The 56,633-nt window shown below is 71.9% G+C and carries 51 protein-coding genes and 1 riboswitch (1 of these 52 running past the window's edge); of the genes, 29 read left to right on the forward strand and 22 right to left on the reverse strand.

The window, feature by feature from the left end:
* Positions 1-495: 495 nt before the first annotated feature.
* On the forward strand, positions 496-1,293 hold the full coding sequence (locus AB0D31_RS20685; RefSeq protein WP_362724974.1) for a carbon-nitrogen hydrolase family protein: 798 nt from the start codon (positions 496-498) through the stop codon (positions 1,291-1,293).
* 105 nt (positions 1,294-1,398) lie between these two features.
* Positions 1,399-3,090: an NAD(P)/FAD-dependent oxidoreductase gene (locus AB0D31_RS20690; RefSeq protein WP_362724977.1), complete on the forward strand. Its 1,692-nt coding sequence runs from the start codon at positions 1,399-1,401 to the stop codon at positions 3,088-3,090.
* Between the two features lie 26 nt (positions 3,091-3,116).
* Here AB0D31_RS20690 and AB0D31_RS20695 read toward each other — a convergent pair whose 3' ends face one another.
* The 3 genes from AB0D31_RS20695 to AB0D31_RS20705 all read right to left on the reverse strand — a co-directional run bounded on the left by AB0D31_RS20695 (position 3,117) and on the right by AB0D31_RS20705 (position 6,871).
* Positions 3,117-3,884 carry a DUF5995 family protein gene (locus tag AB0D31_RS20695; RefSeq protein ID WP_362724979.1) on the reverse strand — a complete coding sequence of 256 codons (768 nt, stop codon included), beginning with the start codon at positions 3,882-3,884 and terminating at the stop codon, positions 3,117-3,119.
* Between the two features lie 130 nt (positions 3,885-4,014).
* Positions 4,015-5,403, reverse strand: a complete 1,389-nt coding sequence (locus AB0D31_RS20700) for a solute carrier family 23 protein (protein WP_362724982.1) — start codon at positions 5,401-5,403, stop codon at positions 4,015-4,017.
* Positions 5,404-5,668: 265 nt separating this feature from the next.
* Positions 5,669-6,871, reverse strand: a complete 1,203-nt coding sequence (locus AB0D31_RS20705; protein WP_362724985.1) for an MFS transporter — start codon at positions 6,869-6,871, stop codon at positions 5,669-5,671.
* A 124-nt stretch (positions 6,872-6,995) separates the two neighbouring features.
* Between AB0D31_RS20705 and AB0D31_RS20710 the strand changes: the two genes are divergently transcribed.
* Positions 6,996-8,135, forward strand: a complete 1,140-nt coding sequence (locus tag AB0D31_RS20710) for an ROK family transcriptional regulator (RefSeq protein ID WP_362724988.1) — start codon at positions 6,996-6,998, stop codon at positions 8,133-8,135.
* 95 nt (positions 8,136-8,230) lie between these two features.
* Here the strand turns inward: AB0D31_RS20710 and AB0D31_RS20715 are convergent, their stop codons facing one another.
* Complete coding sequence (locus AB0D31_RS20715; protein ID WP_362724991.1) at positions 8,231-10,639, reverse strand: chitinase C-terminal domain-containing protein; 2,409 nt, start codon at positions 10,637-10,639, stop codon at positions 8,231-8,233.
* A 376-nt stretch (positions 10,640-11,015) separates the two neighbouring features.
* A riboswitch (FMN riboswitch) is annotated at positions 11,016-11,146 on the forward strand.
* Between the two features lie 165 nt (positions 11,147-11,311).
* Here AB0D31_RS20715 and ribD point away from each other — a divergent pair.
* The 10 genes from ribD to AB0D31_RS20765 all read left to right on the forward strand — a co-directional run bounded on the left by ribD (position 11,312) and on the right by AB0D31_RS20765 (position 20,009).
* On the forward strand, positions 11,312-12,415 hold the full coding sequence (ribD, locus tag AB0D31_RS20720) for a bifunctional diaminohydroxyphosphoribosylaminopyrimidine deaminase/5-amino-6-(5-phosphoribosylamino)uracil reductase RibD (protein WP_362724993.1): 1,104 nt from the start codon (positions 11,312-11,314) through the stop codon (positions 12,413-12,415).
* A gap of 2 nt (positions 12,416-12,417) precedes the next feature.
* On the forward strand, positions 12,418-13,026 hold the full coding sequence (locus AB0D31_RS20725) for a riboflavin synthase (protein WP_362724996.1): 609 nt from the start codon (positions 12,418-12,420) through the stop codon (positions 13,024-13,026).
* Positions 13,027-13,031: 5 nt separating this feature from the next.
* Entirely contained in the window at positions 13,032-13,676 is a 645-nt protein-coding gene (locus AB0D31_RS20730; protein ID WP_328315296.1) for a nicotinamide mononucleotide transporter family protein, read from the forward strand.
* Entirely contained in the window at positions 13,673-14,971 is a 1,299-nt protein-coding gene (locus tag AB0D31_RS20735) for a bifunctional 3,4-dihydroxy-2-butanone-4-phosphate synthase/GTP cyclohydrolase II (RefSeq protein ID WP_362724998.1), read from the forward strand. Before AB0D31_RS20730 ends, AB0D31_RS20735 begins: the two co-directional genes overlap by 4 nt.
* A gap of 60 nt (positions 14,972-15,031) precedes the next feature.
* Entirely contained in the window at positions 15,032-15,517 is a 486-nt protein-coding gene (gene ribH / locus AB0D31_RS20740; RefSeq protein WP_362725001.1) for a 6,7-dimethyl-8-ribityllumazine synthase, read from the forward strand.
* A gap of 35 nt (positions 15,518-15,552) precedes the next feature.
* On the forward strand, positions 15,553-15,834 hold the full coding sequence (locus AB0D31_RS20745) for a phosphoribosyl-ATP diphosphatase (RefSeq protein WP_362725004.1): 282 nt from the start codon (positions 15,553-15,555) through the stop codon (positions 15,832-15,834).
* Positions 15,835-15,915: 81 nt separating this feature from the next.
* Positions 15,916-16,773 carry an ATP phosphoribosyltransferase gene (hisG, locus tag AB0D31_RS20750; protein ID WP_362725007.1) on the forward strand — a complete coding sequence of 286 codons (858 nt, stop codon included), beginning with the start codon at positions 15,916-15,918 and terminating at the stop codon, positions 16,771-16,773.
* Between the two features lie 116 nt (positions 16,774-16,889).
* The gene (locus AB0D31_RS20755) at positions 16,890-17,369 is read left to right on the forward strand and encodes a PH domain-containing protein (RefSeq protein ID WP_362725010.1); all 480 of its coding nucleotides are present in this window, start codon (positions 16,890-16,892) and stop codon (positions 17,367-17,369) included.
* Between the two features lie 184 nt (positions 17,370-17,553).
* The gene (locus AB0D31_RS20760; RefSeq protein WP_362725013.1) at positions 17,554-18,891 is read left to right on the forward strand and encodes a hemolysin family protein; all 1,338 of its coding nucleotides are present in this window, start codon (positions 17,554-17,556) and stop codon (positions 18,889-18,891) included.
* On the forward strand, positions 18,888-20,009 hold the full coding sequence (locus AB0D31_RS20765) for a hemolysin family protein (protein ID WP_362725016.1): 1,122 nt from the start codon (positions 18,888-18,890) through the stop codon (positions 20,007-20,009). The genes AB0D31_RS20760 and AB0D31_RS20765 overlap by 4 nt, the downstream gene beginning before the upstream one ends.
* Here the strand turns inward: AB0D31_RS20765 and AB0D31_RS20770 are convergent, their stop codons facing one another.
* Both AB0D31_RS20770 and AB0D31_RS20775 read right to left on the reverse strand, forming a co-directional pair.
* On the reverse strand, positions 20,010-21,908 hold the full coding sequence (locus AB0D31_RS20770; protein ID WP_362725019.1) for an AAA family ATPase: 1,899 nt from the start codon (positions 21,906-21,908) through the stop codon (positions 20,010-20,012).
* Positions 21,909-22,240: 332 nt separating this feature from the next.
* On the reverse strand, positions 22,241-22,891 hold the full coding sequence (locus AB0D31_RS20775; RefSeq protein WP_362725022.1) for a hypothetical protein: 651 nt from the start codon (positions 22,889-22,891) through the stop codon (positions 22,241-22,243).
* A gap of 204 nt (positions 22,892-23,095) precedes the next feature.
* On the opposite strand from AB0D31_RS20775, the gene AB0D31_RS20780 reads away from it, so the two are divergent.
* Entirely contained in the window at positions 23,096-24,466 is a 1,371-nt protein-coding gene (locus tag AB0D31_RS20780; RefSeq protein WP_362725025.1) for a peptidase C39 family protein, read from the forward strand.
* 115 nt (positions 24,467-24,581) lie between these two features.
* Positions 24,582-24,746, forward strand: a complete 165-nt coding sequence (locus AB0D31_RS20785; RefSeq protein ID WP_267054282.1) for an SCO1431 family membrane protein — start codon at positions 24,582-24,584, stop codon at positions 24,744-24,746.
* Here AB0D31_RS20785 and AB0D31_RS20790 read toward each other — a convergent pair.
* The 3 genes from AB0D31_RS20790 to AB0D31_RS20800 are packed head-to-tail and all read right to left on the reverse strand — an operon-like array spanning position 24,724 to position 27,412.
* Complete coding sequence (locus AB0D31_RS20790; RefSeq protein ID WP_362725028.1) at positions 24,724-25,626, reverse strand: hypothetical protein; 903 nt, start codon at positions 25,624-25,626, stop codon at positions 24,724-24,726. The two genes, AB0D31_RS20785 and AB0D31_RS20790, sit on opposite strands and share 23 nt — an antisense overlap.
* The gene (locus AB0D31_RS20795; RefSeq protein ID WP_362725030.1) at positions 25,623-26,807 is read right to left on the reverse strand and encodes a DUF6114 domain-containing protein; all 1,185 of its coding nucleotides are present in this window, start codon (positions 26,805-26,807) and stop codon (positions 25,623-25,625) included. The genes AB0D31_RS20790 and AB0D31_RS20795 overlap by 4 nt, the downstream gene beginning before the upstream one ends.
* The gene (locus AB0D31_RS20800; RefSeq protein WP_362725033.1) at positions 26,798-27,412 is read right to left on the reverse strand and encodes a DUF6230 family protein; all 615 of its coding nucleotides are present in this window, start codon (positions 27,410-27,412) and stop codon (positions 26,798-26,800) included. Before AB0D31_RS20800 ends, AB0D31_RS20795 begins: the two co-directional genes overlap by 10 nt.
* 112 nt (positions 27,413-27,524) lie before the next feature.
* On the opposite strand from AB0D31_RS20800, the gene AB0D31_RS20805 reads away from it, so the two are divergent.
* Entirely contained in the window at positions 27,525-28,151 is a 627-nt protein-coding gene (locus AB0D31_RS20805; RefSeq protein ID WP_362725035.1) for a TetR/AcrR family transcriptional regulator, read from the forward strand.
* A gap of 76 nt (positions 28,152-28,227) precedes the next feature.
* On the opposite strand, the gene AB0D31_RS20810 is transcribed toward AB0D31_RS20805, so the two are convergent.
* Positions 28,228-29,541, reverse strand: coding sequence for a glycoside hydrolase family 18 protein (locus AB0D31_RS20810; RefSeq protein ID WP_362725037.1), 1,314 nt, complete (start codon positions 29,539-29,541; stop codon positions 28,228-28,230).
* 374 nt (positions 29,542-29,915) lie between these two features.
* Between AB0D31_RS20810 and AB0D31_RS20815 the strand changes: the two genes are divergently transcribed.
* Positions 29,916-31,088 carry an acyl-CoA dehydrogenase family protein gene (locus AB0D31_RS20815; RefSeq protein WP_362725040.1) on the forward strand — a complete coding sequence of 391 codons (1,173 nt, stop codon included), beginning with the start codon at positions 29,916-29,918 and terminating at the stop codon, positions 31,086-31,088.
* A 480-nt stretch (positions 31,089-31,568) separates the two neighbouring features.
* On the opposite strand, the gene AB0D31_RS20820 is transcribed toward AB0D31_RS20815, so the two are convergent.
* Complete coding sequence (locus AB0D31_RS20820; protein WP_362725043.1) at positions 31,569-31,913, reverse strand: hypothetical protein; 345 nt, start codon at positions 31,911-31,913, stop codon at positions 31,569-31,571.
* A 245-nt stretch (positions 31,914-32,158) separates the two neighbouring features.
* On the opposite strand from AB0D31_RS20820, the gene AB0D31_RS20825 reads away from it, so the two are divergent.
* Positions 32,159-33,280, forward strand: a complete 1,122-nt coding sequence (locus AB0D31_RS20825) for a hypothetical protein (protein WP_362725046.1) — start codon at positions 32,159-32,161, stop codon at positions 33,278-33,280.
* 35 nt (positions 33,281-33,315) lie between these two features.
* Entirely contained in the window at positions 33,316-34,410 is a 1,095-nt protein-coding gene (locus AB0D31_RS20830) for a phosphotransferase family protein (protein ID WP_362725049.1), read from the forward strand.
* A 57-nt stretch (positions 34,411-34,467) separates the two neighbouring features.
* Here AB0D31_RS20830 and AB0D31_RS20835 read toward each other — a convergent pair whose 3' ends face one another.
* Positions 34,468-34,893: a hypothetical protein gene (locus AB0D31_RS20835; protein WP_362725051.1), complete on the reverse strand. Its 426-nt coding sequence runs from the start codon at positions 34,891-34,893 to the stop codon at positions 34,468-34,470.
* A 203-nt stretch (positions 34,894-35,096) separates the two neighbouring features.
* Here AB0D31_RS20835 and AB0D31_RS20840 point away from each other — a divergent pair, with 203 nt between their 5' ends.
* The 4 genes from AB0D31_RS20840 to fxsA all read left to right on the forward strand — a co-directional run bounded on the left by AB0D31_RS20840 (position 35,097) and on the right by fxsA (position 39,393).
* A complete protein-coding gene (locus tag AB0D31_RS20840; RefSeq protein WP_267054292.1) occupies positions 35,097-35,537 on the forward strand; it encodes an Lrp/AsnC family transcriptional regulator in 441 nt (146 codons plus the stop codon).
* A 9-nt stretch (positions 35,538-35,546) separates the two neighbouring features.
* A complete protein-coding gene (locus tag AB0D31_RS20845; protein ID WP_362725054.1) occupies positions 35,547-37,208 on the forward strand; it encodes an amidohydrolase in 1,662 nt (553 codons plus the stop codon).
* Between the two features lie 657 nt (positions 37,209-37,865).
* Complete coding sequence (locus AB0D31_RS20850) at positions 37,866-38,633, forward strand: polyprenol monophosphomannose synthase (protein ID WP_362725057.1); 768 nt, start codon at positions 37,866-37,868, stop codon at positions 38,631-38,633.
* Between the two features lie 175 nt (positions 38,634-38,808).
* Positions 38,809-39,393 (forward strand): FxsA family membrane protein, encoded by a 585-nt coding sequence (gene fxsA / locus AB0D31_RS20855; RefSeq protein WP_362725060.1) that lies wholly within the window; start codon positions 38,809-38,811, stop codon positions 39,391-39,393.
* Positions 39,394-39,634: 241 nt separating this feature from the next.
* On the opposite strand, the gene AB0D31_RS20860 is transcribed toward fxsA, so the two are convergent.
* The 4 genes from AB0D31_RS20860 to AB0D31_RS20875 form a co-directional block, all read right to left on the reverse strand.
* Positions 39,635-40,009: an RNA polymerase-binding protein RbpA gene (locus AB0D31_RS20860; RefSeq protein ID WP_053724453.1), complete on the reverse strand. Its 375-nt coding sequence runs from the start codon at positions 40,007-40,009 to the stop codon at positions 39,635-39,637.
* Between the two features lie 254 nt (positions 40,010-40,263).
* Entirely contained in the window at positions 40,264-41,640 is a 1,377-nt protein-coding gene (locus AB0D31_RS20865) for an MFS transporter (protein ID WP_362725145.1), read from the reverse strand.
* A 67-nt stretch (positions 41,641-41,707) separates the two neighbouring features.
* Positions 41,708-42,472, reverse strand: a complete 765-nt coding sequence (locus tag AB0D31_RS20870) for a glycerophosphodiester phosphodiesterase (RefSeq protein ID WP_362725063.1) — start codon at positions 42,470-42,472, stop codon at positions 41,708-41,710.
* On the reverse strand, positions 42,469-43,311 hold the full coding sequence (locus AB0D31_RS20875; protein WP_362725066.1) for a hypothetical protein: 843 nt from the start codon (positions 43,309-43,311) through the stop codon (positions 42,469-42,471). Before AB0D31_RS20875 ends, AB0D31_RS20870 begins: the two co-directional genes overlap by 4 nt.
* Positions 43,312-43,340: 29 nt before the next feature.
* On the opposite strand from AB0D31_RS20875, the gene AB0D31_RS20880 reads away from it, so the two are divergent.
* Entirely contained in the window at positions 43,341-44,843 is a 1,503-nt protein-coding gene (locus AB0D31_RS20880; protein WP_362725069.1) for a PLP-dependent aminotransferase family protein, read from the forward strand.
* Positions 44,844-44,934: 91 nt separating this feature from the next.
* Here the strand turns inward: AB0D31_RS20880 and AB0D31_RS20885 are convergent, their stop codons facing one another.
* Both AB0D31_RS20885 and AB0D31_RS20890 read right to left on the reverse strand, forming a co-directional pair.
* Positions 44,935-46,560: a hypothetical protein gene (locus tag AB0D31_RS20885; protein ID WP_362725072.1), complete on the reverse strand. Its 1,626-nt coding sequence runs from the start codon at positions 46,558-46,560 to the stop codon at positions 44,935-44,937.
* Between the two features lie 85 nt (positions 46,561-46,645).
* On the reverse strand, positions 46,646-46,840 hold the full coding sequence (locus tag AB0D31_RS20890) for a hypothetical protein (RefSeq protein WP_328314020.1): 195 nt from the start codon (positions 46,838-46,840) through the stop codon (positions 46,646-46,648).
* Positions 46,841-47,137: 297 nt separating this feature from the next.
* Here AB0D31_RS20890 and AB0D31_RS20895 point away from each other — a divergent pair, with 297 nt between their 5' ends.
* Together AB0D31_RS20895 and AB0D31_RS20900 are read left to right on the forward strand one after the other, a co-directional pair.
* Positions 47,138-47,530, forward strand: a complete 393-nt coding sequence (locus AB0D31_RS20895) for an ankyrin repeat domain-containing protein (protein ID WP_362725075.1) — start codon at positions 47,138-47,140, stop codon at positions 47,528-47,530.
* A 267-nt stretch (positions 47,531-47,797) separates the two neighbouring features.
* Positions 47,798-49,225, forward strand: a complete 1,428-nt coding sequence (locus tag AB0D31_RS20900) for a HEAT repeat domain-containing protein (RefSeq protein WP_362725077.1) — start codon at positions 47,798-47,800, stop codon at positions 49,223-49,225.
* Positions 49,226-49,418: 193 nt separating this feature from the next.
* Here the strand turns inward: AB0D31_RS20900 and AB0D31_RS20905 are convergent, their stop codons facing one another.
* From AB0D31_RS20905 to AB0D31_RS20920, 4 genes are all read right to left on the reverse strand, one after another.
* Positions 49,419-50,288: a biotin-dependent carboxyltransferase family protein gene (locus AB0D31_RS20905; protein ID WP_362725079.1), complete on the reverse strand. Its 870-nt coding sequence runs from the start codon at positions 50,286-50,288 to the stop codon at positions 49,419-49,421.
* Positions 50,285-50,905, reverse strand: coding sequence for a 5-oxoprolinase subunit PxpB (pxpB, locus tag AB0D31_RS20910; RefSeq protein ID WP_362725148.1), 621 nt, complete (start codon positions 50,903-50,905; stop codon positions 50,285-50,287). Before pxpB ends, AB0D31_RS20905 begins: the two co-directional genes overlap by 4 nt.
* A 5-nt stretch (positions 50,906-50,910) precedes the next feature.
* Positions 50,911-51,744: a 5-oxoprolinase subunit PxpA gene (locus AB0D31_RS20915; protein ID WP_362725082.1), complete on the reverse strand. Its 834-nt coding sequence runs from the start codon at positions 51,742-51,744 to the stop codon at positions 50,911-50,913.
* Positions 51,745-51,904: 160 nt separating this feature from the next.
* Positions 51,905-53,194 (reverse strand): MFS transporter, encoded by a 1,290-nt coding sequence (locus tag AB0D31_RS20920; RefSeq protein WP_362725085.1) that lies wholly within the window; start codon positions 53,192-53,194, stop codon positions 51,905-51,907.
* A gap of 313 nt (positions 53,195-53,507) precedes the next feature.
* Between AB0D31_RS20920 and AB0D31_RS20925 the strand changes: the two genes are divergently transcribed.
* The 3 genes from AB0D31_RS20925 to AB0D31_RS20935 all read left to right on the forward strand — a co-directional run.
* Positions 53,508-54,215 carry a GntR family transcriptional regulator gene (locus AB0D31_RS20925; protein ID WP_362725088.1) on the forward strand — a complete coding sequence of 236 codons (708 nt, stop codon included), beginning with the start codon at positions 53,508-53,510 and terminating at the stop codon, positions 54,213-54,215.
* Positions 54,216-54,293: 78 nt separating this feature from the next.
* Complete coding sequence (locus AB0D31_RS20930; protein ID WP_362725091.1) at positions 54,294-55,823, forward strand: hypothetical protein; 1,530 nt, start codon at positions 54,294-54,296, stop codon at positions 55,821-55,823.
* A gap of 382 nt (positions 55,824-56,205) precedes the next feature.
* Positions 56,206-56,633: the beginning of a hypothetical protein gene (locus tag AB0D31_RS20935; protein WP_362725094.1), read on the forward strand. It continues 589 nt past the right edge of the window; 428 of the gene's 1,017 nt are visible here — the first part of the coding sequence; its start codon is at positions 56,206-56,208; the stop codon falls past the right edge of the window.

Below are 56,633 nucleotides of genomic sequence, written 5' to 3' on the forward strand. Positions count from 1 at the left end.
TGGGGCTCCGCCCCAGACCCCGTTCGCGCCTGAAGGGCGCTCGTCCTCAATCGCCGGACCGGCTGAGGTTGCCTCGACTGGGCATCCTGTCAAGGTCAGCCCAGCCAGGGGCGCGGGGAACTGCGCGAGACGCGGGCACGGTCCGCAGACGGCCGACGTTTTTTTAGGGGCGCGGGGAACTGCGCGACCGGCCACGCGCGGTCCGCAAGCCGAAAGCCGGGCCCCCGAGGCACCCTGCCAAGGGCAATCCCACCAGGGGCGCGGGGAACTGCGCGGCCGGCCCCACGCCGACCCGCACCGGCACGCGCCGCGGCCCGGCCGCAGAGCCGGAGGGTGCCCGGCACCAGCGTCGCGAGGGGCGCAACGAATCGCCGCCATGGGGCGATCTTGCGCAACGAATCGGGCGGCCACACGCAACGCTGCCGCCTTGTCCGCCGCGAAGGGCGGAACGTACCGTCTAGTGACCCCCCGCCCCGCCCCCGCCGAGGACCGCCCATGCCCGCGTTGCGCACCGCCCTGCTCCAGAGCTCCGGCAGTCTTTCGGACGTCGCTGCGAACCTGACGACGCTGGACGAGGCGGCCGGGCGGGCGGCGGCGACCGGCGCCGGACTGATCGTCTGCCCCGAGCTGTTCCTCACCGGGTACGCCATCGGCGACGACATGGCCAAGCTGGCCGAGACCGCCGACGGCCCCTCCGCCGAGGCGATCGCCGCGATCGCCGTGCGTCACGGCCTGGCCGTCGTCTACGGCTACCCCGAGCGCGACGGCGACGCGGTCTACAACGCCGCCCAGCTCATCGCCCCCGACGGCACCCGCCTGGCGAACTATCGCAAGACCCACCTCTTCGGCGACTTCGAGCAGGCCGCGTTCACGCCGGGCGACCAGCCGGTCGTCCAGGCCGACCTGAACGGCCTCCGCGTCGGCATGATGATCTGCTACGACGTGGAGTTCCCCGAGAACGTACGGGCCCACGCGCTGGCCGGCACCGACCTCCTCCTCGTGCCCACGGCCCAGATGCACCCCTTCCAGTTCGTCGCCGAGTCCCTCGTGCCGGTCCGCGCCTTCGAGAACCAGCTGTACGTCGCGTACGTCAACCGGACCGGCCCCGAGGGCGAGTTCGAGTTCGTCGGACTGAGCTGTCTGGCCGGCCCGGACGGCGCCGCCCGCGCCCGCGCCGGACGCGGCACCGAGTTGGCCGTCGGCGACGTCGACCCCGAGTTCCTGGCCGCGTCGCGCGCCAACAACCCGTACCTGCGCGATCGCCGCCCCGGTCTCTACGCCTCCCTCGTCTGAGGCCGAACCCCCTAGCCCCAGAGCCCCCAGGGCCCGGAGCACCCCGAGCCCCGGCCACGAGGCCCCGCCCCTCAACTTCCGTACTGTGCAAGGAGTCCGTACCCCATGACGTCCACGGTGCCCACCGCCGTTCAGCACATCGACGAGCAGCCGCCCGTCACGATGTTCGGACCGGACTTCCCCTACGCGTACGACGACTTCCTCGCCCACCCGGCCGGGCTCGGCCAGATACCCGCGACCGAGCACGGCGCGGAGGTCGCGGTCATCGGTGGTGGCCTCTCCGGCATCGTCGCCGCGTACGAGCTGATGAAGATGGGCCTCAAGCCCGTCGTGTACGAGGCCGACCAGATCGGCGGCCGGCTGCGCACCGTCGGCTTCCCGGGCTGCGACCCGGAGCTCACCGCCGAGATGGGCGCCATGCGGTTCCCGCCGTGCTCCACCGCGCTCCAGCACTACATCGACCTGGTGGGCCTGGAGACCAAGCCGTTCCCCAACCCGCTCGCGCCGGACACCCCCTCCACGGTCGTCGACCTCAAGGGCGAGTCCCACTACGCGACCTCGGTCGACGAGCTGCCCGCCGTGTACCGCGAGGTCATGGACGCCTGGAACGCCTGTCTCGAAGAGGGCGCCGACTTCTCCGACATGAACCAGGCCATCCGTGAGCGCGACACCCCGCGCATCCGCGAGATCTGGGCCAAGCTCGTCGAGAAGTTCGACAACCAGACCTTCTACGGCTTCCTCTGCGACTCCGAGGCCTTCAAGTCCTTCCGGCACCGGGAGATCTTCGGCCAGGTCGGCTTCGGCACCGGCGGCTGGGACACCGACTTCCCCAACTCCATCCTGGAGATCCTGCGCGTCGTCTACACCGAGGCCGACGACCACCACCGCGGCATCGTCGGCGGCTCCCAGCAGCTCCCGACGCGGCTGTGGGAGCGCGAGCCGGCCAAGCTCGTGCACTGGGCGCCCGGCACCTCGCTCGCCTCGCTGCACGACGGCGCGCCTAAGCCGGCCGTGACGCGGCTGCACCGCACCGCGGGCAACCGCATCACCGTGACGGACGCCGACGGCGACATCCGCACCTTCCGCGCGGCGATCTTCACCGCGCAGTCCTGGATGCTGCTCTCCAAGATCGCCTGCGACGACTCGCTCTTCCCGATCGACCACTGGACGGCGATCGAGCGCACCCACTACATGGAGTCCTCGAAGCTCTTCGTCCCCGTCGACCGGCCCTTCTGGCTCGACAAGGACGAGGACACGGGCCGTGACGTCATGTCGATGACGCTCACCGACCGTATGACGCGCGGCACGTACCTGCTCGACAACGGCCCCGACAAGCCCGCCGTCATCTGCCTCTCCTACACGTGGTGCGACGACAGCCTCAAGTGGCTCCCGCTGTCGGCGAGCGAGCGCATGGAGGTCATGCTCAAGTCGCTCGGCGAGATCTACCCGAAGGTCGACATCCGCCGGCACATCATCGGCAACCCGGTCACGGTGTCCTGGGAGAACGAGCCGTACTTCATGGGCGCGTTTAAGGCGAACCTGCCCGGGCACTACCGCTACCAGCGCCGGCTCTTCACCCACTTCATGCAGGACGCGCTGCCCGAGGACAAGCGGGGCATCTTCCTCGCGGGCGACGACATCTCTTGGACGGCCGGCTGGGCCGAGGGCGCCGTGCAGACCGCGCTCAACGCGGTGTGGGGCGTCATGCACCACTTCGGCGGGACGACCGACGCGACCAACCCCGGTCCGGGCGACCTCTACGACTCGATCGCTCCGGTCGAGCTGCCCGAGGACTAGCCGCCTGGAGGTGGACGCGGCCGGTATCAGCCGGCGGTGAGCGGGGTCAGCAGACACCGGGTCACCAGGCCCACCGCCGCGTCCAACCGCTCCGTGAACTCCTCGGCCAACGAAGGGACTTCACGCAGCTGCCAGAGGACCTTCGCCGCCGACCACGAGGCGTCCCGCGCCCGGTCCAGGCTCCAGGACGCCAGCAGATGCGTCATGGGGTCGGCCACCTGGAACAGGTCGGGTCCGGGCATGAGTTCCTCCCTGGTCCGTTCCTCAAGAAGGGTCAGGGCGTCGCCCACCCGGTCGAAGTCCCGCTCCAGGGACGCGGGTTCACAGTCGAGGGCCCGGCAGCTGTCGACGAGGGCGAGCGTCAGATCGTGCCCGATGTGCGCGTTGATCCCGGCGAGGGCGAACTGGAGGGGACGTACGCCGGGATGGCGGCGGTACTGGAACAGCGGCCGCCAGCAGTCCGGTGGCCGCCGGCCGGCCGACGCCGCCTCCACGGCCGCGAGATAGCGTCCGGCGAACAGCACGTCCAAGGTGGCCGCCGCGCTCGGATCGGCGAAACCGCCCTGCGCGATGAGCCGGGAGATCTCCTCGGTCACCGTCAGATAGACGCGGTTGAAGACCGCGATACCGTCCCGGGCCGGCAGGTCGGCCCGCAGCGCCCGCATCCGCCGCACCACGGGATCGAGCGGACCGCCGAACCGTCGGGCGTGCTCCCTGGTTCCGGTCGGCGTCCCTGCGGTGGGCCTCCCCGCGGAGGGCGTCCATCCGGTGGGCGTCCATTCGGTCTGCGTCATGGGGGCAGCGTCCCAGCCCGCCGCCGTGCCCAGCACCGCCGGAAGGGGGCATGACCGGAACGGATGAATGCGCGGCGGTGACGCGTCCCGCCGGGGTGGCGAGGGGCTATGGCCGGCAGACACCCCCTGGCTAGCCCCGCTCCTTCCGCTCCCCCTCGTAGGACGAGGTGCCCGAATCGAGCAGCGGCTCCTGCTCCTTGAGGTGGGCCGGGGCCAGCGCGCGCAGCACGTGGTAGCCGGTGATGACGACGACCGTGCCCAGCGCGATCCCGCTGAGCTGGAAGTTGTCGGTGAACTTCAGCGTGACGTTGCCGATGCCGATGATGATGCCCGCGGCGGCCGGCACCAGGTTCAGCGGATTGCGCAGATCGACCTTGGCGTTGATCCAGATCTGCGCGCCGAGCAGCCCGATCATGCCGTACAGGATGACGGTGATGCCGCCGAGCACGCCGCCCGGGATCGCCGCGACGACCGCGCCGAACTTGGGGCACACGCCGAAGAGCAGCGCGAACCCGGCGGCCGCCCAGTACGCGGCGGTCGAGTAGACGCGGGTGGCGGCCATGACGCCGATGTTCTCGGAGTACGTGGTGTTCGGCGGCCCGCCGACGGCGGTCGACAGCATGGAGCCCGCGCCGTCCGCCGCGATGGCGGTGCCCAGCTTGTCGTCGAGGTTGGTGCCGGTCATCTCGCCGACGGCCTTCACATGGCCGGCGTTCTCGGCGATCAGGGCGATCACGACGGGCAGCGCGACGAGGATCGCGGACCACTCGAAGCTCGGGGCGTGGAAGGCGGGAAGCCCGATCCAGTCGGCCTTGCCGACGCCGGACAGGTCCAGGCGCCAGTGGTCCACGGCCTCCGCGCCGCCGTGGACCGAGTGGATCTTCCCGAAGACGCGGTCGAGCAGCCAGGAGATGCCGTACCCGAAGAGCAGCCCGAGGAAGATCGCGATCCGGGACCAGAAGCCGCGCAGACACACCACGGCCAGACCGGTGAAGGCCATGACGAGCAGCGCCGTCCACTGGTCCTGGGGCCAGTAGGTGGAGGCGGTGACCGGCGCCAGGTTGAAGCCGATCAGCATGACGACGGCGCCCGTGACGATGGGCGGCATCGCCGCGTGGATGATCCGTGCGCCGAACCGCTGCACCGCGAGGCCCACGAAGAAGAGCACCACGCCCACCACGAAGACCGCGCCGGTGACGGTCGCGCTGGTGCCGCCGGTGGCCCGGATCGCGGCGGCTACGCCCACGAAGGAGAGCGAGCAGCCGAGGTAGCTGGGCACCCGGCCCTTGGTGGCGAGCAGGAAGATGACCGTCGCGATGCCGGACATCATGATGGCGAGGTTGGGGTCGAGCCCCATGAGGATCGGCGAAACGAAGGACGCGCCGAACATCGCCACGACGTGCTGGGCGCCGAGGCCGACCGTGCGGGGCCAGGAGAGCCGTTCGTCGGGACGTACGACGGCTCCCGGAGCGGGGGTCCGCCCGTCGCCGTGCAAGGTCCAGCGCACGCCGAGGCGCATGGTCGCTCCAGTTCATCCGTGGGGCCGGTGATGCGATGCTTATGGCATCGAAAAGATCAGGCCAAATCCTAGTGCCGGATCATCGAGGTCCCGCACTGGAGGGAGCGGCCGGGCGTTGGGCTGCCCGCACGTCCGACGCACCCGCCGTGCCTCCGTATGCCCGAGGTATGCACGGCCGGGCACGTCCGGCGCAGCCGCCGTGCCCACACCTCCGACGCCCCCAAGGCCTCCGGCTGACCAGACGCACCCACCGACCCACCGGCTGTCAGACCGGCCGCACCGGTTCCGCGGATACGGACTCCGGCGTACGGGCCCCCGCCCGCAGCACCCGGGCCCCCGCCACCAGGCCGAGCGCGAGCACCGTCACCAGGCCGAACGAGACCACGAGGGAGGTCAGGTCGGCGATGCCGCCGATCGCGGACGGCGCCACCAGACCCGAGGTGTACGTGATCGTCGCGACGCCCGCGATGGCCTGGCTCGGGTTGGGCCCGCTGCGGCCGGCTGCGGCGAACGCGAGCGGCACCACGACGGCCACGCCCAGGCCGATGAGGCCGAACCCCGCGATCGCCACCGCCGGGCCCGGCGCGCTCACCACGAGCACGCCGCCCAGGGTGGCGAGGATGCCGCCGCCGCGTACCGTGCGTACCGCGCCGAAGCGGTCCACGCCCCGGTCGCCCAGGAGCCGGGCCACGGCCATGGTCAGGGTGAACGCGGTGGTGCAGGCCGCCGCTGTGCCGGCCGAGGTGTCGAGTACGTCGCGCAGGTAGACCGCCGACCAGTCCAGGCTCGCGCCCTCGGCGAACACCGCGCAGAACCCCACCATGCCGATGATCAGGGCCGACTTGGGCGGCAGCGCGAAGCGGGGCGGCGGCGCCTCGTCGGGCGCGCTGCGCAGATCCAGGACGCCCTGGCAGGCGGCGAGGCCGAGCAGGGTCAGCACGACGGCGGCGACCGTGTGGTGCAGCCGCGCGTCGGTCCCCAGGTGGGCGGCGAGGGTGCCGGCCGCCGAGCCGATCAGGGCGCCCGCGCTCCACATGCCGTGCAGGGAGGACATGATCGACCGGCCGAGCCGGTTCTCCGTCTCCACGCCGAGTGCGTTCATCGCCACGTCCGCCATGCCGGCGCTCGCCCCGTACACGAACAGGACGCCGCACAGGGTGTAGACGTTCGGCGCGAGCGCGGGCAGCGCGAGCGCAAGTGTCCACAGGGCGAGCAGCCCGCGCAGCGCGTTGCGCGCCCCGAACCGGTGGGTTATCGCGCCGGACAGCGGCATCAGGAGGGACGAGCCGATCGCAGGGAAGGCGAGAGCGAGGCCGAGCTGGCCCGCGGAGACCCCGGCGTGCTCCTGGATCCAGGGGACCCGGGTGGCGAAGTTGCCGGTGACCGCGCCGTGCACGCAGAAGACCGCGGCGACCGCGATCCTCGCCCGCTTCAACTGCCGTTGATCCAGAGCTGGTTGGGTAGTCATGGACCGGTTTCCCCTTCCCCTCCGCGGCGGCATCTCCGTCCGCCGGGCGTAAGCTATCAGGAACCCTGCCTGATAAATAGGACGGGTGACGATCCGCCCCCGGCGATCTGGAAGGATTCCCGGCATGCCCGCATCCCCGAGCACCGCCCGGGCCATCAACGACCGGCTCGCCCTGCGTCTGCTGCAGGACGAGGGCCCGTTGACGGCAGGCCAGCTGAAGAACCTCACCGGACTCTCCCGGCCCACCGTCGCCGATCTCGTCGAACGCCTCCAGGGCTCCGGGCTCGTCCACGTCGTGGGGGAGTCGGGCGCCGAGCGGCGCGGTCCCAACGCGCGGCTGTACGCGATCGTCGCCGACCGCGCCCATCTGGCGGCCCTGGACGTCCGCACCCACGGCGTCTCCCTCGTGGTCGCCGATCTGCTGGGCGCCACGCTGGCCGAGGCGACGCTGCCGGTGGAAGCGGGGACCGGGACGGAGCCCGCCGTCGAGCAGGTGGTGGCCCTCCTGGAGCGCACCGCGAAGGAGGCGGGCGCGGAGCGGCTGCACAGTGTCGCGGTCGGCGCCCCGGGCCTCATCGACCCGGCGAGCGGGGAGCTGCGCGACACCACCGGGCTGCCCGCCTGGCACCGCGAACTCGTCCGCGTACTAGCCGAGCGGCTTCCCGCCGCCGTCCTCGTGGAGAACGAGACCAACCTGGCGGCCGTGGCCGAGCAGCGGCTCGGCGCGGCGCGCGGGCAGGACACCTTCGCCCTGCTCTGGCTCGGCCAGGGGATCGGCGCGTCCCTCGTCCTGGACGGGAAGCTGCGCCGGGGCGCCTCCGGTGGCGCCGGCGAGATCGGATTCCTGCCGGTGCCGGGCACCAGCGGGCTGCCGTCCGCGACGAGCTGCGACGGCGGCTTCCACGAGCTGGTGCACACGGGTGCGGTGGCGCGGCTCGCCGCACGGCACGGCAGGACCCTCGGTGCGGAGGACGCCCTGCGCTCCGCCGACGGGCCCTTCCTCGACGCGCTGGCCGAGCGCATCGCCGTCGGCGCGGCGAGCGTGGTCGCGGTCCTAGACCCCGGTCTGATCGTGCTCGGGGGCGAACTGGGCCATGCGGGCGGGCAGTTGCTCGCCGCCCGCGTGCAGCGCCGGCTCGCGGCCCTGACCCCGCTGGTCACCGAGGTCAGACCGAGCGAACTGGGCGACGGCGCGGTGCTGGGTGGAGCCCTGCTGACCGCGAGGGACGCGGCTCAGGACGAGCTCTTCGCCCCAAAGGGCTGACGGCGCACAGAATGTGACGCCTCGTCAGGAGGGTGAAGCCCGACGGCGGCCAAGGGCCGGGAGACCGCCGCCGGGCGTCTGGGTGGGGGCCCGGATCAGCAGGCGCCGAGATCCTGCCAGACCCCCCAGTCACCGGTAGTACCCGGTTCTTCGCCCTTCGTCCACCACTTGGACTTCCAGGTGTGCGATTTGTACGAGACGGTCGTGCCGCCGCCGTACGACGCGCTGGCCGACCAGAGCCCGGCCGAGCACGTGGAGCCCGAAGGTGTGGGCGTGGGCGTGGGGCTGCCCGAGCCCGAGGGTGTGGGCGTGGGGCTGCCCGAGCCCGAAGGCGTCGAAGGCGTCGGGGTCGGGGTGGGCGTCGAGGCGCCCGGGTCGGTCACGGTCGTACCCCGGGTGTGGTCGCCGGCCAGCGCGTAGGTCTTGCCACCGAAGGTCACCGTCCAGTTCGAGGGGGTGGAAACCGGCAGGTAGTACACGAAGTCGAGGGTGACCGAGGCGCCCGGCGCCAGCGACTGCCAGCTCGGCAGTTTCAGCGAGACGCGGTTGTAGGCGCCCTTGAGCCCGCCGATGTTGTTGGCCGCCGTGTGGTCGCTGCGCACGATCGTCGTGCCGAAGCCGGACTGGTCCTTGGCGTTGGCCGGCGCGGAGGTGCCGTAGTCGAACTGGAACTCCGTGCCGCCGGGCAGCGTCGCCGTGGTGTTGTTGGTGAGGGTCACCTTGGGGCTGATGGGGTAGTTGGAGTCGCCGAGCGGGAACTGCCCGAAGTCCACACCGATGTTCAGCGCCTGGCTGGGCAGGTCGATCGTGGAGCGCTTGTTGCCGTACGGGGTGGCCGCCTTGAACTTGTCGTACATCGCGCTGGTGAGGGTCGAGCCCTGCTCGTACTGGCCCTTGGCGGCGTTCCACCCGTAGTCGCCGGCCAGCTCCCAGACCATGGTGCCGCCGATGCCCTGGCCCACCACGTAGTCGGCCTTGGCGTCCACGGACTGCTCGTCCTCGGTGGACAGGAAGACCTTCTTCTGGTCGTTCCACAGCCAGGGCGCCACCAGCGTCGAGTCGTAGTTGCGGACGTAGCTGCCGGTCAGCTTGGCAGTGGCGGGGAGCCCGTACTTCGTGACGTAGTCCCCGACGATCCCCTTCTCAAGGTTCTTCGCGTGCCACATCGGGTTGGAGCCGGCCGGGGCCTCCTTGCCGTTGGCGTCCAGGTCGTGCCACAGGTTGTCGATGCCGACCGCGCCGTCACCGCAGGTGGTGAGGCCCGCTCCGGCCGGGCAGGTGGTCGAGGGCGCCTTGCCCCACAGGCCGTTGGTGCCGCCCTGCACGTTCTCGAAGCCCCGGGTGTAGTACGGCAGGCCCATGTTGATGCGCCCGGCCGGCATGGAGCCGCGGAAGTAGTGGTAGGCCCAGTCGGCGTTCAGATAGCCGATCCCGCCGTACTGGGAGGTCGAATAGACCCCGGCGGCCGCGAGCTCCGCGTCCTTGCCGTCGTCGAAGAGGGAGGCGTTGGGGCCGACGTACTGGTTCCAGGCGCCGTGCAGGTCGTACGACATGATGTTGACGTAGTCCAGGTACTGCTGGACCTGGAAGGTCTCCATGCCGCGCAGCAGATAGCCCGAGGACGGCGCGGCGACGGACAGCAGATAGTGCTTGCCGTCGGCCGCCCCCGCGCGGTCGAGCTTCTCGCGCAGCGACTTCATCAGGGCCGCGTAGCCCTTGACGAGGCCGGCCCGGCGGGCGTTGGAGATGGTCAGGTCGAGCGGATTGCCCGCGTCCTTCATCGTCGTCGGGTACTCGTAGTCGATGTCGACGCCGTTGAAGCCGTACTTCTTGATGAAGGCGACCGCCGAGTCGGCGAAGGTGTCGACGCCGGCCTGGTTGACCGAGCCGTCCGCGTTGGTGGCCATCGCGTAGAAGCCGCCGGAGTCGACGCGCTTGCCGTCGTCACCGAAGTAGCCACCGGTCTCGGCCCAACCGCCCACGGAGATCAGGGCCTTGACGTTGGGGTGCTGCTTCTTGAACTTGTTGAGCAGGTTGAAGTGGCCCTTGTAGGGGAGCGAGGGGTCCATCTCGGCGCCCGCGACGCCCGGCCAGGTCATGCCGGTCGCCGCGTTCTTCTCGCTGTCGGAGCCGATGGAGATCTTGTTGTCCGAACCGACGTGCGCGAAGGCGTAGTTGAGGTGGGTGACCTTGTCCCACGGGATGTCGGAGGCGAGGTAGGCGGGCGTCCCGTCCTGACCGGTGCGCCACCCGGTGAAGTAACCGATGACCCGGCGCTGGTGGTCGGCGCCCATCTTCTCGCGGCCGTCGGTGTCGTACACCGAGCAGTACGGGACGTCGACGCCGGGCGTCTTGTAGAGCCCGTCGGGGCGACAGGCCTCGTTGTCGACGGCGGCCTGCGAGACACCGGTGGACAGCGAGCCGAACAGCAGCCCCGCGACCGCGGTGGCGGCCGTGAGCAGCGCGGCCCGGCTGCGGGTGCGTCTGGGGGTGGGCGAGAGCACGAGCGGGTTCCTCCTGGGAGGTGGGACGGAACACAACGAACAGGGCGGGGGTCGTGCGCGGCCCCGGCGTGCGCACACCGGCGGGCCTCTCCTCGGAGGTGACGCAGAGATTAAAAGGACTAGACCAGTGCGTCAATAGGTATGGACCAAAGGCGCAGGCCGCGGCTCGCATCCCGCAGGACCCCGGGCGGGGCGAGCGCGAGCCGCGGCTCCCCATCCCGCCCTACTTCAGGCACGGTGAGCGCAAGCCGTGGCTCGTGTCCCGCCGGACTTCAGGCGGAGGGCCACTCGAATCCGGCCATTCTGTGAGCCAGGCCACATCCGCTCACTCGCATGGCCTTCGAGCGGGCGTGGCACACTGGCCCTGTACCAGCAGCAGCGCACTCCGGGGTCGGTGTAATTCCGAACCGGCGGTTATAGTCCGCGACCCGTCCGCATCCAGCGGCCGGTTGATCAGGTGAAATTCCTGGACCGACGGTGAAAGTCCGGATGGGAGGCAGTGCGCGGCGGGCGGACCGTTTTCATGGTCGTGCCAGCCGTCTGTTACCGGTCGCCGTGCATGGCACCGGTCTCTTTCGGCCGTGGCGTGAGCTGTGCCGACGATTCCTTTGCCCGCTCTCTGTCGTCGTCGACAGGCCCCGGAGTCCGTGCCCGAAGAGGCAGGAGGACCCGGTGGCACCCACAGCCGACGCAGCCGCCATGCGCCGAGCCGTCGAGCTCGCGGCGCGCGGACTCGGCTCCACCAGCCCCAACCCCGTCGTCGGGTGCGTCATCACCGACGCCTCGGGCACGGTCGTGGGCGAGGGATTCCACCAGCGCGCCGGCGGCCCGCACGCCGAGGTCCACGCCCTCGCCGCGGCGGGCGACCAGGCCCGCGGCGGCACCGCCTACGTCACCCTCGAACCCTGCAACCACACCGGCCGCACCGGCCCCTGCGCGCAGGCGCTCATCGAGGCCGGCGTCACCCGCGTCCTGTACGCGGTCGCCGACCCGAACCCGCAGGCCACCGGCGGCGCCGACACCCTGCGCGCGGCCGGGATCCAGGTCGAGCACGGGCTGCTCGGCGCCGAGGCCGAGGCAGGCAACACCGCCTGGCTCACCTCCGTACGCCTGGGCCGCCCTCACATCACCTGGAAGTACGCCGCCACCCTCGACGGGCGCACCGCCGCCGCGGACGGCACCAGCCGCTGGATCACCTCCGCCGAGGCCCGCGCCGACGTCCACCGGCTGCGCGCCGAGTGCGACGCCGTGATCGTGGGATCCGGCACCGCCCGCACCGACGACCCGCACCTCGCCGTGCGCGGCATCGAGGGAGCAACCCAGCCGCTGCGCCTGGCGGTTGACACCAACGCCACCGCAGTCAAGCCCGGCGCCCGCATCCTCGACGACGCCGCGCCCACCCTGATCGCGGTCGCCGACGACGCCGACACGGCCCATCTGCCCGAGGCCGCGGTCCTGCGCCTTCCGCGCGCCGCCACCGGTCTGGACATCCCGGCGCTGCTCGGGGCCCTGCACGACCGGGGCGTGCGCTCCGTACTCCTCGAAGGCGGCCCGACCCTGGCCGGCGCCTTCGTCGCCGCGGGCGCCGTCGACCGGGTCGTCGGCTACCTCGCACCCGCCCTGCTCGGCGCAGGACCCACCGCGCTCGGCGACGCGGGAATCGCCACCATCACCGAGGCGTTGCGGCTCACCATCACCGAAGCCGTACGGATCGGCCCCGATCTGCGCATCGCCGCCACCCCACTCGCCGCCACCCCACTCGCCAAGGAGCGCTGAACGTGTTCACCGGAATCGTCGAAGAGCTGGGCGAAGTCGCCGCCATCGAGACCCTCGGTGACGCCTCCCGCTTCCGTCTGCGCGGCCCCCTCGTCACCGAAGGCGCCGGTCACGGCGACTCGATCGCCGTCAACGGGGTGTGTCTGACGGTCGTGGAGTTCGGCGACGGCGAGTTCACCGCCGACGTGATGGACGAGACGCTGAAGCGCTCCAGCCTCGGCGCCCTCCAGGTCGGCTCCCGGGTCAACCTGGAGCGGCCCATGGCCGTCGGCGGCCGCCTCGGCGGGCACATCGTGCAGGGCCACGTCGACGGCACCGGCACGGTCCTCGCCCGTACCCCCTCGGAGAACTGGGAGATCGTCAAGATCGCCCTGCCCGGCGAGCTCTCCAAGTACGTCGTGGAGAAGGGCTCCATCACCGTGGACGGCGTCAGCCTCACGGTCGTGGAAGCCGCCGCCGACTACTTCACCATCAGCCTCATCCCGACCACCCTCGCGCTGACCACGCTCGGCATCAAGCAGCCCGGCGACCCGGTCAACCTGGAGGTCGACGTCATCGCCAAGTACGTCGAGCGACTGCTCGGCGCAAGCCACGGGGGGACCGACAAGTGAGCGCAGTGAACTGGCTGAACGGCGAGGCCTTCACCCTCTTCGGGCAGCACATCAAGTGGTCGGACATGACCGGCAACACCATCGGCCTGATCGCCCTCGCGCTCGGCTGGCGCCGCTCCATATGGACCTGGCCCGCCCAGTTCGTCTCGGGCCTGATCCTGTTCGTGGCGTTCGCCGCCGGACACCTCTCCGGCAGCGCGGGCAAGCAGGTCGTGGTGATGGTCGTCGCGGCCGGCGGCTGGCTCGCCTGGACCCGGGGCAAGCAGCAGGCGCAGGACGGCTCCATCGCCGTACGGTTCGCGACCTGGCGCGAGCGGGCCTTCCTGCTCGGCGGCGCCGCCGTCGGCACGGTCGCCGTGGCCGGCCTGTTCACCGCCTACCCCGCCCTGTCGTGGGACCCGTGGCCCGACGCCTACGTCTTCGTCGGCACCATCGTCGCCATGTACGCCCAGGCCCGCGGCATGGTCGAGTTCTGGTTCGCCTGGCTCCTCGTCGACCTGGTGGGCGTCCCCCTCAACTTCGCCAACGGCTACGCCTTCTCCGGCTTCGTCTACGTCATTTACGGCGCGCTCGTCCTGTGGGGCATGCGCGACTGGTGGCTGCGCTCGCGCACGAGCGTCAAGCCCGTCCTGGAAGGAGCGACGGCATGACCACGCACGCACCCACCTGGTACTCCACCGACAACCGTGAGGACCTCTCCCTCGACCCCGTCGAGCAGGCGGTCCGCGACATCGCGGCCGGCCGTCCCGTGGTCGTCGTCGACGACGAGGACCGCGAGAACGAGGGCGACCTCGTCATCGCCGCCGAGAAGGCCACCCCCGAGATCATCGCGTTCATGATGAGCGAGTGCCGCGGACTGATCTGCGCGCCCATGGAGGGCGACGCCCTCGACCGGCTCGACCTGCCGCAGATGGTCGAGCACAACACCGAGTCGATGAAGACCGCCTTCACCGTCTCCGTCGACGCGACCGCCGCGCACGGCGTGAGCACCGGCATCTCCGCCGCCGACCGCGCCACCACGCTGCGCCTGCTCGCCGACAACCGCTCCGCCTCCGGCGACTTCGTCCGGCCCGGCCACATCTTCCCGCTGCGCGCCAAGCCCGGCGGTGTGCTCGTACGCAACGGCCACACCGAGGCCGCCGTCGACCTCGCCCGGCTCGCCGGGCTCGCCCCGGCCGGCGCCATCGTCGAGATCGCGGGCGAGGACGGCGTCATGCTGCGCCTGCCCGAACTCGTCCCCTTCGCCCGCAAGCACGGCCTGACGATCATCTCCATCGAGGACCTGATCGCCTACCGCCGCTCCGCCGAGCCGACCGTGCGCCGCGAGGCCGAGGTCCAACTGCCCACCGCGTCCGGCGAGTTCACGGCGTACGGCTACCGCTCCACGGTCGACGGCGTCGAGCACGTCGCCCTGGTCCACGGCTCCATCGGCGACGGCGAGGACGTCCTGGTGCGGGTCCACTCCGAATGCCTCACCGGCGACATCTTCAGCTCCCTGCGCTGCGACTGCGGCCCCCAGCTCCAGGCCTCCATGGAACGCATCACCGAGGCCGGCCGCGGCGTCGTGGTCTACCTGCGCGGCCACGAGGGCCGCGGCATCGGCCTGCTGTCCAAGCTGCGGGCGTACGAGCTCCAGGAGCGCGGCCGCGACACCCTCGACGCCAACCTGGAACTCGGCCTGCCCGCCGACGCCCGCGACTACGCCGCCGGCGCCCAGATCCTCACCGACCTCGGCGTGCACAGCCTGCGGCTCCTGACCAACAACCCCGACAAGATCACCGCGCTGGTCCGGCACGGCCTGACGGTCTCGGGCCGCGAGCCCATGCCCGTCCAGGCCGGCGAGCACAACCTGCGCTATCTGCGCACCAAGCGGGACCGCATGGGGCACGACCTGCCGTGGCTGGACGGCGCCCCGGCGCCCATGTCGGCCTGCGGCAACCAGTAACCACCAGTTCAGTTCAGCACACCGGAAACACCTGAACCAGAAACACCTGAAGGAGAGCACGTGAGTGGCAAGGGCGCACCCGAACTGTCCGTACGCAACTGCGGAGACCTCCGTGTCGCCGTGGTCGCGGCACAGTGGCACGAGAAGGTGATGGACGGACTCGTCGACGGCGCCCTGCGCGCCCTGCACGAGCTCGGCATCGACGAGCCGACCCTGCTGCGCGTCCCCGGCAGCTTCGAACTGCCGGTCGTGGCGAAGGTCCTCGCGGGCCGCGGCTACGATGCCGTCGTCGCGCTCGGCGTTGTCATCAGGGGCGGCACCCCGCACTTCGAGTACGTGTGCCAGGGTGTCACCCTCGGCCTCACCCAGGTCACCGTGGACACCGGCGTACCCGTCGGATTCGGCGTGCTGACCTGCGACACCGAGGAGCAGGCCCTGGACCGGGCCGGCCTCGAAGGGTCGAACGAGGACAAGGGGCACGAAGCGGTCACCGCCGCCGTCGCCACCGCGGCCACGCTGCGCACGGTCAGCGAACCCTGGCGCTGAGCGACCGGAAACCACCCCTTACCCTAAGAAGCATCATGGCGAACAAACCCTCCAAGAGCTTCGAAGAGCTCTTCACCGAGCTCCAGCTCAAGGCCGTCAACGGCGACCCGTCCACCTCCCGCACCGCCGAGCTGGTGGGCAAGGGCGTGCATGCCATCGGCAAGAAGGTCGTCGAGGAGGCCGCCGAGGTCTGGATGGCCGCCGAGTACGAGGGCAAGGAAGCCGCCGCCGAGGAGATCTCGCAGCTGCTGTACCACGTCCAGGTGATGATGGTCGCGCGCGGGATCTCCCTCGACGACGTCTACGCCCACCTCTGAGCACACCCTTCGTCAGGCACACCGGCCCGCACCAGCGGGACCACTCCGTGCACATCTCCGTACACAAAGGAAGCCGACCTCATGCTGCGCATCGCCGTCCCCAACAAGGGTTCACTCTCCGGGCCTGCGTCGGCGATGCTCCATGAGGCCGGCTACCGGATGCGCAAGGAGTCGAAGGAGCTCGTCACCGTCGACCCCGTCAACGAGGTCGAGTTCTTCTACCTGCGCCCCAAGGACATCGCGATCTACGTGTCCGCGGGCAAGCTCGACATCGGCATCACCGGCGAGGACCTGCTGATCGACTCCGGCGCCGAAGCCGAGGTCATCCTGCCGCTCGGCTTCGCCCGCTCCACCTTCCGCTTCGCCGCGAAGCCCGGCACCGTCGCCTCCGTCGAGGATCTGGCGGGCAAGACGATCGCCACCTCCTACGAGGGCATCGTCGGCAAGTACCTCGCCGAGGCCGGCGTGAAGGCCTCCGTGGTACACCTCGACGGCGCCGTGGAGACCGCGATCGAGCTGGGCGTCGCCGAGGCCATCGCGGACGTCGTGGAGACCGGCACCTCGCTGCGCAACGCGGGCCTCGAAGTCTTCGGCGAGCCGATCATGAAGTCCGAGGCGGCCGTCATCCGCCGTACGGGCGCCGCGACCGACGGCGCCGCACAGCTGAAGGTCGAGCAGTTCCTGCGCCGCCTCCAGGGCGTCCTGGTGGCCCGCAGCTACGTGATGATGGACTACGACTGCCGCGCCGAGCACCTGGAGCGGGCCGTCGCGCTCACCCCCGGTCTCGAATCGCCGACGATCTCCCCGCTGCACAACGAGGGCTGGGTCGCCGTCCGCTCGATGGTCCCCGCCAAGGACTCCCAGCGGGTCATGGACGACCTGTACGAGCTGGGCGCCCGCGCCATCCTCACCACGGCCATCCACGCCTGCCGCCTCTGACACCGGGCCCGGCCGCCGACGGCACCGCCGGCGGCCGCGGCCGCACGACAGCTCCGCAGGCGACAGCACCGCAGACGACAGCACCGCAGACGACAGCGACGAAAGCGAACGACACCGTGTCCGCCCCCGCACCCCAACCGCCCGGCCTGCCGGTCACGTTCAGGCCGACCGTCACCCGCGCGGTCCTCCTGACCAGCGCGGCCGTCATGTTCGTCGCCATGACAGCGATGTCGCTGCTCCTGGAGACCCTCAACGGGGGCGAGCGGGGCAGCTTCATCCTGATGGCCGCCCTGTTCGCCGCGGTGCTCGTGCTGCTCAGCCGCCCCAAGGTCGTCGCCGACGACCATGGCGTCACCGTGGTCAATCTCACCGGCAGGCGCCGCCTCGCCTGGGCGGAGATCCTGCGGGTCAACCTCCGGCAGGGCGACCCCTGGGTCTTCCTCGACCTCAGTGACGGCACCAGCCTGCCCGTCCTCGGCATCCAGCCGGCGAGCGGCAGGGCACGGGCGATACGCGACGCCAAGGCGCTGCGCGCGCTCGCGGAAACCCACGGCACCCGAACCGATTCACCCGGCACGGCTCACGACAACGGCTGAGCCCGCTGCCCCACGCGGCACCATCTTGATTACCCTGATGTCGGCGGCGCCGAGCGCGCCCCGCCCCGCACACGAGCCTGCACCATCGGCCGCGGGGCCACCTGCGACCCGAGGAGTGACTCCCTCCAGCGATGGACGGATCGTCCGGTAGTACCTGCGCCGCCCCCTCCCAGGAGGCGGCGGCATGACCATCTCACTCGTGCTGCTCTGTGCGGCATTCCTTCTCATCCTCGCCAACGGCTTCTTCGTGGCGGCCGAATTCGGCCTGGTCACCGTCGACCGGCCGGACGCCGAGCGCGCCGCCGCCGAAGGCGACCGCAGGGCCCGCACCGTGGTGCGCGCCCTGCGCGAGCTGTCCTTCCAGCTCTCCGGGACCCAGCTCGGCATCACCATCACCTCGCTCGTCGTCGGCATGCTCGCCGAGCCCGCGCTCGCGGATCTGCTCGACGGGCCCATCGGCGCCACCGGGCTGCCGGCCGGCGCGGTCTCCGGCATCAGCGTCGTGCTCGGCATGCTGCTCGCAGCCGCCGTGCAAATGGTGATCGGAGAACTCGTACCGAAGAACTGGGCGGTCTCCAAGCCGCTCCAGGTCGCCCGCTTCGTGGCCGGACCCCAGGACCGCTTCTCGCGGCTGTTCCGGCCGGTGATCGCGCTGCTCAACACCGTCGCCAACCGTTTGGTGCGGGCGCTCGGCGTGGAGCCCGCCGACGAGCTGGCCTCCGCCCGCACCCCCGGCGAACTGGTCTCCCTGGTGAAGCACTCCGCCCAGGCCGGCGCCCTGGAACAGGACACCGCCGACCTCTTCGTACGGACCCTCTCGCTCGGCCACCTCACCGCGGAGAACGTGATGACCCCCCGCGTCAAGGTCAGCGCCCTGCAGACCACGGCCACCGCCGCCGACGTCCTCAACCTCACCCGCGCCACCGGCCTCTCCCGCTTCCCCGTCTACCGGGAGCGGATCGACGAGGTCGTCGGCATGGTCCACCTCAAGGACGCGCTCGCGGTGCGCCCCGATGAGCGGCTGCGCACCGCGGTCGGTCTGATCGCCGTGCCGCCGCTGCTCGTTCCGCAGACGCTGCCCGTGCAGCAGCTCCTGGGGCGGCTGCGCAGCGAGCAGCCGATCGCCGTCGTCGTCGACGAGTACGGGGGCACCGCCGGCGTCGTCACCCTGGAGGACATCGTCGAGGAGCTGGTCGGCGAGGTGCGCGACGAGCACGACGGCGTGGACGCCGGACGGCCCGAGCTCGCCGCGGTGGCGGCCGAGGACGGCAGGCCCGCCTGGGAGGCCGACGGCAGCTGCCGCGTCCTCCACCTGGGCCGGATAGGTCTCGAAGCGCCCGAGGGGCCCTACGAGACCGTCGCCGGGCTCGTCGCGGACCTGCTCGGCCGCATCCCGGTCCCCGGCGACCGGGTGGAGCTGCCCGGCTGGCGCATCCAGGTCCGTCAGGTCGAGCGGTACCGCGCGGAGCGGGTGCGCTTCGTGCGCGCCGCCGAGGCACCCATGGCGGAGGCCACCCGATGAGCGTGCTCCAACTTCTGTTCGCGCTGCTGCTCGTGCTCGCCAACGGTTTCTTCGTCGGCGCCGAATTCGCACTGGTCTCCGTGCGCCGCAGCCAGATCGAACCGCTCGCCGCCTCCTCCGCGCGCGCCCGCCAGGTGCTGCACGGCCTGGAGAACCTGCCGCAGATGATGGCCGCCGCCCAATTCGGCATCACCATCTGCTCGTTGACCCTCGGCGCGGTCGCCGAGCCGACCGTGGCCAAGCTCCTGGAGCCGGTGTTCCATGCGGCCGGGCTCCCCGAGGGCCTGGTCCACCCGCTCGGCTACGTCATCGCGCTGGCGCTGGTGGTCTCGCTCCACCTCGTCATCGGCGAGATGGTCCCGAAGAACCTGGCGATGGCGGCGCCCGAGAGGACCGCGCTGTGGTTCAGCCCGGGCCTGGTCGCCTTCGCCCGGGTCTGCAAGCCGGTGACGATCGCGCTCGGCGCCTGTGCGCGCCTGATCCTCAGGCTGTTCCGGGTCGAGCCCAAGGACGAGGTGGAGGCCGTCTTCACCAGCGTCCAGCTCGGCCGTCTTGTCGAGGACTCCGGCCAGGCCGGGCTCCTGGAGCCCGAGGCGCAGGAACGCCTGGAGGACGCCCTCGAACTGGGCAGCCGCCCGGTCACCGACGTCCTGCTCGACCGGGCCTCCCTGGTCACGGTGGGATGCGCGGTCACGCCGAGAGAGCTGGAGGAGCTGACGGTACGCACCGGGTTCTCCCGCTTCCCGGTGTGCGCCGAGGGCGGCGCTCCCGGTGCTTCCGGTGCCTTCGGTGCCTTCATGGGGTTTCTCCACGTCAAGGACGTACTCGACGTGGAGGAGCGGGAGCGCGCGGTGCCGCAGCAGCTGTGGCGCCCGCTCGCCACCGTGCGGGCCGAACTGCCCCTGGACGATGCCCTCACCGTGATGCGCCGCGCGGCCACCCACCTCGCCCAGGTCATCGACGGATCGGGCCGCGTGCTCGGCCTCGTCGCCCTGGAGGACATGCTGGAGATGCTGGTGGGCGAGGTCCGCGACCCCGCGCACCGCGAGGAGCCCACCGCGCTGACGCGGCTCGCCGAGCCCCGCGGCGAACAGGCACAGCAGGCGCTCGCGGGCTGACTAGAGCGGTGGTTCCTGGGGGTCGCGGCGGGTGGGGCCGCGACCCGACAGGACCTCTCCGTAGGCCTGCATCAGATCGGGCAGCCGCAGCGTCGAGAGGTCGTCCCGGGTCGGCGTCGTCGGATACATCGACAGCCTCAGGTCCCGGTAGGCGCAGCTCTTCTCGTACAGGGTGCGCAGGAAGCGGCCGTTGCCCAGCTCGTCGATCCAGCCCTGGTCGATGACGTGTCCGCTGATGGAGCGCAGCTCGTCGAGGGCTTCCTCGTCCCACGCGTCGCCGTTCTCGGCGGCGAGGACCTCGCCGATCGACGTCAGCTCCAGGGGGCGGTAGGAGGGGAAGTCGACGCGGGTGGTGAAGCGGGAGGAGAGGCCCGGGTTGGTGGCGAGCAGCCGGTCCATGCCCTCGGGGTAGCCGGCGAGGATGACCACGAGATGGTCGCGGTTGTCCTCGGCGCGTTTGAGGAGTACCTGGAGCGCCTCGTCGCCGTATGCGTCGCCCTTGCTGTAGCCGGAGTTGGAGAGCGAGTACGCCTCGTCGACGAAGAGCACACCACCCAGCGCCGAGTCGATCAGCTCGTTGGCCTTGACGGCGGTCTGGCCGAGGAACTCACCTACCAGATCGGCTCGTTGGGCTTCCACCAGGTGGTCGCCGCCGAGCAGCCCAAGGGCGTAGAAGACCCGGCCGAGGATGCGGGCCACGGTGGTCTTGCCGGTGCCGGAGGGGCCGGAGAAGACAAAGTGACGTTTCGGCGGCTGGACAGGTAACCCCTGACTGGCTCTGAGCCGCGCCATGTTGAGCTGCGCGGAGAGCGCCTTGACCTGACGCTTGACCGGTTCGAGGCCGACCATCCGCTCCAGCTCGGCCAGCGCTTCGGCGAGCAGCACCGAGTCGGTGGGCCCGGCCGGGAACCGCGGGGCGCCGGGCTGCGCCGGAACGCCCGGTTTGTCCCGTACACCGTCACGGCCGGGGCCGGCCGGACCGGCCAGCGGTGTCTGGGGCTCACCGAGGAGTCTCAGCTCGCGGCCGTCGGGCTGGTCGAGCCCGGGGATGGTCTCGGCCTCCGCCTCCACGGTGTCGCCGAAGCCGGACAGGGCGACCGCGGCGAGGTCGGGGGGATCCTCGGAGCCGTCGAACCCGTCGTTCTCGGTGATCGCGGTGAGCCGGGCCGCGGTGTCCATGAACGCCGGGTCGACGCGGTGCACCGCCCGGTACAGGGGCAGGGCGGCGGCCGAGCGTCCGGTGCCCTCGTGGGCGCGGGCCAGCCAGTAGCGCAGCTCCTTGCGCTGGGGCTGTTCGCTGCGGCAGCGCATCAGGGCTGCGGAGAGCAGGGGTTCCGCCTGGCCGAACATGTCGAGGCGGACCCGGGCCATGCCGCCGAACAGGCCCGCCTCGATGCCGAGCAGCGGATCGTTCACCAACGGCTCGGTATGGCGCACCAGTTGTTCCCAGTCCTTGACCAGGTAGGCGCGGCAGGCGTGCAGGAACCGCACCTGGGGGTCGGCGTCGACGGGCGGCAGCCCCGCCAACGCCCGGTCCAGCTCGGGCACATGGCGACCGTCCAGCCAGTGCGAGGCGTGCGCCAGGAGCAGATCGCGCGGGCTCTCCAGGACCGGCTGCACCCACCAGCCCAGCCAGTACCAGGAGTTGAGGGTTCGGCGGTGGCTCGCGCGCTGCTCGCCGAAACGTTCGCGGTGGCGATACATGCGCAGCAGCGCGGTGGTGGTGTCCACGCGCAGGGCGTGGAGTCCGAGCCAGCCGTCCGCCATCGAGGGGTCGAGCCGCACGGCCGTGCGGAACTCCTCCTCGGCCTGCGGATACGCGCCCATCGTGTAGGCGTCCACCCCGCGCAGCCAGGCGAGATCGGCCGGGGCGTGCGCGCCCGTAGTGCCGAAGTCCATCACGTCCCCCACACCGTGCCCCGTGCTGAACCGCCAATTCGCCCAAGGGAATTGACGGGAGTTGACCGCACCGAGGGCATCGTACCTGCGAGAAGGCCCCCTGCCGTAGGGGGCGCGGAGGGGGCATTGATGGTGACCGAGGGTGAGCGAAAGGCCCTGGGTGACGGCCCGAAACGGGCGGAAAGGACAGAACGAAGCCCCCGATCACGGGGGAACAACCGGGGGCTTCGTGTCCGCGGCGACTTCGAAAAGCCGCACATTGAGAACGTAAGACCTGTATGGCCCCTGGGTCAAGCGGAGTTGGGGCACAGTGTGGGCCGATTTGCGACTCTTCAGCGAGGTGGGGTGAGGCCGTTACGCTCGGTGAGCGGATGGGCGGTGTCGGGTGTCGACTCCGGCCCCGGGCGCCACGTGTACCCCTCCGGTACCTGCCGCACCACGGTGTCCGCGAAGGGGCGCGAGGGGTCCTGGGCGAAATGACGCACCTCCGCCTCCGTCCACGCGTCCCAGAAGGCGGAGAGCTCGCTTCCGTCGCGGTGCCGGCCCCGCGCCCAGGACGCTTCCGGGTCCAGCTCCATCCAGACGAGCAGACTGAGCGCGGGCCGCAGCGCCCGGCGGCCGGCCCCGACCCCCTCGACGAGCACCACGGGGGCGGGCTCCATGGTGCGCGCCTCGGTGAAGCGCCGCAGATGCCAGTCGTACGGTTCGTACCGGGCGGCCTCGCCGCGAGCGAAGGGTTCCGTCACCTGTCGGAGCAACCGGTCCGTCCAGCCGAAGAACTCCTCGTGCGTGGCCAGGTCGTCCAGGTGCAGCACCGGCGCCCCGCCGAGCGTCCGAGCGAGCCGGCCGGCGAACGTGGATTTGCCGGAGCCGGCGTGCCCGTCCACCGCGACCAGCCGCACCGGCCCGCACGAGGGCCGCAACTCCCGTACGGAAGCGGCCAGTTCGGGCAGGGCGTTGCCGGGGGGAGGCGAGCTGTTCATGCGTCCTGCCTGGGTATGGTCGACGGTTCGGTGTCCGACCGTACCGGGTGCCGGGACGCCCACCCGGGTCATGCCAGTGGTCGAGACCAATATTGGCGTCGGGACGCGTGCCGAATCACTGGCAGGACGGCCCCCGCACCCGGGATAGTTGGCCCGCTGTCGTGCACGCACCACCCCATCCGTAACCGACTGGGGGTCCTCACCATGACCGGCTCAACCCCACGCAGAACCGTCCTCGCCGCGGCCGTCGCCGTAGCGGCCGGCGCCGCCGTGACCTCGTCCGGCGGACCGGCGACAGCGGCCGCGTCCGGCCGCCCGTCCCGCCCCAGACAGGGCAAGCAGCTCGTGGACAACCAGGCCTGGACCACCCACGCCCAGTGGCGCTCCGGTACCGCGCACGGCGTACGCGCCGAAGCGGGCCGCCGCCCGGGCATCGTGATCGACCGCCCCGCCGGAACCACCCGCTACACCGACCCGCACACCGGGACGAGCGCCACCTGGGAGTACGCGAGCTGGACCTCGCCGTCGCACCGCTCCACCGTCCCCGCCACCGAAGCGGTCGCCCACTGGAACGCGCACACCCCTGCCGGGACCTGGCTCCAGATCGAGCTGCTCGGCACCTACACCGACGGCACCGAGACCCCCGCGTACGTCATGGGCCGCTGGACGGCCGGCGACGGTGACGCCGACATCCGGCGCACCTCCGTCGACGGCCAGGGCGACGGCAAGAGTTCCATCTCGACCGACACCTTCGCCATCGACGCCCCCGCCACCGGGCTGCGCCTGGCCGCGTACCGGCTGCGGATCACGCTGTACCGCCGGCCGGGCAGCCGGCTCACACCGGTGGTGTGGCGGCTCGGCGCGATGGCGTCCGACATCCCCGACCGGTTCACGGTGGACGCCTCCACCCCCGGCTTCGCGGGGGAGCTGGCGGTGCCGAGCTACTCGCAGGAGATCCACAAGGGCCAGTACCCCCAGTACGACAACGGCGGCGAGGCCTGGTGCAGCCCCACCTCCTCGCAGATGATCATCGAGCACTGGGGGCGGAAGCCGAGCCCCGCGGACCTCGCCTGGGTTGATCCGTCCTACGCCGACCCCCAGGTCTGCCAGGCGGCCCGCGGGACCTACGACTACCAGTACGCGGGCTGCGGCAACTGGCCCTTCAACGCGGCCTACGCCGCCACCTACCGGGACATGAGCGCCGTCGTGACCCGGCTGCGCTCGCTGAACGACGTGGAGCGCCTGGTCCGCGCGGGCATCCCGGCCATAACGTCCCAGTCCTTCCTCGCGACGGAGCTGACCGGCGCCGGCTACGGCACCTCGGGCCATCTGATGACGGTGACCGGCTTCACCGACGCCGGGGACGTGATCGCCCACGATCCCGCCGCGCCCGACGACAGCGCCGTGCGCCGCGTCTACAAGAGGCGCGAGTTCGAGAACATCTGGCTGCGGACCAAGCGCTACAACGCGAGCGGCAACGTGTCGTCCGGCACAGGAGGCGTCTGCTACCTGTACTGGCCGGCCGAGCCGACGGCCAGGCAGCGCACGGCGCTCGCGGCGGTCGGCCTCGGCTGAGGGGACGGCCGGCCCCCGGGGCAGTGATGAACGTCTCTACCCCGGGGGCCCGGTCCGCTGGCACTGTGGAACGGTCACCGGGGGGACCGTGCACCACACGACCGAGTGAGTTCCCATGACCCTGCCTGCCACCACGCTCGACGACCCCCGCGCCCTGGCCGAGCTGCGCGCCCGCACCGGCGGCCCCAAGGACACCGGCCCCAAGATCCTGGAGCACGTCCTGGGCTGGACCCTCGTGGTGGTCATCGCCATGCTCGTCACGCAGGCGGGGCTGCTGTAACCACCACGTGATCCAGCTCCGCATCGGCCCTCCAGTGCCGGTGCGGGATGCCCACCAGGCCGTACAGGAGCCGTACCGGTGAGCGCCGGGCGAGTAGCACCGCACCCGCCAGGAGAGCGAAGAGCGCGAGCCCCAGCGGCCACCCCAGCAGGCGCACCAGCGCGCTCGCGGCCACGGCGCCGACCAACGGCAGCCCGTAGACACCGGCCGCCGCGACGGCCACCGCGAGGACGCGTGGCACCTTCCGGTCCTCGTCCGCGCCCGGCAGCTCCCAGCCCTCCATGAGCCAGCCGATCTCCGTGACGAGCAGGGTGCCGATCACCGCGGCCCCCAGCACGAGGAGCGCCAGGAACGTTCCCGATGTCACGAAGTGCAGCACGTGGTTGACCACGCTGTCCTCGGGCCACGCGCGCAGCGCCTCCCGGCCGGTGGTGAGCAGACGGCGGTAGCCCGTGCCGTCCCATCCGTGGACGAGCACCGCGCCCATCAGGAAGTGGCCGCCGACGCTCTGCAGATAGGCCCAGTACCCGGCCCCCACGAGCACCAGCGCCTGCGCGACGAGGAACCCGAGCAGCGCGGCGACCACCGTGCCGCCCGCGTAGAGGAGCACGAACCCGGCCCAGACGCCGTGCGCGTCGCGGGCCACCTGCATCGTCGCCCACGACGGGTTCTGCCACAGCATGAACAGACCCGAGGGCACCAGGAGCACCGCCGCGAAGAGCACGGTCAGCGCGAGGTACGGGTTGGCGGCGCGGCTGCGGGTGCGTACGCCTCCCTCGTACACCGAACGCTGCCACCATTGCAGCTGGCGGGCGGCGGAGACGGCGAAGGTGGCGCCCGTCGCGTACGCCCAGAACAGCGAGGCCTGGATCGGGATCACGATGCCCCCAGGGTCAGACCGTTCGCGACGATCGAGTCCGAGGTGACCAGGGCCTGTTCGGCCGTCACCTGCGTCATGAAGACGAACGGCGGGACGATCGGCGGCACCGGCAGGGTGGTGGGGTCGAAGGTGAGACAGAGCAGTCCTTCGAGGCAGCCGCTGAACTTGCTGAGATAGAGCGTCACATTCCCGCTGAGGTCCAACGAGCGTGCGCCCAGCGCCAGTTCGTCGTGGCCGTCACGGGTGTTGAGACGGTAGTCGGTGAGCGAGGCCGACGTCATCCTGAGGACCATGACCTTGAGGGGGCCGTGCGCGGTGGGCACGGTCGTCACCCCGGCGAGCAGGAAGCCGTGGGGTGCGAAGCGGGTGGTGGTGACCGTCGGCGGCACCAGGGGCGCGGTGACGGCGCCCGCCTGAAGCAGAGCCGGGGGCTGTGGCTGTGCCTGGGCCTGCGCAGGTGTCCGGGCCTGGGCCGGCGGGCGCGGGCCGAGGGCGACGAGGAGGGCCACGGGCAGGACGGCGGCGAGCGTGCGCTGGGTGCGTACGCTCGCCGCGCGCCCGGCGCCGCGCTCCCTCGGTGTCCAGCCGAACCCCATGGCGCTGCCCGCGATCCCGAGCGCCATCCCGACCAGGAACCCGCCGAGGTTGGTGGCCGCGAAGGAGAGCACCGACAGGATCAGGGCGTTGAGGGACACGTAGTGCCGGGTGTGCGGCAGGAACCACAGGAAGAGACCGGCGACGACGAGGGCCAGCCCGATACCGATCGCGGCGATCCCGCCGAGCCCGAGACTGACCAGGATGGTCAGCGGCGACAGCGGCACGAGCAGCAGCTCCATGCCGCCGAGTACGAGGAGGATCCCGGCCCAGAACGGCCGCGTCCGCCGCCAGCCCCGCAGTGCGCGGCGGGCTTCGGGCAGCGGCAGCCGTGCGTCGAGCCACGGGTACCGCACGCCGGGCGCGGCGGGTGCGGCGGCCCGGAGCCGGAGTTCGCCGGGCTTGCGCGGGGGCTCGTCGGACCTGGGCCAGGACCCGTCGGGCCAGGACCGGGGTCCTTTGGACCAGGACCCGTCGGGCCCGGGCTCACCGGGCCCGGGGGCGCCGGGGGTGCGGCCCGTGCCCGGGGTGGGGCGGGCCGCGCCCGCGCGGGGGAGCCTCAGCAGGCCCAGTCGTCTCAGAAGCACTTCTTGCCGCCGATGCTCACATCGACCTTCATCCCCTTCAGCCGGAAGTCGCCGCCGGTCGCCGACCAGGCGTGCGACTTCACGCCGTCGACCTCGATGTCGCCCGCCTGGAGGCCGAACTTGCCCGGCTCACCCTGAACACCCTTGACGGCATCGAGGGTTGAGGCGTCCCGGCCGATCTGCGCCGTACCGAAGTGGGCGTCGCCGACCAGGTCCTCGCCGTCGATGACCAGATTGCTGGCGGTGACCTCACCCGCGTCACCGCCCGCCGTCAGTTTGAAGACGACCGTGCCGACGGGGGTGCTCACCTCGGCGGACTGGCAGATGTCGCTGAGCCTGGCGTCGCCGATGCCGAGCAGCGCCACAGGGTGACCCTTGCCGTCGACGGACTTGTCGGTCTGGACGTACGAGGAGAGCCCCGAGCTGGTCAGCTTCCCCGACGCGACCTGGAAGCTGGTGCCGGAGACCGCGAACGACGCGGCCAGCGCGCCCTCGGCCATCACATTGGCCATGATCCCGACCGCGACGACCGCCGGCAGGGCGACGACCGCCGTCTTCTTCCAGGCTGTTCTGCCTTCGGCCAACGGCCGTTTGGCTGCGCTCACTTGATCCTCCCGTACGATCCGGCGAACCCTCGGAAAGGCGGTGCAGGGGAAGTGCGAAGGCAGGTCTGCCATACTGCGGGCATCCTGCGGCAGTTGGAGACTAGGGCTTAATTTGAATAATAGTCAACAGGGCGGGACGACCGAAAGATCCCAGGCGCGTCGTTCCGAACTCATCGCGACCGGGCGGAAGTTGTTCGCCGACACCTCCTACGACGCGCTGTCGATGGACGACATCGCCCAGCACGCGGGCGTGGCCAAGGGGTTGATCTACTACTACTTCAAGTCCAAGCGGGGCTACTACCTCGCCATCGTCGAGGACTCCGTCGCCGATCTCGTCTCGCGCGCCGGGAGCGACACCGAGCTGCCCCGCGCCGAACGGGTGCACCGCACCATCGACGGCTATCTCCGCTACGCCGAGAACCACCAGGCGGCGTACCGGACGATCGTCACGGGCGGGGTCGGCTTCGACACGCAGGTGCAGGCGATCCGGGACGCGGTGCGCGAGGAGCTGATCGCCACCATCGCGGAGGGCGCCTACGGCACCCGGTCCATTCCGGTGCTCGCCCGGCTCGCGCTGCTCGGCTGGCTCGGCAGCGTGGAGAGCGTCACCCTCGACTGGCTCGGCTCCCTCGAACCGCCCCGCGACACCGTGCGCGAGCTGCTCATACGGATGCTGCGCCGCACCCTGGACACCATCGAGGAGTTCGAGCCGTCCTGTCCCGCCCCGGAGCCGGCCTGATCCGAGCGGGATTCCCTCGGCACGCCGAAGGGGCGGGCGGCCGAAGCCACCCGCCCCTCCTGGTGCAACTCCCGTGCTAGTGAACCGACTTGATGAGCTCACCGTTGGCGGTGTCGCCGCTCAGCTCCCACAGGAAGGTGCCGCCGAGCGCCTGGGTGTTCTTGTAGGTCATCTTGCCGGCGATGGTGGACGGGGTGTCATAGCTCCACCAGTTGTTGCCGCAGTAGGCGTACGCGGTGCCCGCGACCGTACCGTTGGCCGGGCACTTGGTCTTGAGCACCTTGTAGTCCTCGATGCCCTGCTCGTATGTGCCGGCGGCCGGTCCCGTCGCGCTGCCGCCGGGTGCCTTCTGGGTGACGCCGGTCCAGCCGCGTCCGTAGAAGCCGATGCCGAGCAGGAGCTTGCCGGACGGGATGCCGAGCTGCTTGAGCTTCTGAATGGCGGCGTCGGTGGTGAAGCCCTGCGTGGGCAGGCCGCTGTAGGAGGTCAGCGGGGAGTGCGGGGCGGTCGGCCCTTGCGCGGCCCAGGCGCCGAAGAAGTCGTACGTCATCGGGTTGTACCAGTCGACGTACTGAGCGGCGCCCGCGTAGTCGGTCGCCTCCATCTTGCCGCCGGCCGACGCGTCCGCCGTGATGGCGGCGGTGACCAGGCTGGAGCCGCCGAAATTCGAACGCAGCGCGGAGAGAAGGTTCTTGAAGGCCTCGCGTCCGCTGGTGTCACAGGTGAGACCGCAGGCGTTGGGGTACTCCCAGTCGATGTCGATGCCGTCGAAGACATCGGCCCAGCGGGGGTCCTTGACCAGCGAATAGCAGGACGAGGCGAACGCCGCCGGGTTCTTCGCGGCCTCGGCGAACCCGCCCGACCAGGTCCAACCACCGAACGACCAGAGGACCTTGAGCCCGGGGTGCTTCTTCTTCAGCTCACGCAGCTGATTGATGCTGCCCGCGACCGGCTGGTCCCAGGTGTCGGCGGTGCCGTCCACGCTGGAGGCGGCGTCGTAGGTCTTCTGGTAGTCGGCGTAGGCGTCGCCGATGGCGCACTTGCCGCCCGTGACGTTGCCGAACGCGTAGTTGATGTGGGTCAGCTTGGCGGCGGAGCCGGAGGTCTCGATGTTCTTGACGTGGTAATTGCGCTGATAGACACCCCAGTCGGTGAAGTACCCGACGACCTTGGAGCCGGCCGCGGCGGCCTGCGGGGCCGGGGCCTGAGCCCGGGCCCCGGCCGGGGGAGCGGGCTCGGGTGAGGCGTTGGCGCTGCCGGCGCCGGCGAGCAGGGTCACACCGAGCGCCGCGGTACACGCGGCGGCGACCAGGGCCTTGAACCGGGTGCGGGCACCCGCTGTCCGAACGGGGTCCAGGGCGTGGGGGAGTGGGGGGCGTGGTCCGGGCATCGTGATCTCCTCGTGGGGAGGGGAGAGTGGGGCAGGACGCGACGGCTCGAAGCGATTGACATGAACGCACTAAGTCGCTGAAGGGAACGCTAGAAGGACTAGACCAGTGCGGTCAATGGTGCGGACCAACTCCGGAGGGCCGAGTTCCGGGACCACCCGGGGAACCGCCTCCGGCTCGGAGTACGCGGAAATCGTGATCTTGGAGCCAGTGACGGGACGCGTCCGATCGGGCATACTCACAGCGCCACGGCCACCCGCCTGCTACTTCTGTGACCCGGAAGGGAAGGTAACGGCCGTAGAGCAGAGTCACCGGCGGCGCCGCCACACCCTGCGCGTGCGTCCGCCGCAGCGCCCGACAGGGAGGAGAGCGCGCCATGCCCGACCGTGCCCCACAGCCGGTGGAACGACAGCTGCCCACCGAAGAGGCCCGGGACCTCGTCGCCCTCGTGCGCGACATCGTCCAGCGGGAGATCGCGCCCCGGGCCGCCGAGCAGGAGGATGCCGGCCGGTTCCCGCGCGAGATCTTCACCCTGCTCTCGGAATCCGGACTGCTCGGCCTTCCGTACGACTCCGAGTTCGGCGGGGGCGACCAGCCCTACGAGGTCTACCTCCAGGTACTCGAGGAACTCGCCTCGGCGCGTCTCACGGTCGGCCTCGGCGTGAGCGTCCACTCCCTCGCCTGTCACGCGCTCGCGGGATACGGCACCAAGGAGCAGCAGTCCGAGCACCTGCCGTCGATGCTCGGCGGCGGCCTGCTCGGCGCGTACTGCCTCTCCGAGCCGGCCTCGGGTTCGGACGCGGCATCGCTGCGCACCAAGGCGGTGCGGGACGGCTCGGACTGGGTCATCACCGGCACCAAGGCCTGGATCACGCACGGCGGGATCGCCGACTTCTACACCGTGCTCGCCCGCACGGGCGGCGAGGGTGCGCGTGGCATCACGGCGTTCCTGGTGCCTGGCGACGCGGAAGGACTCTCGCCCGCCGTCCCCGAGAAGAAGATGGGCATGAAGGGCTCGCCCACCGCACAGCTCCACTTCGACGGCGTACGCGTCCCCGACGCCCGCCGCATCGGCGAGGAGGGCCAGGGCTTCGCGATCGCACTCTCCGCGCTCGACTCCGGCCGGCTCGGCATCGCCGCCTGTGCGATCGGCGTGGCCCAGGCGGCGCTCGACGAGGCACTCGCCTACGCGACCGGGCGGCAGCAGTTCGGCCGTCCCATCGCCGACTTCCAGGGCCTGCGCTTCATGCTGGCCGACATGGCGACCCAGATCGAGGCGGGCCGCGCCCTGTACCTGGCCGCGGCCAGGCTCCGCGACGCCGGGCGGCCGTTCTCGCGCCAGGCCGCGATGGCCAAGCTGTTCTGCACGGACGCGGCGATGAAGGTCACCACGGACGCGGTGCAGGTCCTGGGGGGCTACGGGTACACGGCGGACTTCCCGGTCGAGCGGTTCATGCGGGAGGCCAAGGTGCTCCAGATCGTGGAGGGCACCAACCAGATCCAGCGGATGGTCATCGCCCGGCACCTGGCGGGTCCGGAAACCCGCTGACCCGGAACTCGTTCCCCGTGGGAACGTGGCTCGGCCACACCGGGGCCGCCACGATCCGGACCCACTCCTGATCGCGGCGCCCCGGCAGGGTCCGCCCCTTGCTCGCCCAATGGCGCAGCAGGGATTGGTAGATGGGCGGATCGGCATATTGCCGAACCGATTCGGCGGCCGCCGGCGCTGGGGTGGGGCCGGGTTCGAACGGGGCCACGCGGCGGCGCCGGCCGCGACCGGGGGCGCTCGAATAAAGCAGGCTCATGGCCTGCCAACGCGAGCGGCCGAAGAGCGGTCACCCTTGGGCGGATACGGCTGTATGTACGGTGGCCCCCTCCGGAGCGAGGTCCCGGTAGGGGTGCTGGGAGGTCAGCAGCTCCACGACGGCCTCAATGATGGCGTCCCGAACAGGCTGGGGCAGGCTGTCGCGGTACTCGGAAGCGGCCTTCGTCCAGTCGACGGACCGGGGCGGACCAGTGAACTCCCCGCTCACTCGCCGGGCCCGAGCCGGCTGATCCGCGTGTGGATCTCGGCAGCCTCTTCCAGCAGTGCCTGCGCCTTTTCCGGGTCCGCGGCCCGGGCGGCGCGCTCTTCCAGATCGCGGACGTGACGATCGAGTTCGGGGTCGCGTGCCAGGGCGTACTCGGCCCACCATCGGGCCAGGAAAGCCGGCGCGGCGCTGATGTCGTAGGTGTCGGCCACCTTGGCCCGCCAGCTTGCCTCGAAGTCGGGCAGGAGCTCGGGAGCGTGCGCCGCGATCGCGGCACGTAGCGCGGGGATGCTGCGCTCAGGCAGCGGGGGAACGTCAGACGGATGTCCCGGGGCGGTTGTCACGGCGGTCCCTCCTGGATCGGCATCCCCACGATAGTGCGACGCTCGCCGTACCGGGGCCTCGATGGACGCATGGGAGCGAAGTCGGCCGGAGCGCTGTAGCCCGCTGGGCTCCGTCCCGGGTGCGGCGGTTCCCCGGCTCGCAAGAGCCGGCTTCCGGGAAGCGGCCGTCATCGGCCGACCGGGGTATGGCGAGGCGGGCGTAGCTGACGTACCGTCAGATCCCCGCGCTGGACCGGAGGTTGCCCATGCCCAACAACCGCCCCATCCCCCTCGACGAGTACCCCATCCACCAGGCCCCCCTCTCCATGGCCCACGTCGCGACCGGTGACCGCAACGCCTACGACCGCTGCATCTTCCACGTCTTCGACCACCAGGGGCGGGCCCTGCTCATCGCGGGGCTCGGGGTGTATCCCAACACCGGGGTGATCGACGCCTACGCCACCCTCCGCGTCGGTGACACGCTGCACGCCGTCCGCGCGTCCGACGCCCTCACGGACGACCGTATGAAGCTGAGCGTCGGCCCGTTGACGATCACCGTCGACACCCCGTTGCGCCGCTTCTCGCTGCACTGCGCTCCCGATCCGGACGAGCCGGGTTCACTCTCGTACGACATCGTCTGGGACGCCGACTTCCCCGCGCTGTGGGAGCCGCACCACGTGCAGCGCAAGGGGGACCGGCTCACCCTTGAGGGGCGGCGGTTCGTGCAGGCGGGCCACTGCTCCGGCGTGATCCGGGTCGGCGGCGAGGAGATACCGGTCACGGCGGGGGAGTGGACCGGGACGCGCGACCGCAGTTGGGGGGTGCGGCCGATCCCCGGCGAGGAGGCCGGGCGCGGCGACGAGTACCGGCCCGAAGGGTTCCACTGGCTGTGGGTGCCGGCCCGCTTCGACGACCGGTTCGTCATGGTCATCGCGCAGGAGGACGCCGACGGCTACCGCACCCTCAACGAGGCGGCACTGGTGCGCGAGGGCCACCCCGACGCCCAACTCGGCTGGCCCCAGGCCGACATCACCTACCGCCCCGGCACCCGTCACCCCGAACGCGCCGTCATCCACCTCACCGACCAGGCCCGCAAGCCCCTCGAACTCGGCGTCGAGATCCTCGCATCCTCCCCCCTCGCCGTCGGCGCCGGCTACCCGCCCGCCGACGGGTGGCAGCACGGCACCTGGCAGGGCCGGGGCTGGACGGACCGTCAGGTCTACGACCTCTCCGACCCGGCCGCCCACCCGATGGCCGCGTACGGCGTCACCGACCACGCCGCCCGTTTCACCCTCGACGGACAGACCGGTTACGGGATCTTCGAGCACGGCAGCTTCGGCCGTCACGACCCCAGCGGCTTCGCCGACTACACCTCCGTCGCCCCCTGACCCAGCCGCCCGCCCGTCGTGAAGGGAGCACCACCTTGGCCACCGCGCCCCGCCCCCGCACCTCCACCCGTGACCCCGAGGACGTCGGCCGCCGCCTGTCCGCCTGGCTCGACGCCGAGCTGCCCGGCGCCCGCGTCACCGGCATCCGGGTGCCGTCGTCCAACGGCATGTCGAGCGAGACCCTCCTCTTCGACATCGAGCACCCCGACACCTCCGTATGCGCCTGCGCCCTGCGGCTCGCCGCCGCCCCGGACGCGTACACCGTCTTCCCCGTGTACGACATGGCCCGCCAGCACCGCGTGATGCGCCTGGTCGCCGAGCACACCGACGTACCCGTGCCCCGCGTGCGCCGGCTCGAAGAGGACCCCGCGCCGCTCGGGGCGCCGTTCTTCGTCATGGACCGGGCCGAGGGGCGCGTACCGCCGGACGTCATGCCCTATACGTACGAGGGGAATTGGCTGCACGCCGCCGACGACGCCGAGCGCGCCCGTCTCCAGGACGCCACCATCGACGTCATCGCGCGGCTGCACGACCAATTCCCGGTCGGGGAAGCCGAGTTCCTGCTGCCGGACGGCAAGGGGTCCGCGCTGAGCCGTCATGTCGCGGCCCAACGGGACTACTACGCATGGGTGGTTGACGGCCTTCCGCGTTCACCGCTCATCGAGGCGGCCTTCGACTGGCTCGACGCGCACTGGCCCGACGCCGAGGGCCCTTCGGTGCTCTGCTGGGGCGACGCCCGCATCGGGAACATCGTCTACGACGGATTCGAGCCGGCGGCCGTCCTCGACTGGGAGATGGCGGCCTGCGGCCCCCGCGAACTCGACCTCGGCTGGACCGTCTACCTGCACCGCTTCTTCCAGGACCTCACGGTGAGTTTCGGCCAGCCGGGCCTTCCGGAATTCCTGCGGCGCGACGACATCGAGCGGCGCTACGCCGAACTCACCGGCCACACCCCGCGCTTCATGGAGTTCCACACCCTGTACGCGGCGCTGCGGCACGCGGTGGTCATGCTGCGCATCGCCTACCGGCAGGTGCACTTCGGCGAGGTCGAACCGCCCGCGGACCCCGACGCGCTGATCCTGCACCGGGCCAGCCTTGAGGCCATGGTGCGCGGTGCGTACTGGAGTTGACCGGTAGTCGGCCGGACACCCCCCGATGGCGTCCGGCCCGCACGGCGGGACGCGCGCTCAGGCGGCGCGGCGCATCTGCGGCAGCACCCGCACCGGACGCGAGCCCGGGCCGCCGACGTGCGAGAAGGGCTGAGTGCGCCAGTCGAGCTCCCGCGGGAGCGTCAGCAGCAGCGCAGTGTCCTGCTCCTGCACGTCGAGTGTCTCGTCCGCCGCCTTCGCCTCCCCGGCGAAGCGCCCGGTCCCGGCGCACACCGTCAGCACGAAGGGGTTCCACGGGCTCGGGCACAGCGCGTGCTCCGGCAGGACGTCCTCGTCGGCGAGGAGCGCGATGGGCTGCGCGCAGTCCGGGCAGATCACCCGGTACATCTCGAAGGTGTCGTACGCGTCGAGCGAGTCGTCCTCGTCGACGAGGTCGGCGATATCGACAGGCTCCAATTCGCCACGTTCGCGTTCCGTACGTCCGGTTCGCTTGGGATTCTGCATTGGGACACTCCCCCTCGGGTGGGCCGGCATTGCGCCGCGGCCGCGACCAAAACACACACTTCCCGCCAGCTCGTGGCGATAACCGTGAGACCCCTGCCGAGCCGTCCGCAAACCTGTGGCGTTCGTCACATGCCCCCCGCAGATGCGCCTCCGTGCGCCGTCCGACTGTGCCGGAGGCGCCCCGGGGCCATAGGTTGAGCGCCATGGAGGAGCTGGACCGTCAGATCGTGGAGCTGCTCGTCAAGGACGGGCGGATGAGCTACACCGACCTGGGCAAGGCCACGGGCCTGTCCACATCGGCGGTGCACCAGAGGGTACGCCGCCTCGAACAACGCGGGGTCATCCGCGGGTATGCGGCCGTCGTGGACCCCGAGGCGGTGGGCCTGCCGCTGACCGCGTTCATCTCGGTCAAGCCGTTCGACCCCAGCGCCCCGGACGACATCGCGGAGCGGCTGGCCGGTGTGGCGGAGCTGGAGGCGTGCCACAGCGTGGCCGGGGACGAGAACTACATCCTCAAGGTCCGAGTGGCGAGCCCCCTGGCCCTCGAACACCTGCTGACCCGCATCCGCACCCTGGCCGGCGTCTCGACGCGTACGACCGTGGTCATGTCCACCCCGTACGAGGCACGGCCGCCGCATATCTAGGCTGTCTCCATGAGTTCCGCCCCCATGAGTTCCGCGGCTTCCGCACCCGGTGAAGCCGCCCATCGCACCGTCCTGCTGCGCGGCGGCGACGTGCACAGCCCCGCCGACCCCTTCGCCACCGCGATGGTCGTCGAACGCGGACACGTCGCCTGGGTCGGCTCGGAAGGCGCCGCGGACGCCTTCGCGAGCGGCGTCGACGAGATCGTCGACCTGGAGGGCGCGCTCGTCACCCCGGCGTTCACCGACGCACATGTGCACACCACCGCCACCGGCCTCGCCCTGACCGGCCTCGACCTCTCCACGGCCCGCACGCTCACCGAGGCCCTCGACGCCGTGCGCGCCCATGCCGCCGCCCGCCCCGACGACCGGGTGCTGCTCGGCGGTGGCTGGGACGCGGCGCGCTGGCCCGAGCGGCGCCACCCCGCACGCGCGGAGCTCGACGCGGCCACCGGCGGCCGTCCGCTCTATCTGCCGCGCGTCGACGTCCACTCGGCCGTCGTCACCACCGCCCTGCTCGACCTCGTCCCCGGCGTACGCGACCTGGCCGGATACCGGGAAGGCGAGCCGCTCGACGGCGCCGCCCACCACGCGGTGCGGGCCGCGGCGCACGGCGCGATCACCCCCCGCCAGCGCGCCGAGGCCCAGCGCGCGGCGCTGCGGCACGCGGCCTCGCTCGGCATCGGCGCCGTCCACGAGTGCGGCGGACCCGAGATCTCCGACGAGGACGACTTCACCTCGCTGCTCGCGCTGGCCCGCGACGAGGCCGGACCACGGGTCTTCGGATACTGGGCCGAGCGCGTCGAAGGCGCCAAGGACGCCGATCGCATCCGCGAACTCGGCGCGGTCGGCGCGGCCGGTGACCTCTTCGTGGACGGCTCGCTCGGCTCGCACACCGCCTGCCTGCACGCCCCCTACGCGGACGCACCGGGCACCGGCACCGGCCACCTCGACGCCGCCGACGTCGCCGCCCATGTGGCCGCGTGCACCGAGGCCGGGCTCCAGGCGGGCTTCCACGCCATCGGCGACGCCGCGCTCACCGCCGTCGTCGAGGGCGTACGCGCCGCCGCCGAGCGGGTCGGCCTCGCCCGCGTCCGCGCCGCCCGCCACCGCGTCGAGCACGCCGAGATGCTCACCCCCGCCACCGTCGCCGCCTTCGCCGAGTTCGGCCTCACCGCCTCCGTGCAGCCCGCCTTCGACGCGCTGTGGGGCGGCGATGAGGGCATGTACGCGGACCGGCTCGGCGTCGAGCGGGCCCGCACCCTCAACCCGTACGCGGCCCTGCTGCGGGCCGGAGTGCCGCTCGCGTTCGGCTCCGACGCCCCGGTCACCCCGCTCGACCCGTGGGGGACCGTCCGCGCGGCCGCCTTCCACCGCACCCTCGACCACCGGATCTCGGCCCGCGCCGCCTTCACCGCCCACACCCGGGGCGGCTGGCGCGCGCTCGGCCGGGACGACGCGGGGATCCTGGTGCCGGGAGCCCCGGCCGACTATGCCGTCTGGCGCGCCCAGGAGCTCGTGGTGCAGGCCCCCGACGACCGGGTGGCGCGCTGGTCCACCGACCCGCGCTCGGGCACCCCGGGGCTGCCCGACCTCACCCCGGGCGCCGCACTTCCGGTCTGTCTGCGCACGGTGGTGTTCGGACAAACGGTATTCGCGCGTCCGAACGAGTGACATAGGGACATTTCGTACCGTCGGCGGACGGCCGTCACGGCATCGCCACGACCTGCGGATCTTCGGCACTGACCTGGCGATTTGAAAAAACGTCGCAGCTCAATCGGCTGTTGACAGAAAGCGCCCAGGGGCCGGTAGGTTCGGCCGAGTCCACCACAGGACGTCCGACCGGTTAAACCTCCACGCAGTCGTCGAACGCCGCTGGGTCATGGGGTGGTGTGCCGCACCGGCACACCACCACTGGCAGCCAGGTTCAGCGCCCGCGCCTCGGGGGCGAGGGAAGGTTTCAGCCGGGAGTACGTCCCCGCTGCCCGTGCGGGCGCGCGGGACGGTGCGACCCGGGTGGGGCCCGGACGCTCAGTAGACAACGGCTCTCGGTCGACCCGCAGCCAGCGGGCCCCAGGTCGGCCCGAAGGGCGCCGGGCCCCGGTACCGATCCACGCCCCCGCCTCCGTGAGCCTCCGGTGCCGGGCGGATCCCCACCGCCATCCGGGCGCGTCCCGCACCGGCGGATCCCCACCGCCACCCGGGCGCATCCGGCACCGGCGGATCCCCACCGCCATCCGGGCGCATCCGGCACCACACACCCACTCGGTGCGGCCCGATCGCGACCGCTCGCTATGGTGGACCCCTGCGTACGGACAATAAGGGGCAGCAGTGAACGACGGCGGTCAGAGGCGGTACGGCCCGCTGGGCAGAGCCTTGGTGATCATCCCGACCTACAACGAGGCGGAGAACATCAAGCCGATCGTCGCCCGCGTCAGAGCGGCGGTCCCCGAGGCCCACATTCTGGTCGCCGACGACAACAGCCCCGACGGCACGGGCAAGTTCGCGGACGAGCTCGCCGCCGAGGACGACCAGGTGCACGTGCTGCACCGCAAGGGCAAAGAAGGTCTGGGCGCCGCCTATCTGGCCGGATTCCGCTGGGGCATCGAGCACGACTACGGCGTCCTGGTCGAAATGGACGCCGACGGCTCCCACCAGCCCGAGGAGCTGCCCCGGCTGCTCACCGCCCTCAAGGGCGCCGACCTGGTGCTCGGCTCCCGCTGGGTGCCGGGCGGCCGGATCGTGAACTGGCCCAAGTACCGCGAGTACATCTCCCGCGGCGGCTCCACCTACTCCCGGCTGCTGCTCGGCGTCCCGATCCGCGATGTCACGGGCGGCTTCCGCGCCTTCCGCCGCGAGGCCCTCGAAGGCCTCGGCCTCGACGAGGTCGCCTCCGCCGGCTACTGCTTCCAGGTGGACCTGGCCCGCCGCGCGGTCGCCGCGGGCTTCCACGTGGTGGAGGTCCCCATCACGTTCGTCGAGCGCGAACGCGGCGACTCCAAGATGAGCAACGACATCCTGGTCGAGGCGCTCTGGCGGGTCACCGCCTGGGGCGTCGGCTCCCGCGCCAACAAGCTCCTCGGCCGCAAGACTCCCTGACCCCGGGCCATCCCGGGCTCTGACGAGCTCAGGCCGCCCGGCTACGGGATACACCTGCGCGGACGGCCCGGGCGCGGTGATCTCCTCCGTCACAGTCGTATGCAGTCGTACGCAGCCATGTGCCTTCGTACGCCGCCTTACGCCGTCCGGATCGACGGCCAGGCACACTGGGAGCATGACGACCGGCACTCCGCCTCCGACAGTTCCCAAGCGCTCGCGCGCACGCACCCTCGTTCCGCTGGGGATCGCCGCCTGGCTGATCCTGGAGATCTGGCTGCTCACCGTGGTTGCCGGGGCCTCCAGCGGCCTCCTGGTCCTGCTGCTGCTCATCGGCGGCCTCCTGCTCGGGGGTTACGTCATCAAGCGGGCCGGGCGCCGCGCGTTCCGCAACCTCACCGAGACGGTCAGGCAGCAGCAGTCGGGGGAGACCGACCCCGCCGCGGGGAGCGGCGGCGGCGAGGGCAATGCCCTGATCATGCTGGCCGGGCTGCTGCTGATCATCCCCGGCTTCCTCTCGGACGCGGCGGGGCTGCTCCTGCTGCTCCCGCCGGTACGCACATCCGCGGCGCGCCTCTTCGAGCGCTCGATCGACAAGCGGATCCGCGCCGCCGTACCCGGCGGCTTCGGGGAAGGCTTCCAGCAGGCCCGCATCCGCTACCCGGACGGAAAGGTCGTCCAGGGCGAGGTCGTCCGCGACGACGGCTCCGGCTCCCACGCGCGGCCCGACGACCTCGGTCCGCGCCCGCCGCTGACGCGGTGATCCCGCCGTCCTTCGGAGATGTTCGCCCCCGAAGGACGCGGCGAGCGCAGGCGGCCGGTGGGCGCAGGCGGGCCGGTGGGCGCAGGCGCGCCGGTGAGCGCACCCGACCTGGTGGGCCGCGTATCGAAGCCGCTGGGAACAGAAAAGCTGAGGGCCGGTCGCACCAGGTGGTGTGACCGGCCCTCAGCTTTGACTGCTTTTACTGCCAGCACTTACTGCGCTGTATCGCCGAACTGCGCGATCAGGCGGACTTGCGGCTGTCGCGCGGATGCACGGCAATGTTCATGGTGCCGGAACGAAGGACCTCCAGCCTCTCGGCCAGAACCTCCTCCAGCTCCTCGCGGGTGCGCCGCTCCATGAGCATGTCCCAGTGCGTTCGCGCAGGCTTGCCCTTCTTCTCTTCAGGGCCGTCGCCGTCCACCAGGAGTGCGGGGGCCCCGCAGACCTTGCACTCCCACTCCGGCGGAATCTCCGCCTCCACCGAGAAGGGCATCTCAAAGCGATGTCCCTTCTCGCATGCGTACTCCACGGCCTGGCGCGGGGCCAGATCGATGCCGCGGTCGGTCTCGTAGCTGGTCACCACGAGGCGCGTGCCGCGAAGAGCTCGCTCACTCATGAATCGTGCCTCCCGGGCTTGTCGCCCACAGGACAGGTGTCACTGTCGTCGTCATCCGGTCAACGTCCGGTCGGCGGTAAAGATTCCCGTTCTGGGTCATGCGTCGCCGTCGTGCCGCCCCTTGTTGTACCCACCAGTGACCGGTTTGTCACATCTGACAGCAGATGTCACCCGGCGTCTTCTCTACTCGAACACGCAGTAACGGTCCGCCTGGCAGGCCAAAGGCGTACACTACCGGCCTTTGACTTCAACGTCTAAATCCGCGCCGGAACAGGGTTTCCCGCGGCGGCCACGGCGGCCCGCACCGGCACCCGGGCGAGCAGCACGAATCCGACCACGAAGAACACCACCAGCGAGATGATGGCATCCCGGTAGCTCCCGGTCAGCTGGTACGCGAGACCGAACACCAATGGCCCCAGCCAGCTCAGCCCGCGGTCGCTCATCTCGTAGGCCGAGAAGTACTCGGCCTCCTTGCCGCGCGGCACCAGATGGGAGAAGAGCGACCTGGAGAGCGCCTGGCTGCCGCCGAGCACCGTTCCGATGGCCGCCGCCAGGATGAAGAAGAGCACGGGCTGACGGGCCGGCAGGAAGAAACCGACGCCCAGGATCACCGCCCAGACCGCGAGCGAACCCAGAATGGTCCGCTTCGCGCCGTGGGTCCGTGCCAGACGGCCCATGCCGAGCGCGCCCGCCACCGCAAGGAGCTGCACGAGGAGCACCGCCACGATGAGCGTGTTCTGATCGAGGCCCAGCTCCTCGGACCCGTAGATCGACGCCTGTGAAATCACCGTCTGCACACCGTCGTTGTAGATGAGGTACGCGAGGAGGAAGGCGAGCGTCAGGGGCCTGGCCCGCATGTCGCGCAGGGTCGAGACCAGCTGCCGCCAGCCCGCCCCGACCCTGCCCTCGCTCACCGACGCCGCGCCCTCGCTCGCCGGGACCGCCACCTTGCGATCGCGCAGGCGTCGCAGCGGCACCAGCGTGAACGCGCCCCACCAGACACCCGCCGACGCCAGACAGATACGCACCGCCGTCGACTCCGATACCCCGAAGCCGTCGTGCCCCGAGTAGAGGATCAGGTTGAGCACGAGGACGCCGGCGCCCGAGGTGTAGCCGAAGGCCCAGCCGCGGGAGGAGACGTGATCGCGCTCCTCGGGTCCTGCGATCTGGGGCAGATAGGCGTTGTAGAGGACCATCGAGACCGACAGGGCCGCGTTGGCGACGATCAGCAGCACCGCGCCGAGCAGATAGCGCTGCCCGTCGAGGAAGAACATCCCGGCCGTGGCCGCGGCGCCGGTGTAGGCGGCGGCCGCCAGGAGCGGCTTCTTGCGCCCGCTCCGGTCGGCCGCGGCGCCCACGATCGGCATCAGGACAACCGCGACGATGACCGAGGCGGACACGGCGTACGCGAAGAGCGAGCCCGCCCGCACCGGAACGCCCAGCGGATGGACGAACCCTTCGGCATCAGCCGCCGACTTGGCGATCGACGTCAGATAGGGACCGAGGAACACCGTGAGCACGCTCGTCGAATACACCGAGCACGCGAAGTCGTAGAAGTACCAGCCGCGTTGTTCCCGCTTGCGCTCGACGGTGCTCACCGGTCGGTCGTCCGCCCGGTCGGCATCGTCCATGATCTCAGCGCTCAACCCGCGCCCCCTCGCTCGTGCCCGTACGCGAGCGGTGGCTGCCGGGGGCCGGTCAGTGCCAGGCTCCCCGGTCGGTCAGTACCGTGCGCAGTGTCTCCAGATGATCGGTCATGATGCCATCCACGCCAAGGTCGAGCAGCGCCCTCATCCGAGCGGGATCGTTGATCGTCCACACATGGACCTGCAGGCCCAGCGCGTGCGCGGTCCGCACGAAACGGCGGTCCACGACGGGTACGCCGTTCTGGCTCACCGGGACCTGCGCGCTCACCGCGCCCGGCCGCAGCGGCACCGGGATCCCGTACGAGCGAAGGCGCAGCGCGGCCACGCCCCGTACGCCGTACGACGTGGCCAGGCGCGGCCCCGCGAGCCGGTGTGCCCGGGCGACGCGGGCCTCCGAGAAGGAGCCGACACAGACCCGGTCCCACGCGCCGGTGCGGCGGATCAGGTCGATCAACGGGACGAGCGCCGACTCCGCCTTGAGATCGACGTTCCAGCGCACCTCGGGAAACGCTTCGAGGAGTTCCTCGAAGAGCGGCAGCGGCTCGCGCCCCGCCACCCGGGCCCGTGCGACCTCGTTCCAGGGCAGCTCGGCGATGCGGCCGCGAGCGTCGGTGACGCGGTCGAGTGTCGCGTCATGGAAGGCGACGAGACGGCCGTCCGCGGTGGTGTGCACATCGGTCTCGAAGTAGCGGTAACCGGCCTCGGCGGCGCGCGCGAAGGCGGCCGCCGTGTTCTCGATGCCGTCCGCCGCGCCGCCGCGGTGGGCGAAGGGGATCGGGGCGGGGTGGTCCAGATAGGGGTGGCGTACGCGAGTCACCGGGGAAGTATCGCGTGCGCCGGAGAGGCCCCCGGTGTGGAGGCGCCGTTCGCGGGCGAGTGCGGTTCGGGCTGCTTGGGCTGCTTGGGCTGCATGGGCTGCATGGGCGGCTCGGGGGGCGCGGACGGTTCGAGGATCGCGGCCGGCGCGAGGGGCACGGCAGCCTCCGCGACCGCTGCCGGCTCCGGGATCGCGAAGACGCGCAGGAAGAACTGGGCCAGCGGGCCGATCGCCAGCGCGTACAGGACCGTGCCGGCGCCGAGCGAGCCGCCGAGCAGGAAACCGGTCGCCACCACGACCACCTCCAGCGAAGTGCGCACGAGCCGGATGGAGCGGCCCGTGACGCGGTGCAGACCGGTCATCAGGCCGTCGCGTGGACCCGGGCCGAAGCGGGCCGTGATGTAGAGACCGGTCGCCACCCCGTTCAGGACGATCGCGACGACGGTGAGGGGCACCTGGGCGAGGAGACCGTGGGCGTCCGGGACCATGGCGATGGTGGCGTCCATGCAGATGCCGATCGCGAAGACGTTGGAGACGGTGCCGAGGCCCGGCCGCTGGCGCAGGGGGATCCACAGGAGCAGCACCGCGGCACCCACGACGATCGACACCGTGCCGATGGAGAGGCCGGTGTGCCGGGCGAGGCCCTGGTTCAGCACACCCCACGGTTCGAGGCCGAGTCCGGCGCGCACCAGCAGGCCGGCGCTGATCCCGTACAGCGCGAGACCGACGTACAGCTGCGACAGTCGTCGTATGAGGTGTCCGGACAAGAGGGTGCCCCCTGAGTGGTGGTAGTGGACTGGCTCATGCCACTCTGTGGCGGGGAAATGGACTCCAACCATGGCCAATTCGGGGAAGGTGGACTGACTTCATGGCGCAGTGGACCTCGGCGATCGGGCCCGCCCAGCTCGCCCGTCAGCTCAAGGCACAGCAGCCCCGCCCGGTCGGCGCTGGGCTGCGCAAGCCGCCGGCCTACCGGGCGCTGGCCGACGGAATCCGGCTGCTCGTGCTCGAAGGCCGCGTTCCGGCGGCCGCCCGGCTGCCCGCCGAGCGCGAACTCGCCCTCGCCCTGTCGGTGAGCCGCACCACGGTCGCCGCCGCCTACGAGGCGCTGCGCGGCGAGGGCTTCCTCGAATCGCGGCGCGGCGCGGGCAGCTGGACCGCCGTGCCCGCCGGGCACCCGCTGCCCGGCCGCGGGCTCGAACCGCTGCCGCCCGAGTCGCTCGGCTCCATGATCGACCTGGGGTGCGCGGCACTGCCCGCCCCCGAGCCGTGGCTGACCCGGGGCGTCCAGGGCGCCCTGGAGGAGCTGCCGCCGTACGCCCACACTCACGGCGACTATCCGGCGGGGCTCCCGGCGCTGCGGCAGATGCTCGCCGAGCGCTACACCGCGCGCGGCATCCCGACGATGCCCGAGCAGATCATGGTGACGACGGGTGCGATGGGTGCCATCGACGCGATCTGTCATCTGTTCGCCGGCCGGGGCGAACGCATCGCCGTGGAATCACCGTCGTACGCCAACATCCTCCAGCTCATGCGCGAGGCGGGCGCGCGGCTCGTGCCGATCGCCATGGCCGAGGGGCTTTCCGGCTGGGACCTGCCGCGCTGGCGCCAGGTGCTGCGGGACGCGGCGCCCCGGCTCGCCTATGTCGTCGCCGACTTCCACAACCCGACGGGCGCGCTCGCAGGCGAGGACCAGCGCCGTGAGCTCGTCGACGCGGCGCGCTCGGCCGGCACGGTGCTCGTGGTCGACGAGACGATGAGCGAGCTGTGGCTCGACGAGGACCTCGCCATGCCGCGCCCGGTCTGTGCCTTCGACCCGGCCGGCGCCACGGTGCTCACGGTCGGTTCGGCGAGCAAGGCGTTCTGGGCGGGGATGCGCATCGGCTGGGTGCGGGCCGCCCCCGACATCATCCGCTCGCTCGTCGCCGCCCGCGCCTACGCCGACCTCGGCACCCCCGTCCTCGAACAGCTCGCGGTCAACTGGCTGATGGCGTCGGGCGGTTGGGAGAAGGCGGTGGAGCTGCGGCGCGTTCAGGCGCGGGAGAACCGTGACGCGCTGGTGACGGCGGTCCGCCGCGAGCTGCCGGACTGGGAGTTCGACGTGCCACGCGGCGGACTCACGCTGTGGGTGCGCACCGGCGGCCTGTCGGGGTCCCGGCTCGCGGAGGTGGGTGAACGCGTCGGAGTGCGGGTGCCGTCGGGCCCGCGCTTCGGCGTGGACGGTGCCTTCGAAGGGTATGTCCGGCTGCCGTTCACGGTGGGCGGCCCGCTCGCCGACGAGGCGGCCGCGCGGCTCGCCGCCGCGGCCCGGCTGGTGGAGACGGGCGGCGGCTCGGGCGGCGCGGAGCCTCCGCGCACCTTCGTCGCCTGACCGGCTGCGTCTCGCCTGACCCCGGCGGCCCCGGGCCCCGTCCACCGCGCCGGGGCGTCTTCGTGCGCCGAGCCAAGCCCGTGGCGCCGTCTCACCCCTCGGCCGGGACGGCCTCCACGGGTGTCGCGTCCGCAGGGGCCGCGTCCGGCGGCGGTACGTCCGCCGGGGCGGTCACCATCGGGCCCGGCTCGGCGGGCCGGGGCGCCACCGGTACGTCACGGGGCGGCAGCAGGTCGAGCACCGCCCGGCGGTGGGCCTCCGTCGTCGCGTCGTCGTACGGGTCCGGAGTCGCGGGGACCTGAAGGCGCAGCACCGGCCCCGTGCCCAGGCGGGCGTACCCGCGGCCCGGCGGGACGTCCGGGGTGGGGGTGGTGTGCGGCGGGACGCCGAGCACCGACTCGGCCTCGCCCTTGGAGGCGGCACCCAGCACCACCCGGGCCCGGGTGTGGGAGCGTACGGCCTCCGACAGGTCGTGCAGGGTGTCGAACTGTTCGGCCACCACCACCGTCACCCCCGCGGCCCGCCCGTGTCGCAGCGGGACCTGGAGCAGGTGCTGCGGGTCGGTGCGGCCGTCGGCCGCGGCCAGGTCGGCGAGGACGCTGGGGCGGTCCAGCAGGATCCACAGCGGCCGCTTGGTGTCCTCGGGTGCCGGGCGGCCCGCCTGCCGGGCCCGGTTCGCCGAGATCAGGCGGCGCTCGGTCTCGTGCGAGGCCCACTCCAGGGTGGCGAGCGCCCCGGCGAGGCCGCATTCGACGGCGAGGACGCCCGAGCGGCCTGTCAGACAGGCGTACTCGCCCGTCCCGCTGCCCTCCACGATCAGCAGGTCGCCGTCCTTGAGGGCCTGGAGCGCGATGGAGCGCAGCAGCGTCGTGGTGCCCGAGCCGGGCCGGCCGGCCACCAGGAGGTGGGGCTCGGTGGAGCGGGGCCCGGTCCGCCAGATCACCGCTGGGGCGTCCTGGCTCTCCTCGTCCGCGGTCACCGGGACGGTCCGCTGCACGGAGTCGGGGTCGGTGAAGCCGAGCACGGTCTCGCCGGGGGAGGTCACGAAGGGCTGGGCGGCGATCGAGGTGGGCAGCGCGCCCAGGACGCTCAGCTCCAGCTCGTTGCCCTCCTCGTCCCAGACGAAGTGGTACTCGCGGCCGCGCCCCGACTTGGCGTGCAGCAGCTGTTCGATGCGGGCGCGCGGCTCGGCCTCGCCGTCCGTGAAGTACGCCGGGTAGCGCACCCGGAGCCGGGTGAGGCGGCCGGCGTCGTCGAACTCGTACGCACTGAAGGCCTTGTCCCACGCGCCGCCGTGCGAGAAGAGGGGGGCGGGGTCCTCGGGTACGGAGAAGTAGGGGACCAGCGCCTCGTACAGGGCCTGGAGGCGGGCCAGTTCCGTGTCGTCGGGGCCGGTCTTGACGACCGGCTTCTCGCGGCCCTTCCAGGCGGCCGCGCCCATCACTGTGATCAGGGCCAGGAGCGGCCCGTACGGGATGAGCGCGACCACCAGGACCACGGCCGCCGTCAGGAACAGCGCGGGACTACGCCGTTCCTTGGGGGTGGCGGCCCATCTGCCGCGCAGGGCGGCGGTGATCAGCCGCAGGCCGCGGCTGATCGTGATGAGCGGATGGAGAACGTCGGTGGCACTGTCGGCGGCCGTGCGCGCGATCTCGCGGCTGCGAACGATGGATGCGCTGCTGCTGCTCAGAATGCGGGGGAGCGGTCGCCGGGCCACGTCGTTCTCCTGGAGTTGTGTCCGCAGTGGTTTCTGCCGGGATGGCTGCCGAGATCTCTGCCGTGGAACGGAGGACGGCGGGAGGTCAGAACTTGATCCCGCCCAGCAGGCTGGCGAGGCTCGCGCCTCCGGCGGTGATGCTCGGGGCGATGGCGGTGCCCGCGAGATAGAAGCCGAAGAGGGAGCACACGAGCGCGTGCGACGCCTTGAGCCCGTCCTTCTTGAAGAAGAGGAAGCAGATGATTCCGAGCAGCACCACGCCTGACATGGACAGGATCATGTGAGTTCTCCTGGTTGATGGGGACGGTCACCATGAGTTCTTCCAGGCTCACAGGAAGTATCTATGCGATAAAAGGTGCAAATGGGTGAAACGTGGCTAATTTCACTGGAGTGGCGGATATGGAAAGCCGTCCGGAGCGGGACACTGTGCGGCCTTCGGGCGCGCGGCGGTCACTTGCGGTGATCTTTGCCTCGGACAGCCCCCGTCATGTCGCCCGCCGGGCAGTACCCTGTCGATTCACTCGTACGGCTCTGTCGCCGTGCGGGTCTGTTCCGTTGCCCCTAAGGAGTTTTTCCGATGAGCGAGGATCTCGATCCCGAGGTGGTCGAACTGGCGGCCAAGGTCTTCGAGCTGGCCCGTCAGGGCGACGCCGAGACGCTCGCCGCGTACATCGACGCCGGGGTTCCCGCGAACCTCACCAACGACCGCGGCGACTGTCTCGTCATGCTGGCCGCCTACCACGGTCACGCCGACGCGGTCTCCGTGCTGCTGGCCCGCGGCGCCGAGGCCGACCGCGCCAACGACCGGGGCCAGACCCCGCTCGCCGGCGCCGTCTTCAAGGGCGAGGACGCCGTGATCAAGGCGCTGCTCGCCGGCGGAGCCGATCCTTCCGCCGGAACGCCGTCCGCGGTCGACACCGCCCGGATGTTCGGCAAGACGGAACTGCTCGCCCTGTTCGGGGCCAACTGAGCGTCCACCGGCCGTTTACGGGGGATCCACCCCGGCGCCCGTGGAGAGGGACGCCGTAAATGTGGTCGCGATGGCGAAATGGCTGGGTCATCATGACGTCGAACCCCTACATCGGGGGCAGGGTCCCTACATCGGGGATCGCGACGAGAGGCGGGAACATGGTCTACACCAAGCAGAAGACGGCGGGCGACCCCTCATGTTGCTGCGCGGCCTAGGGCAAGGCACGAATCCCCGGTTGCGTCGACAGCTTGATGTGAGGCTATTCCCATGTTCGATCCAGTCATAGCGCCGAGCGGCACGTTGCTCGGCCTGCTGCAGCGGGGCCGCGGCGACGGCACCCTGCACGCGCTGGCCGCCCCGCGCGACGAGGCCTTGGCGGCCCTCAACCACTGTGTACTGAGCGACCCCCGCCAGGACTGGCAGGTCGAGAACCGCTCGCTGTACTACGCGCGCCTCTTCCTGGATCTCGACGGCGGGCTCGGCCAGATCGAGCGCCACCTCTTCGACGCCGAGGACGTCCTGGACACCGAGGACTCCCGCACCGGGCTCGCCCTCGCCGTCCTGGGCCACCTCGCCTCGTACGGCAGGAACGACGCGCTCGCGCTGCTGCGCCGCTACGCCGCGGCCGGGTCCAACTGGGCCTGGGCCCTGGACGAGCTGGCGCTGCGCGACACCGACGCGGGCCTGCGCGCCCTCGCCGGCTCCGTGCTCGCCCGCTTCCCGGCCACCGCCGAGGGTGACGCCGACCTCGCCGCCACGGTGCGGGACGCCTACGAACCACGGCCCTGGCGGCTGTGGGCCGACGATCCGCGCGACAGCGTGGGCGCCCGTGTGCGCGCCGCCCGGGAAACCGGCTCCTTCGACCGCTGGCAGCGCCAGATGCGGCCGTCCGGGCCCCGGCCCGGTTGGAGCGTCCGGGCGGTCTTCGACTGGGCCGACGAAGGTCTGGAGCGCGGCGCGGTCCTGCACCTGCCGGCCGCCAGGTGCCTCGGCGCCGTGGCCGGGCCCGAGGACAGGGACGCGATCATCGAGGCGGCCCGTTCCGGCACCGACGGTGCGCGCGGCGCGGCACTGCACTATCTCGCCGAGTCGCGCGACGCCCGCGTGCTCGACCTGATCGAGGCGGCCGTTTCGGACGGACCGGCCGGCTCACGCGCCGCCGCCGAGGCCGCCGTCCAGGCGTTCGAACGCATGTGCGGCCCGGAGGCCGTCGAGCGGGCCCGCGGCTGGGTGGCCCGCCCCGACGAACTCGGCGCGTCCGCCGCCAGCGTGCTCGCGTCACGGGGCGTGGCCGGCGACAAGGAACTCGTGCTCGGCGCACTCCGCGAGACCGTACGCGCCGAGGGCCCCGACGCCCCGTTGCTGCGGGCCCTCGTCGACGGGGCGGCCCGGCTCGGTATCTGCTGCGCCGCCCCCGTCCTGCGCCACGTCTACCGCGAGACCTCCTCCTCCGAACTGCGCGGCCGCACCGCCCGCGCGCTCGCCGCCACCGACCCCTCCTTCGCCACCGGCTTCGCCGTCGAATGCCTGTGGGACTGCGAGGAGACCACTCGCGAAGTGGCCGCACAGTACGCCGAGTTGGTGGACGCCCGGGTGGCCGAGCGACTGCGCAGGCTCGCCGCCGACCCGGCCGAGGAGGCCGAGGTGCAGAGCGCCATCCACGACCGGCTCGGCCCGGACGCCACGGCCGTGTGACCCGCGGCTGCCGGGAACGGGCGGCCGCCGCCCGCCTGAACATCCCCGCCGTCGCCGTCTACCAGACCGACCCCGGCTGCGGCCGGCGGGCGACGAGCCCGCGGTACGCGGAGCGCGGCACCGCGGTCCGGCTCGACCCGCACGCCGCCGACGCGCTCGCGTCCGCCCTGGCGGCCGTCGCCCCGGCCGGGGATCAGCGCCGGCGCGCCAGGACGAACCTCAGCGGCGTCCCCGGCGTTGCCTGCGCCGCCGCCGCGAGGTCCGGTTCGGGCACCACGCCGATCACCGGGTAGCCGCCGGTCGTCGGATGGTCGGCGAGGAACACCACGGGACGTCCGTCCGGCGGCACCTGGACCGCACCCAACACCATTCCCTCACTGGGGAGTTCGCCATCGATCACCCGCTGCAGCGCGGGACCCTCGGTGCGCAGCCCGATCCGGTTGCTGGCCGACGACACCCGGTAGCGGCCGGCCGAGAGTACGGCGGGCGCGTCCGGCGCGAACCAGGCCGCGCGCGGCCCCGGGCCCACCCGCAGCACCAGCTCGCGGGGCACCCCGGGCGCGGGCGCCTCGTCCACGTGCGGGGATGTGCCGTACGGGTGTCCCAGCGGCAGCACCGCGCCGTCCCTGAGCGGTGGCGGGCCGAGGCCCGAGAGGAGGTCGGTGGAGCGGCTGCCGAGCACCGGCTCGACGGCGACCCCGCCCGCGAACGCCACGTAGGAGCGCGCCCCGCGCGTCGCGGCGCCCACCTCGACCACCGCCCCCGAAGGCACCCGCACCGGGGCGCCCCACGCCACCGGCCGGCCGTCCAGGGTGACTGCGCAGGGCGCCCCGGTCACCGCCACGACAACCGCGCAACGGGCGCGTACCGCACACCCGTTGAGGGTGGTCTCCAGAACGGCGGCCCCCTCGGCGTTGCCCACCAGGCGGTTGGCGAGCCGGCTCGCGGGCAGATCGAGGGCGCCCGAGCGCGGCACCCCGAGGTGCGCCTGCCCATGACGGCCCTCGTCCTGTACGGAGGTGAGCGCCCCCGCCCGCACCACGGACAGCCCCCGGTCGGTCATCGGGGCCCCCTCGGCACGAAGCGGACCCGCGTGCCCGGGGTGAGCAGGGCGGCGGGCTCGCGGTGCGGGTCCCACAGGGGCGCGTCCGTCGTGCCGATCAACTGCCAGCCGCCGGGGGACGAGCGCGGATAGACACCGGTGTACGGGCCGGCGAGGGCCACCGAACCCGCCGGTACCGCGGTGCGCGGGGTGTCCCGGCGCGGCACGGCGTACCGCTCGGCGAGGCCCGTCAGGTAGGCGAAACCGGGGGCGAACCCGCAGAAGGCGACCCGGAACGCGGCCGAGCAGTGGATTTCCGCCACCTCGGCCCGGGAGACCCCCCACAGGTCGGCCACGTCCGCGAGGTCGGGCCCGTCGTACCGTACGGGGATCTCGACCGTGTCCTGCGCCTGTGTCTCCAGGGGAGGGATGTCCCAGGTGGCCAACTGGGCCGCGAGGGAAGGGGGATCGGCCACACCGTCGAGGAGCACGGTGCGGGCCGCGGGCACGATCTCGCGGACCGCGGGCAGGGTGCCGGCGGCGCGGCGGCGCAGCAGTTCGGCGTGGAGGGCGCCGGCCGCCGCACCGCTGTCGACCTCAACGAGCAGGGCGTGTTCCCCCACCGGCAGGATGCGCACCGTGCTCACGAGAAGGCCGCCACCTCGACGCCCGCCGACTCCAGGGCCGCGCGGACCCGCCGGGCCAGCTCCACCGCGCCCGGGGTGTCCCCGTGCAGGCACAGCGAGCGCGCCCCGGCGGGGACCAGCTCGCCGGACTCGGCCACCACCGTGCCGTCCAGGGCCATCGAGACGGCGCGCGCGACCACCGCATTCGGGTCGCTGATCACGGCGCCGTCCCGGCCGCGCGGCACCAGGGTGGCCGCCGCGGTGTAGGCGCGGTCCGCGAATGCTTCCGTGACGACCGGAAGGCCGGCCCGCCCGGCCGCGGCGAGCAGGTGCGAACCGGGCAGCCCGAGCACCGACAGCCTGGAGTCCGACGGCCTGGAGTCCGACGGCCTGGAGTCCGACAGCCCGGAGTCCGCGAGCCCGGAGTCCGCGAGCAGCACCCCTTCCACCACGGCGGCCGCCTGTTCCTCGTCGTGCACGACACGGTTGTAGAGCGCGCCGTGCGGTTTGACGTACGAGACCCGGCTGCCGGCGGCACGCGCGAAGACCTCCAACGCGCCGATCTGGTAGGCGACTTCGGACGCGAGCTCGTCGGCCGGCACGTCCATGGAACGGCGGCCGAAGCCCGCCAGATCGCGGTAGGAGACCTGTGCCCCGATGCGCACGCCGCGCTCGGCGGCGAGCGCGCAGACCCGTCGCATGATGGCCGGGTCGCCGGCGTGGAAACCGCAGGCCACATTGGCACTGGTGACGACGGACAGCAGGTGTTCGTCGTCGGTCAGCCGCCAGTGCCCGAAGCCCTCGCCGAGGTCGGCATTGAGGTCGATCGACATCGTCGCGGGCCGGGTCATGGGTGAGGCGTCTCCTGTTCGAGTGGGGCGGGCTTCAGGGGTGCGGCTCTTGTGGTGCAGTGTGCCCCGGGCCGGCGTCGTGCGCCGGTCAGGGCGTGCCGTGGTGCGGGCGCGGTGGGACGGCGATCGGCTCACGCCAGTCATCGCCGCGCCGATCCGCTCACGCCAGCTCCCGTCCCCGCGTCTCGGGCAGGCCGAGCAGGGCCAGTACGGCGATGGCGTAGCCGACCGCGCCGAAGACCAGCGCGCCGCCGACGCCCCAGCTGTCCGCGAGGTAGCCGACCAGGGTGGGGAAGAAGGCGCCGACGGCCCGCCCCGTGTTGTACGTGAACCCCTGACCGGTGCCGCGCACGGCGGTCGGGTACAGCTCGCTGAGGAACGAGCCGAAGCCGCTGAAGATCGCCGACATGCAGAAGCCGAGCGGGAAGCCGAGCACGAGGAGCAGGGTGTTCGCCCCCGTCGGCAGATGGGTGTAGACGAGGATGCAGACGGCCGACAGAACCGCGAACAGGGCGATGTTCCTCTTGCGGCCCAGGACGTCGGTGAGATACCCGCCGGTCAGATAGCCGAGGAAGGCCCCGGAGATGAGGAACGCCAGGTAGCCGCCGGTGCCGACGACCGTGAGGTGCCGCTCGCTCTTGAGGAACGTCGGCACCCAGGTCGCGAGCGTGTAGTAGCCGCCCTGGACCCCGGCGGAGAGCAGCACCGCGAACAGGGTCGTCCGCAGCAGCGGTCCGCGGAAGATCGCGGCGAAGGTGGCGGCGCCGCTCGTCGTGCGGACCGTGGCGAGCCGCTGCTCGGTGGCGGCGGGAGCGTCCTTGACGGAGCGCCGTACGTAGACGAGGAGCAGAGCGGGGAGCGCCCCGGTCCAGAACATCACGCGCCAGGCCGTGTCGGGGCCCACGTACTGGAAGACCAGGGTGTAGACGACGACGGCGAGCGCCCAGCCGGCCGCCCAGGCGCTCTGTACGGCGCCCAGGGTGCGGCCGCGGTGCCGCGCCGACGCGTACTCGGCGACCAGGATCGCGCCGACCGCCCACTCACCGCCGAACCCCAGCCCCTGAAGGGCGCGGAAGACGAGCAGCGTCTCGTAGGTGGGCGCGAATCCGCAGGCCACGGTGAAGACGGCGTACGTGCCGACGGTGATCATCAGCGCCTTGACCCGGCCGATGCGGTCGGCGACCACCCCGGCGAACGCGCCGCCGACGGCCGAGACCACCAGGGTCACCGTGGTGAGCAGCCCGGTGCGGCCGCTGTCCAAGCCGAAGTACGCCGAGACCGCGACCATCGTGAGCGGCAGGGTGAAGAAGTCGTACGAGTCGAGCGCGTAGCCGCCGAAGGCGCCCCCGAACGCGCGGCGGCCCGCGGGTCCGAGCGCCCGCAACCATCCGAACGGGCCGCTGTCGTGGGGGTGTTGGCCGTGCTGTGGCTGGGCCTTGGTCGTGCTCATGTGCACCTCGCGGGAGGAGTGAGAGGGCCGAAGAGGGAGACCGTGCGGGGGTGCTTGGGGGTGCGGTGGGCCGGAGAGGCGGTGCGGGGTGGTGCAGGGGGTGCGGTGGGCCGGAGAGGCGGTAAGGGGGTGGTGCCGGGGTGCAGCGGGCGGGGGACGCCGGGGGAGGCGCGGCCGCCGCTTCAACGTAGGGGATTGTTGAACGATCCGACAAGAGGCATGCGGAGACGTTCCCGCTTCCTCATGTCCTCACGGTGCTCCTACGATGGGCCCTCGCGTCGGCGGGAGCGGCCGGCGGGGGAGAGAGGGCGCTGTGGCGACAACGGACTCCGGGCTCGGCGGACTTGCCGAGGACCGCGCCCTGCTGGGCCGCACCAGCACGGCGGAGCGGGTCGCGGACATCCTGCGCACCCGGATCGCCGAAGGCTTCTTCCCGCCCGGCGACCGGCTCGCCGAGGACGCCATCGGCAAGGCGCTCGGCGTCTCCCGCAACACCCTGCGCGAGGCGTTCCGGCTGCTCACCCACGAGCGGCTGCTGATCCACGAACTCAACCGCGGGGTTTTCGTCCGTGTGCTCGCCGTCGAGGATGTGACGGACATCTACCGCACCCGGCGCCTGGTCGAATGCGCCGTCGTGCAGGGACTCGGAGCGCCTCCGTACCGCCTGGACGGGCTCGACGCGGCGGTCGCGGACGGCGAACGCGCGGCAAAGGAGAGCGACTGGCAGGGCGTGTCCACCGCCAACATCCACTTCCACCGCGAACTCGTCGCCCTCGCGGGCAGTGCCCGCACCGACGAGCTGATGCGCGGCGTCCTCGCCGAACTGCGCCTGGCCTTCCACGTGGTGGCCGACCCCCACCGCCTCTACCGGCCCTACCTGGTGCGCAACCGGGAGATCCTGGAAGCACTGCGCGCGGGCGAGCGGACGGACGCCGTACGACTGCTCGCCGGCTACCTCGACGACTCGCGTGCCCAGCTCGTCGAGGCGTACGGGAAACTCGTCACGGACGCGCCCGCCTGACCCGCGCCGCCCGCCCGGGCGACGGGCGGATCTGCGCCGTTTCGACCGTTGTCAGTGCGAGGACCTAATCTGTCCAGCGTGACTTCGCCTGCCTCGACGGAATTCGTTCCGCCCCAGCTCAGCGCGGCGCCGCGCCCCGCGCCGGGCCCGGCCGCCGACGAGGGGCTCGCGCGGCGACTGCGCGCGCTGGCGTGCACCGCCCCGCTGCACGATCTCGACGTACGCAAGGCCAACCTGGCGGGCGAGTACTCGGTGTACGCGATGGCCGAGGTGGCCCTCGCCTCCATCGACCTCGTCACCCTCAACATGGACTTCGACACGGGAGCCGACCACGAGCAGATCGTGGCGCGGCTCATCCCGCGTGTGGCCGCGCAGGCGCCGTCCCGGCCCGCCGCCGAGCACGAGCGGGTGGCCCGCTGGGTCCTGGAGAACCTGATCAACGTGGGCAGCGTGGACCGCGGCTTCCGCGCGGTGTACGGCACGTTCAACCCCGACGGCGTCTACGTCCGCAGGGACTACGACTTCAAACTCCTCGAAGAGGTGCCGGGATACGGCGGCGCCGTCTATCTGCGCACCACCGACGAGGCCGTCAACGTCCTGGTGGGCGCCCTCGACACCGACGTCACCAGCGCCCAGATCGCGGCCGAGGTCAAGCTGGAGATCCTGATCAGCCGCGGCCGCCTCGCCGACGCCCAGCTCGCCGCCGAACAGGCCCGCTACCGTACGGTGCAGTACGCCGAGACGCTGCGCCGCACCCTGGAGGCGACCCGGCGCAACGTCCGCGCGGTCGACTGGCTCAACGCGGTGCCCGACATGATCGCCGAGGCCCTCGACCACGTCGCCGACCGCTACCGGCACGAGAACGCGATCCTCACCAACATCCGCAAGGCCCGCGACGAGGCGGAGGAAGCGGAGCACAAGCGCCGCGCCGCCGAGCTCGTCGACATCGTCAAGGACTGCATCCGCCGCCACACCCAGCTCCAGTCCCGCCTCCTGGAGGCGGGCCCGCTGTTCCGCGCCGAACAGGACCGCCAGGCCTTCGCCCGCCCGGCCGCCCGCTCCGGCCTCGACCTGTACGGCCAGCTGGTCGCCCCGCTGCTTCCGCTGCCGGTGACGGACGCGATCCGGGTGACCGACGCCTTCTTCGCCCGCGGCACCGGCCTGCGCACCCCGGTCGCCGTACGGGTCGGCGACCTGGTGGACATACTGCTGACACCGCCGTTGGAGCGGGAGCACCTCGGCGCGGAAATGCCCGAGCCCGATCTGATCGCCACGCCCGACGACAGCCGCTTCAGCGAGGAGCAGCTGTCCTCCGCCATGGAACTCCTCGACCTGGAACACGACGCGCCCCGCCGTCTGTCGGGTCTGCTCGCCGACGCCCGCCGCCGCGGCGACGCCGAACTGCCATACCTGGTCGCCCTGTTGGCGATCCACGCGGCGAGCCCGCCGGTCGGCACGGCCTACCGCCAGGGCGAGGAGCGCCTGCTGTTCGCGGTGGACGACGGCACACAGCTCGACGACCCGGAGTTCGGCGGGGCGGATCTGATCGTGGGGACGGCGCTGCTGGACACGGTCGGGATGGCCGCAGGCCGAACGGAGTCGTCGTGACCCCCCGCGCGCCGCACACCAACCCCGGGACTCCGCCCCGGCCCACCCGAAGCCACGGGGTTCTGTCCTGGGTTACGCGTGGCCTCGGGACTCTGCCCCGGCCCACCCGCGACCCCGAGGCTCCGCCCCGGACCCCGTTCGCGCCTGAACGGCGCTCGTCCGCGATCGCCGGACGGGCTGAGGGTGCCGCCTGCCCGGTGTTGTCAGGGGCGCGGGGAACTGCGCGAGCAACCACGCACGGTCCGCGCCCGACCGGCAGCCCCCGCAGAGCCCTCCCTCCCCACCCCCGGAGGGTCTCGGGAAGGGGCGGGGTGGGGGAGAAGCGCGCCGCAGGCGCTCACCCCGCCGCGCCCAGCACCGTACGCACCAAGGAGACCACCCCGTGACCGACCACCACCCCGAGCCCGCGTTCAGCGACGACGCCGAGGCCCCGGCGTCCGCCGCACCCGGCACCGGCGGCGAGGGCCGGCCCACCTCGCCCGCGCCCGGGACGGGGGCCGAGCCCCGACCCACCTCCGCCGGGGCCGGCCATGGACCCGGCACCGGCACCAGCACTGGCCCCGGCGGGGAGGGCCGGATCACCCCCGCCGACGCCGCCGACGCCGCCCGTCTCGTCGCCTTCGGGCTCCAGCCCAAGCTGCTCCCCGCCCGCGACGCGGAGTACGGCGAACTGCTGCGCCGCCACCGCGAGGACCCCGCGTTCGCGCGCCTCGCGGACGCCGTCGCGGCCGGCCTCGGCCTGATCGTCCTGGAGGTGTCGCCCCGCGCGGGCATGGCCGTGACGGCCGCCGAAGACTCAGTCTTCGCCGT

Source organism: Streptomyces sp. NPDC048361, assembly GCF_040651795.1.
GTDB lineage: Bacteria > Actinomycetota > Actinomycetes > Streptomycetales > Streptomycetaceae > Streptomyces.

Bases quoted from the DNA above. Each gene is read 5' to 3' on its own strand.
- AB0D31_RS20685 (WP_362724974.1), top strand. From the start codon at position 496: ATGCCCGCGTTGCGCACCGCCCTGCTCCAGAGCTCCGGCAGTCTTTCG.
- AB0D31_RS20690 (WP_362724977.1), top strand. From the start codon at position 1,399: ATGACGTCCACGGTGCCCACCGCCGTTCAGCACATCGACGAGCAGCCG.
- AB0D31_RS20695 (WP_362724979.1), bottom strand. From the start codon at position 3,884: ATGACGCAGACCGAATGGACGCCCACCGGATGGACGCCCTCCGCGGGG.
- AB0D31_RS20700 (WP_362724982.1), bottom strand. From the start codon at position 5,403: ATGCGCCTCGGCGTGCGCTGGACCTTGCACGGCGACGGGCGGACCCCC.
- AB0D31_RS20705 (WP_362724985.1), bottom strand. From the start codon at position 6,871: ATGACTACCCAACCAGCTCTGGATCAACGGCAGTTGAAGCGGGCGAGG.
- AB0D31_RS20710 (WP_362724988.1), top strand. From the start codon at position 6,996: ATGCCCGCATCCCCGAGCACCGCCCGGGCCATCAACGACCGGCTCGCC.
- AB0D31_RS20735 (WP_362724998.1), top strand. From the start codon at position 13,673: ATGACCACGCACGCACCCACCTGGTACTCCACCGACAACCGTGAGGAC.
- AB0D31_RS20745 (WP_362725004.1), top strand. From the start codon at position 15,553: ATGGCGAACAAACCCTCCAAGAGCTTCGAAGAGCTCTTCACCGAGCTC.
- hisG (WP_362725007.1), top strand. From the start codon at position 15,916: ATGCTGCGCATCGCCGTCCCCAACAAGGGTTCACTCTCCGGGCCTGCG.
- AB0D31_RS20760 (WP_362725013.1), top strand. From the start codon at position 17,554: ATGACCATCTCACTCGTGCTGCTCTGTGCGGCATTCCTTCTCATCCTC.
- AB0D31_RS20765 (WP_362725016.1), top strand. From the start codon at position 18,888: ATGAGCGTGCTCCAACTTCTGTTCGCGCTGCTGCTCGTGCTCGCCAAC.
- AB0D31_RS20770 (WP_362725019.1), bottom strand. From the start codon at position 21,908: ATGGACTTCGGCACTACGGGCGCGCACGCCCCGGCCGATCTCGCCTGG.
- AB0D31_RS20775 (WP_362725022.1), bottom strand. From the start codon at position 22,891: ATGAACAGCTCGCCTCCCCCCGGCAACGCCCTGCCCGAACTGGCCGCT.
- AB0D31_RS20780 (WP_362725025.1), top strand. From the start codon at position 23,096: ATGACCGGCTCAACCCCACGCAGAACCGTCCTCGCCGCGGCCGTCGCC.
- AB0D31_RS20785 (WP_267054282.1), top strand. From the start codon at position 24,582: ATGACCCTGCCTGCCACCACGCTCGACGACCCCCGCGCCCTGGCCGAG.
- AB0D31_RS20810 (WP_362725037.1), bottom strand. From the start codon at position 29,541: ATGCCCGGACCACGCCCCCCACTCCCCCACGCCCTGGACCCCGTTCGG.
- AB0D31_RS20815 (WP_362725040.1), top strand. From the start codon at position 29,916: ATGCCCGACCGTGCCCCACAGCCGGTGGAACGACAGCTGCCCACCGAA.
- AB0D31_RS20825 (WP_362725046.1), top strand. From the start codon at position 32,159: ATGCCCAACAACCGCCCCATCCCCCTCGACGAGTACCCCATCCACCAG.
- AB0D31_RS20835 (WP_362725051.1), bottom strand. From the start codon at position 34,893: ATGCAGAATCCCAAGCGAACCGGACGTACGGAACGCGAACGTGGCGAA.
- AB0D31_RS20840 (WP_267054292.1), top strand. From the start codon at position 35,097: ATGGAGGAGCTGGACCGTCAGATCGTGGAGCTGCTCGTCAAGGACGGG.
- AB0D31_RS20845 (WP_362725054.1), top strand. From the start codon at position 35,547: ATGAGTTCCGCCCCCATGAGTTCCGCGGCTTCCGCACCCGGTGAAGCC.
- fxsA (WP_362725060.1), top strand. From the start codon at position 38,809: ATGACGACCGGCACTCCGCCTCCGACAGTTCCCAAGCGCTCGCGCGCA.
- AB0D31_RS20860 (WP_053724453.1), bottom strand. From the start codon at position 40,009: ATGAGTGAGCGAGCTCTTCGCGGCACGCGCCTCGTGGTGACCAGCTAC.
- AB0D31_RS20865 (WP_362725145.1), bottom strand. From the start codon at position 41,640: ATGGACGATGCCGACCGGGCGGACGACCGACCGGTGAGCACCGTCGAG.
- AB0D31_RS20875 (WP_362725066.1), bottom strand. From the start codon at position 43,311: ATGGTTGGAGTCCATTTCCCCGCCACAGAGTGGCATGAGCCAGTCCAC.
- AB0D31_RS20880 (WP_362725069.1), top strand. From the start codon at position 43,341: ATGGCGCAGTGGACCTCGGCGATCGGGCCCGCCCAGCTCGCCCGTCAG.
- AB0D31_RS20890 (WP_328314020.1), bottom strand. From the start codon at position 46,840: ATGATCCTGTCCATGTCAGGCGTGGTGCTGCTCGGAATCATCTGCTTC.
- AB0D31_RS20895 (WP_362725075.1), top strand. From the start codon at position 47,138: ATGAGCGAGGATCTCGATCCCGAGGTGGTCGAACTGGCGGCCAAGGTC.
- AB0D31_RS20900 (WP_362725077.1), top strand. From the start codon at position 47,798: ATGTTCGATCCAGTCATAGCGCCGAGCGGCACGTTGCTCGGCCTGCTG.
- AB0D31_RS20905 (WP_362725079.1), bottom strand. From the start codon at position 50,288: ATGACCGACCGGGGGCTGTCCGTGGTGCGGGCGGGGGCGCTCACCTCC.
- AB0D31_RS20915 (WP_362725082.1), bottom strand. From the start codon at position 51,744: ATGACCCGGCCCGCGACGATGTCGATCGACCTCAATGCCGACCTCGGC.
- AB0D31_RS20920 (WP_362725085.1), bottom strand. From the start codon at position 53,194: ATGAGCACGACCAAGGCCCAGCCACAGCACGGCCAACACCCCCACGAC.